At 70.7% G+C, this 57023-nt stretch carries 43 protein-coding genes and 6 pseudogenes (2 of these 49 only partly in view); 17 read left to right on the forward strand and 32 right to left on the reverse strand.

What is annotated here, in order from left to right; translation table 11 throughout:
* On the forward strand, window positions 1–434 hold the 3' portion of the coding sequence (locus ACIHCQ_RS18735; RefSeq protein ID WP_399663287.1) for a DMT family transporter. 661 nt of this gene lie to the left of the window's left edge; the window shows 434 of its 1095 coding nt (coding positions 662–1095); its start codon lies off the left edge, out of view; it ends in the stop codon at window positions 432–434.
* Here the strand turns inward: ACIHCQ_RS18735 and ACIHCQ_RS18740 are convergent.
* From ACIHCQ_RS18740 to ACIHCQ_RS18770, 7 genes are all read right to left on the reverse strand, one after another.
* A complete protein-coding gene (locus tag ACIHCQ_RS18740; protein WP_399663289.1) occupies window positions 315–1583 on the reverse strand; it encodes a transglycosylase family protein in 1269 nt (422 codons plus the stop codon). The two genes, ACIHCQ_RS18735 and ACIHCQ_RS18740, sit on opposite strands and share 120 nt — an antisense overlap.
* 78 nt (window positions 1584–1661) lie before the next feature.
* Complete coding sequence (locus ACIHCQ_RS18745; protein WP_399663291.1) at window positions 1662–2615, reverse strand: carbohydrate kinase; 954 nt, start codon at window positions 2613–2615, stop codon at window positions 1662–1664.
* The gene (locus ACIHCQ_RS18750) at window positions 2612–3601 is read right to left on the reverse strand and encodes a zinc-dependent alcohol dehydrogenase family protein (protein WP_399663293.1); all 990 of its coding nucleotides are present in this window, start codon (window positions 3599–3601) and stop codon (window positions 2612–2614) included. The genes ACIHCQ_RS18745 and ACIHCQ_RS18750 overlap by 4 nt, the downstream gene beginning before the upstream one ends.
* Complete coding sequence (locus ACIHCQ_RS18755; protein ID WP_399663296.1) at window positions 3598–4467, reverse strand: carbohydrate ABC transporter permease; 870 nt, start codon at window positions 4465–4467, stop codon at window positions 3598–3600. The genes ACIHCQ_RS18750 and ACIHCQ_RS18755 overlap by 4 nt, the downstream gene beginning before the upstream one ends.
* Window positions 4464–5438, reverse strand: coding sequence for a carbohydrate ABC transporter permease (locus ACIHCQ_RS18760; RefSeq protein WP_399663298.1), 975 nt, complete (start codon window positions 5436–5438; stop codon window positions 4464–4466). The genes ACIHCQ_RS18755 and ACIHCQ_RS18760 overlap by 4 nt, the downstream gene beginning before the upstream one ends.
* Window positions 5435–6796 carry an ABC transporter substrate-binding protein gene (locus tag ACIHCQ_RS18765; protein ID WP_399663300.1) on the reverse strand — a complete coding sequence of 454 codons (1362 nt, stop codon included), beginning with the start codon at window positions 6794–6796 and terminating at the stop codon, window positions 5435–5437. The genes ACIHCQ_RS18760 and ACIHCQ_RS18765 overlap by 4 nt, the downstream gene beginning before the upstream one ends.
* A gap of 122 nt (window positions 6797–6918) precedes the next feature.
* Entirely contained in the window at window positions 6919–7680 is a 762-nt protein-coding gene (locus ACIHCQ_RS18770) for a DeoR/GlpR family DNA-binding transcription regulator (protein ID WP_399663302.1), read from the reverse strand.
* 359 nt (window positions 7681–8039) lie between these two features.
* Here ACIHCQ_RS18770 and gndA point away from each other — a divergent pair, with 359 nt between their 5' ends.
* Entirely contained in the window at window positions 8040–9482 is a 1443-nt protein-coding gene (gndA, locus tag ACIHCQ_RS18775) for an NADP-dependent phosphogluconate dehydrogenase (protein WP_399663304.1), read from the forward strand.
* A 296-nt stretch (window positions 9483–9778) separates the two neighbouring features.
* Here gndA and panD read toward each other — a convergent pair whose 3' ends face one another.
* The 3 genes from panD to ACIHCQ_RS18790 form a co-directional block, all read right to left on the reverse strand.
* The gene (gene panD / locus ACIHCQ_RS18780; protein WP_399663306.1) at window positions 9779–10225 is read right to left on the reverse strand and encodes an aspartate 1-decarboxylase; all 447 of its coding nucleotides are present in this window, start codon (window positions 10223–10225) and stop codon (window positions 9779–9781) included.
* Between the two features lie 355 nt (window positions 10226–10580).
* Entirely contained in the window at window positions 10581–13427 is a 2847-nt protein-coding gene (locus ACIHCQ_RS18785) for a hypothetical protein (protein ID WP_399663308.1), read from the reverse strand.
* Window positions 13424–13882, reverse strand: coding sequence for a hypothetical protein (locus ACIHCQ_RS18790; RefSeq protein WP_399663310.1), 459 nt, complete (start codon window positions 13880–13882; stop codon window positions 13424–13426). Before ACIHCQ_RS18790 ends, ACIHCQ_RS18785 begins: the two co-directional genes overlap by 4 nt.
* A gap of 170 nt (window positions 13883–14052) precedes the next feature.
* Here ACIHCQ_RS18790 and polX point away from each other — a divergent pair, with 170 nt between their 5' ends.
* Window positions 14053–15780, forward strand: a complete 1728-nt coding sequence (polX, locus tag ACIHCQ_RS18795; RefSeq protein WP_399663312.1) for a DNA polymerase/3'-5' exonuclease PolX — start codon at window positions 14053–14055, stop codon at window positions 15778–15780.
* A gap of 300 nt (window positions 15781–16080) precedes the next feature.
* Here the strand turns inward: polX and ACIHCQ_RS18800 are convergent, their stop codons facing one another.
* Window positions 16081–16866 (reverse strand): VOC family protein, encoded by a 786-nt coding sequence (locus tag ACIHCQ_RS18800; RefSeq protein WP_399663314.1) that lies wholly within the window; start codon window positions 16864–16866, stop codon window positions 16081–16083.
* Window positions 16867–17034: 168 nt separating this feature from the next.
* On the opposite strand from ACIHCQ_RS18800, the gene recQ reads away from it, so the two are divergent.
* The 3 genes and pseudogenes from recQ to ACIHCQ_RS18815 all read left to right on the forward strand — a co-directional run bounded on the left by recQ (window position 17035) and on the right by ACIHCQ_RS18815 (window position 20061).
* Window positions 17035–18927, forward strand: coding sequence for a DNA helicase RecQ (gene recQ / locus ACIHCQ_RS18805; protein ID WP_399663316.1), 1893 nt, complete (start codon window positions 17035–17037; stop codon window positions 18925–18927).
* 124 nt (window positions 18928–19051) lie between these two features.
* Window positions 19052–19714 (forward strand): annotated as a pseudogene (locus ACIHCQ_RS18810) (acetoacetate--CoA ligase); the annotation flags it as partial.
* On the forward strand, window positions 19711–20061 hold the full coding sequence (locus ACIHCQ_RS18815) for a DoxX family protein (RefSeq protein ID WP_399663318.1): 351 nt from the start codon (window positions 19711–19713) through the stop codon (window positions 20059–20061). The pseudogene ACIHCQ_RS18810 and the gene ACIHCQ_RS18815, both read left to right, overlap by 4 nt.
* A 416-nt stretch (window positions 20062–20477) precedes the next feature.
* On the opposite strand, the gene ACIHCQ_RS18820 is transcribed toward ACIHCQ_RS18815, so the two are convergent.
* From ACIHCQ_RS18820 to ACIHCQ_RS18840, 5 genes and pseudogenes are all read right to left on the reverse strand, one after another.
* Entirely contained in the window at window positions 20478–21602 is a 1125-nt protein-coding gene (locus ACIHCQ_RS18820; protein WP_399663320.1) for an XdhC family protein, read from the reverse strand.
* A 110-nt stretch (window positions 21603–21712) separates the two neighbouring features.
* A complete protein-coding gene (locus ACIHCQ_RS18825) occupies window positions 21713–23908 on the reverse strand; it encodes a xanthine dehydrogenase family protein molybdopterin-binding subunit (RefSeq protein WP_399663322.1) in 2196 nt (731 codons plus the stop codon).
* A complete protein-coding gene (locus tag ACIHCQ_RS18830) occupies window positions 23905–24885 on the reverse strand; it encodes an FAD binding domain-containing protein (RefSeq protein WP_399663324.1) in 981 nt (326 codons plus the stop codon). The genes ACIHCQ_RS18825 and ACIHCQ_RS18830 overlap by 4 nt, the downstream gene beginning before the upstream one ends.
* An 11-nt stretch (window positions 24886–24896) precedes the next feature.
* Window positions 24897–25067, reverse strand: a pseudogene (locus ACIHCQ_RS18835) (2Fe-2S iron-sulfur cluster-binding protein); the annotation flags it as partial.
* A gap of 67 nt (window positions 25068–25134) precedes the next feature.
* Window positions 25135–26154, reverse strand: a complete 1020-nt coding sequence (locus tag ACIHCQ_RS18840; protein ID WP_399663326.1) for an alcohol dehydrogenase catalytic domain-containing protein — start codon at window positions 26152–26154, stop codon at window positions 25135–25137.
* Between the two features lie 127 nt (window positions 26155–26281).
* Here ACIHCQ_RS18840 and ACIHCQ_RS18845 point away from each other — a divergent pair, with 127 nt between their 5' ends.
* Together ACIHCQ_RS18845 and ACIHCQ_RS18850 are read left to right on the forward strand one after the other, a co-directional pair.
* Complete coding sequence (locus ACIHCQ_RS18845; RefSeq protein ID WP_399663328.1) at window positions 26282–27028, forward strand: transcriptional regulator; 747 nt, start codon at window positions 26282–26284, stop codon at window positions 27026–27028.
* 193 nt (window positions 27029–27221) lie between these two features.
* Window positions 27222–27431: pseudogene (locus tag ACIHCQ_RS18850) on the forward strand (hypothetical protein); the annotation flags it as partial.
* Between the two features lie 157 nt (window positions 27432–27588).
* Here ACIHCQ_RS18850 and ACIHCQ_RS18855 read toward each other — a convergent pair.
* Together ACIHCQ_RS18855 and gap are read right to left on the reverse strand one after the other, a co-directional pair.
* A complete protein-coding gene (locus tag ACIHCQ_RS18855) occupies window positions 27589–29319 on the reverse strand; it encodes a GAF domain-containing protein (RefSeq protein WP_399663330.1) in 1731 nt (576 codons plus the stop codon).
* A 120-nt stretch (window positions 29320–29439) separates the two neighbouring features.
* Window positions 29440–30498 carry a type I glyceraldehyde-3-phosphate dehydrogenase gene (gene gap / locus ACIHCQ_RS18860; RefSeq protein WP_399663332.1) on the reverse strand — a complete coding sequence of 353 codons (1059 nt, stop codon included), beginning with the start codon at window positions 30496–30498 and terminating at the stop codon, window positions 29440–29442.
* Between the two features lie 199 nt (window positions 30499–30697).
* On the opposite strand from gap, the pseudogene ACIHCQ_RS18865 reads away from it, so the two are divergent.
* The 4 genes and pseudogenes from ACIHCQ_RS18865 to adhE all read left to right on the forward strand — a co-directional run.
* Window positions 30698–30958: pseudogene (locus ACIHCQ_RS18865) on the forward strand (alcohol dehydrogenase catalytic domain-containing protein); the annotation flags it as partial.
* A gap of 92 nt (window positions 30959–31050) precedes the next feature.
* A pseudogene (locus ACIHCQ_RS18870) lies at window positions 31051–31332 on the forward strand (hypothetical protein); the annotation flags it as partial.
* 36 nt (window positions 31333–31368) lie between these two features.
* Entirely contained in the window at window positions 31369–34077 is a 2709-nt protein-coding gene (gene ppdK, locus ACIHCQ_RS18875) for a pyruvate, phosphate dikinase (protein ID WP_399663334.1), read from the forward strand.
* Window positions 34078–34299: 222 nt separating this feature from the next.
* Window positions 34300–37005, forward strand: a complete 2706-nt coding sequence (gene adhE / locus ACIHCQ_RS18880) for a bifunctional acetaldehyde-CoA/alcohol dehydrogenase (protein WP_399663336.1) — start codon at window positions 34300–34302, stop codon at window positions 37003–37005.
* A gap of 136 nt (window positions 37006–37141) precedes the next feature.
* Here the strand turns inward: adhE and ACIHCQ_RS18885 are convergent, their stop codons facing one another.
* The 4 genes from ACIHCQ_RS18885 to pflB all read right to left on the reverse strand — a co-directional run bounded on the left by ACIHCQ_RS18885 (window position 37142) and on the right by pflB (window position 43474).
* Window positions 37142–37762: a hypothetical protein gene (locus tag ACIHCQ_RS18885; protein ID WP_399663338.1), complete on the reverse strand. Its 621-nt coding sequence runs from the start codon at window positions 37760–37762 to the stop codon at window positions 37142–37144.
* Window positions 37763–37918: 156 nt separating this feature from the next.
* Complete coding sequence (locus ACIHCQ_RS18890; RefSeq protein WP_399663340.1) at window positions 37919–40339, reverse strand: phosphoketolase; 2421 nt, start codon at window positions 40337–40339, stop codon at window positions 37919–37921.
* Window positions 40340–40472: 133 nt separating this feature from the next.
* Window positions 40473–41216: a pyruvate formate-lyase-activating protein gene (pflA, locus tag ACIHCQ_RS18895; RefSeq protein ID WP_399663342.1), complete on the reverse strand. Its 744-nt coding sequence runs from the start codon at window positions 41214–41216 to the stop codon at window positions 40473–40475.
* Window positions 41213–43474: a formate C-acetyltransferase gene (pflB, locus tag ACIHCQ_RS18900; RefSeq protein ID WP_399663344.1), complete on the reverse strand. Its 2262-nt coding sequence runs from the start codon at window positions 43472–43474 to the stop codon at window positions 41213–41215. The genes pflA and pflB overlap by 4 nt, the downstream gene beginning before the upstream one ends.
* Window positions 43475–43775: 301 nt before the next feature.
* On the opposite strand from pflB, the gene ACIHCQ_RS18905 reads away from it, so the two are divergent.
* Both ACIHCQ_RS18905 and ACIHCQ_RS18910 read left to right on the forward strand, forming a co-directional pair.
* Entirely contained in the window at window positions 43776–44996 is a 1221-nt protein-coding gene (locus ACIHCQ_RS18905; protein WP_399663347.1) for a globin domain-containing protein, read from the forward strand.
* Window positions 44997–45045: 49 nt separating this feature from the next.
* Window positions 45046–45441, forward strand: coding sequence for a hypothetical protein (locus ACIHCQ_RS18910; protein WP_399663349.1), 396 nt, complete (start codon window positions 45046–45048; stop codon window positions 45439–45441).
* Between the two features lie 104 nt (window positions 45442–45545).
* Here ACIHCQ_RS18910 and ACIHCQ_RS18915 read toward each other — a convergent pair whose 3' ends face one another.
* Together ACIHCQ_RS18915 and ACIHCQ_RS18920 are read right to left on the reverse strand one after the other, a co-directional pair.
* Window positions 45546–46043, reverse strand: a complete 498-nt coding sequence (locus tag ACIHCQ_RS18915; protein ID WP_399663351.1) for a GNAT family N-acetyltransferase — start codon at window positions 46041–46043, stop codon at window positions 45546–45548.
* A 202-nt stretch (window positions 46044–46245) separates the two neighbouring features.
* Window positions 46246–47114 (reverse strand): annotated as a pseudogene (locus tag ACIHCQ_RS18920) (universal stress protein).
* On the opposite strand from ACIHCQ_RS18920, the gene ACIHCQ_RS18925 reads away from it, so the two are divergent.
* Together ACIHCQ_RS18925 and ACIHCQ_RS18930 are read left to right on the forward strand one after the other, a co-directional pair.
* Window positions 47050–49206, forward strand: coding sequence for an acetate--CoA ligase family protein (locus tag ACIHCQ_RS18925; protein ID WP_399663353.1), 2157 nt, complete (start codon window positions 47050–47052; stop codon window positions 49204–49206). The pseudogene ACIHCQ_RS18920 and the gene ACIHCQ_RS18925 overlap by 65 nt on opposite strands.
* A gap of 31 nt (window positions 49207–49237) precedes the next feature.
* Window positions 49238–49966 (forward strand): CBS domain-containing protein, encoded by a 729-nt coding sequence (locus tag ACIHCQ_RS18930; protein ID WP_399663355.1) that lies wholly within the window; start codon window positions 49238–49240, stop codon window positions 49964–49966.
* Window positions 49967–49982: 16 nt separating this feature from the next.
* Here the strand turns inward: ACIHCQ_RS18930 and ACIHCQ_RS18935 are convergent, their stop codons facing one another.
* Complete coding sequence (locus ACIHCQ_RS18935; protein ID WP_399663357.1) at window positions 49983–50327, reverse strand: hypothetical protein; 345 nt, start codon at window positions 50325–50327, stop codon at window positions 49983–49985.
* A gap of 238 nt (window positions 50328–50565) precedes the next feature.
* Between ACIHCQ_RS18935 and ACIHCQ_RS18940 the strand changes: the two genes are divergently transcribed.
* Window positions 50566–51255, forward strand: a complete 690-nt coding sequence (locus ACIHCQ_RS18940; RefSeq protein ID WP_399663359.1) for a response regulator — start codon at window positions 50566–50568, stop codon at window positions 51253–51255.
* 96 nt (window positions 51256–51351) lie between these two features.
* Here ACIHCQ_RS18940 and ACIHCQ_RS18945 read toward each other — a convergent pair whose 3' ends face one another.
* The 7 genes from ACIHCQ_RS18945 to ACIHCQ_RS18975 all read right to left on the reverse strand — a co-directional run.
* Complete coding sequence (locus ACIHCQ_RS18945) at window positions 51352–52251, reverse strand: universal stress protein (RefSeq protein WP_399663361.1); 900 nt, start codon at window positions 52249–52251, stop codon at window positions 51352–51354.
* A 315-nt stretch (window positions 52252–52566) separates the two neighbouring features.
* Complete coding sequence (locus ACIHCQ_RS18950; protein WP_399663363.1) at window positions 52567–53031, reverse strand: Crp/Fnr family transcriptional regulator; 465 nt, start codon at window positions 53029–53031, stop codon at window positions 52567–52569.
* Window positions 53032–53330: 299 nt separating this feature from the next.
* Complete coding sequence (locus ACIHCQ_RS18955) at window positions 53331–53504, reverse strand: hypothetical protein (protein WP_399663365.1); 174 nt, start codon at window positions 53502–53504, stop codon at window positions 53331–53333.
* Window positions 53501–54265 carry a respiratory nitrate reductase subunit gamma gene (gene narI, locus ACIHCQ_RS18960; RefSeq protein WP_399663367.1) on the reverse strand — a complete coding sequence of 255 codons (765 nt, stop codon included), beginning with the start codon at window positions 54263–54265 and terminating at the stop codon, window positions 53501–53503. Before narI ends, ACIHCQ_RS18955 begins: the two co-directional genes overlap by 4 nt.
* The gene (gene narJ / locus ACIHCQ_RS18965) at window positions 54262–55044 is read right to left on the reverse strand and encodes a nitrate reductase molybdenum cofactor assembly chaperone (RefSeq protein WP_399663369.1); all 783 of its coding nucleotides are present in this window, start codon (window positions 55042–55044) and stop codon (window positions 54262–54264) included. Before narJ ends, narI begins: the two co-directional genes overlap by 4 nt.
* Window positions 55041–56597 (reverse strand): nitrate reductase subunit beta, encoded by a 1557-nt coding sequence (gene narH, locus ACIHCQ_RS18970; RefSeq protein ID WP_399663371.1) that lies wholly within the window; start codon window positions 56595–56597, stop codon window positions 55041–55043. The genes narJ and narH overlap by 4 nt, the downstream gene beginning before the upstream one ends.
* 1 nt (window position 56598) lies before the next feature.
* Window positions 56599–57023 carry the 3' portion of a nitrate reductase subunit alpha gene (locus ACIHCQ_RS18975; protein ID WP_399663373.1) on the reverse strand. It continues 3277 nt past the right edge of the window, so only the last 425 of its 3702 coding nucleotides appear in the window; its start codon lies off the right edge, out of view — the gene reads right to left on this strand; the stop codon is at window positions 56599–56601.

Here is a 57023-nt window from a genome sequence, read left to right on the forward strand (position 1 = left end):
TGGCCACGGTCACGGTCGTCAATCCGGTGGTGGCCGCGGCGGTCGGCATAACCATGTTCGGCGAGGGCTTCCGGTACGGCGTGACGGGGACCTTCCTGGCGCTGGGCTTCGGTGTCGCGGCGGCAGGTGGGCTGATCATGCTGACGACGGAGCGGCTGGCGGCCGCTCGGGGGGAAGGGCAGGCGCGCCCCGCAGAGCCGCAGGGGCGCGCGTCCGACCTTGCCGACGGCACAGGCCCTGCCGACCGCGCCGCAAGCCTTGCCGATCCCGCAGGTCTTGCGGACCGTACGAGGCTTGCGGAGCGGCCGGACCAGTCAGATCGAGACGCCGCCCGCCCTGAGGTACTTGAGGGGATCAATATCGGAGCCATACCCCGGCCCCGTACGCACCTCAAAATGGAGATGCGGTCCCGAGCTGTTGCCGGTGGATCCTGACCGGCCTATCCGCTGGCCGCTGCTGACCTGCTGGCCGGAGCGGACGGTGAGCGCCGACAGATGCGCGTACTGGCTGTACCTGCCGTCGGTGTGCCGGATGACGACCTGGTAGCCGTACGATCCGCCCCAGCCTGCCGAGACGACGCGTCCGGAGGCGACGGCCTTCACGGAGGTGCCGGTGGGGACGGGGAAGTCCACGCCGGTGTGGTAGCCGCTGGCCCAGGAGGAGCCTGACTTGCGGTAGGGGGTGCCGGTGCTCGCGTCGACGGGGGCGGAGAGTGAGGTCTTCTGCGCGGGCACGGTCGCGGGCTTGGGGGCCCTTACCTGCTCCTTGGGCGCTTCCTGCTTCGGCTGGGTTTTGGGCTGGGCCTTGGGCTTGGGCTTCGGCTGGGTTTTGGACTGAGCCTTCGGCTGGGCTTGAGACTGGGCCTTCGGCGGAGCTTTCGGCTGCTGGGTCTGGGCCGGCTTGGCGCTCGTGCCGCCCTTGGGGGCATCGATCCGGATGACCAGCTTCTGGCCCGGGTGGATGAGGTCGGGGTCGGAGCCGACGACGGTGCGGTTCTGCGCGTACAGCCGCTGCCAGCCGCCCCTGACCTCCTCGGTGTTCGCGATCTTGGACAGGGAGTCGCCACGGGCGACCGTGTAGCCCTCGCGCTGCGTGGGCACCGTCGTCGGCGTTGCCTTCTTGGGTGCAGGCGCAGGCGCGGCCGTAGTCGCGGGCGCGCTCCGCCGCTCGGCCTGCCTGACCGGCGTGACGTCGGGCGCGTCACCGCCGCGGGTGAGACCGGCCTGGTCCGAGCAGTGCGGCCACGCCTGCGGCCCCTGCGCCTTGAGGACCTTCTCGGCGATGGCTATCTGCTGGTCCTTGCTGGCGAGGTCGGCGCGCGGCGCGAACTGCCTGCCGCCGTACGCCTCCCAGGTGGACTGGCTGAACTGGAGCCCGCCGTAGTAGCCGTTGCCGGTGTTGATCTTCCAGTTGTTGGTGGACTCGCAGCCCGCGACCTTCTCCCAGACGTCCACGGACGCCGCGTTCGCCATGCCCGCGCCGACGAGGGGCAGCGCAATGCCCGCGCCGCCCACGGTGAGGGTGAGAGAAGCCCGGTTGACGCGGCTGGGCTGGTATCGGCGATGCCTACCTGTAGCGGCCATTCTGGGACTCCCCCATTGACATGTAGGTCCACTTCACAAGCCGCAAAACTAGGTGCAGGAAAGGACCATGACAAGGGGTCAGCTCCCGGCGCAGGGGCGCATGGAGCCCCCGGGGAGTCCGACGGCCGCAGGCGCGGTGGGCTCCGTCCCCGTCTGCGCGACCACGGACGCGGCCACCAGTGAAGCGAACTCCAGCATGGCTACCGCTCGCGCCGGGGAAAGCGCGCGCTCCCACCCGCCCGTGGTGGAGAGCCAGGTCAGGACCGCCGCCATAAAGGCATCCCCGGCCCCGATCGTGTTGACCACCTCCACGGACACGGCCGGAACCGACACCGGTGCGGCGCCATGGACGTACGCCGTGCTGCCGCGCGCTCCACGTGTCATGATCACCAGCCGCCCCTCCCCGGCCAGCCGCCGGCAGCTCTCGTCCGGGTCCCGGTCCGGCCAGAGCCACGCCACGTCCTCGTCGCTGGCCTTGACGACATGCGCCAGCGCGCACAGCTCGCGCAGGCGGCCCAGACTCCGCTCCGGGCCGATCGTGCGGTCCTCGCGCACATTGGGGTCGACCACCAGGAGGGAGTGCCGGGTCGCCGCGTGCGCGGTCGCGAGTACCGCCCTGGCCGCCGGGTCCACGACGGCGGCCAGGCCCCCTACGTACACCGCGCCGAAGCGCGCCACGTCCGCCGTCCGGTCCGGGAGCCGGAAGGTCGCCGTGTCCTGGAGGTGGAAGTGGTAGCCGTTCCCCGCCTCGCCGGGATCGGCGACCGCCAGCGCCGTGGGGCGGTCGGAGCGCCCGCAGAGGCCGAGTTCGACGCCGGCGACCGTGAGCCACCGCTCCAGCGTCCGCGCGAACCCGTCGCCGCCCAGCGTCCCGGCGAACGCGGCCTGCCCGCCGAGCCTGGCCAGGCCGATCGCCACATTGGCGGGCGCGCCGCCGGGCTGGGCGCGCAGGAGCCCCGGCTCGCCCGCCACCGGGACGAGGTCGATGAGCGCCTCACCCAGTACCAGTACGCCCTGGGGGCCGCCCGTCACGGCTGCACCACGATCTTGCGGCCCTGGCCCGCCTTGAACTGGTCGATGGCCTGCGGGTACTGCTCCAGCGGCAGCCGGTCGCTGATGAAGACGGCCGGGTCGAGCACGCCACTGGCGAAGAGCGCGGCGGCCCGCTCGTAGCTGTGCAGCACCGCCATGGATCCGGTGATGGTGATCTCCTGGTTGTAGATCCGGTACGGCTCGATCACGGCTGTGGTCGCGTAGTCGGCCACGCCGAACTGGAGGAACGTGCCGCCCTTGGCGACGCGCCCGAGGCCGTCCTGAATGGCCCCGGCGTTGCCGGTCGCGTCGATGACGATGTCCCAGCCGCCCGGCCGGTCCAGTTCATCGGCGGTGGCGGCCGATCGGGAACAGCCGAGCAGCGAGGCCGTCGCGAGCCGGTCCGGGTTGATGTCGAGGACGTCGACGCCGGCCGCGCCGGTGCGCTTGGCGAGTTCCAGCATCATCAGGCCCATCGTGCCGGAGCCGTAGATCAGCACCTCCGCGCCGAGAGTCGAGTTCAGCACGTCGTAACCGCGCACGGCGCAGGACAGCGGCTCGATCAGCGCCGCGTCCCGTACGTCGATGTGGTCGGGCAGGCGTACGCAGTTGGCGACGGGCGCCACGGCGAACTCGGCCGCGCCGCCGGGCACGGTGACGCCGATGGCGGCCCACCGGTCGCAGAGGTTGCCGCGGCCGGAGCGGCAGTAGCGGCATTCGTGGCAGTGCAGCGACGGATCGACGGCGACGCGGTCGCCGACGGCCAGCTCGGTGACCTCCGAGCCGACGCCGACGATCTCCCCGGCGAACTCATGGCCGGGCACGATCGGCAGCGTGGGCGCGAACTCACCCTGCAGGATGTGAAGGTCGGTGCCGCAGAGCCCGCACGAGGCCACGGATACGACGACCTCGCGAGGTCCCGGGGTGGGGTCGGGCACCGTCGTGACCGAGACCTCGCCGGGGGCTTCGACAATCGCTGCCCTCATTTGACTGCTCCAAGAGAGAGGCCCTGGACGAGCTTGTCCTGGGCGGCGTAGCCGGCGGCGAGCACCGGCAGGGACACAACGACCGACGCGGCGCACAGCTGGGCGAGGAACAGGCCCTGACTGGTGACGACGCCGGACAGATAAACGGGTGCTGTCTGGGCGACGACCCCGGTGAGCACCCGGGCGAAGAGGAGCTCGTTCCAGCTGAAGATGAAGCAGATCAGGGCGGTGGCCGCGATGCCCGGGCCGGCGATCGGGGCGACCACCCGGGCCAGGATGGTGGGCAGCCGGGCGCCGTCCACCTGGGCGGCTTCGATGATCGAGACCGGCACGTCCGAGAGGAAGGACTGCATCATCCACACCGCGATCGGAAGATTCATCGAGGTGTAGAGGAGGACCAGGAGCCAGATGTTGTCCAGCATTCCGGTGTTCTTCGCGAACAGGTAGATGGGCAGCAGACCGGCGACGACGGGCAGCATCTTCGTCGACAGGAAGAAGAACATCACGTCCGTCCACTTGCGCACGGGCCGGATGGAGAGCGCGTACGCCGCCGGGAGCGCCAGTACGAGCACCAGCAGCGTGGAGAAGACGGAGGCGGAGAGGGAGTTGATCAGGGGCGGCCAGGGGCTCGGCCCGCCGTCCGCGCCGAAGAACTCGCGGTAGCCGTCGAGGGTCAGCGACGCGGCGATGGACGGCGGGTTGGTCGCCGCGTCCGACTCCGCGTGCAGGGAGGTGAGGACCATCCACATGGCAGGCAGACAGAAGCCGATCCCGGCCACCCAGGCCACCAGGCCCAGTGCGGCGGAGCGCCGCTTGGCCCGGCGCGCGGCGGGCGGCAGCTGCACTATCTGTGTCTGAGCGGTCATGCGCGGTTCGCCTCCTCACGGAAGAGGGACGAGACCACCCGGAGCGCGAACGTCGCGATGATGATCGTACCGATCACGACGACGACTCCCGCGGCGGAGGCCAGTCCGTACTCGTGGGCTTTGTAGAAGGTTTCGTAGATGGTGTACGGGAGGTTGGCGGTGCCAAGTCCTCCGGCGGTGATCGTGAACACCGCGTCGAAGTTCTGCACGATGTAGATGGAACCGAGCAGTACGCCGAGTTCGAGGTACCTGCGCAGATGCGGCAGGGTCAGATAGCGGAAGGTCTGCCAGGCGCTCGCGCCGTCCAGCCGCGCGGCCTCCATCATCTCGGCGGGTCTGCTCTGCAGTCCGGCGAGCAGGATCAGCATCATGAACGGTGTCCACTGCCACACCAGAGCGGCTTCGACGGCGATCAGCGGCATGCTGGAGATCCAGTCCGGCTGCGTCGGCGACGTATCCCCGAACAGGTCGCCGACCCAGGCCAGCGCCCCGTTGAGCAGTCCGTACTCCGGGTTGTAGAGCGCGTGCTTCCACAGCAGCGCGGCGGAGACCGGCACGATCAGGAACGGGGTGATGAGCAGGGTGCGCACCACGCCCCGGCCGAAGAACGTGCGGTCCAGCAGCAGCGCGAGCACCAGTCCGAGCACCACCGTGGCGATGACGACGCTCGCGGTGAGCAGCATCGTGGTGAAGACCGATTCGCGCAGATCCGCGTCGGTGAACACGGAGGCGTAGTTGGCGAACCCGGAGAAGGCGCGCTTGTCGGGGTTGAGCGAGTTCCAGTCGAAGAGCGATATCACCAGCGTCGCCACGAACGGCAGCTGAGTGACGGCGATCAGGAAGATCAGGGCGGGCAGCAGCGGCGCCCGGGTGGCCCAGGCGCGCGCCCGCGAGCCCTTGGCCCTGCCGGACTGTGCCATGGCGGGCGGGGACAGCCGCGCGCCGGTGCTGCTGAGCGATGAGGTGGTCATCGGTACTCCTTGGCGACCTTCTCGGCCAGCTTCTGGGAGGCCGCCAGGGCCTCGTCCACGGACTGGCGGCCTGCGATGGCCGCGCTGATCTCCCGCGCGACCTTGGTGCCGAGATCGGTGAATTCGGGGATGCCCACGAACTGGATGCCGGGCACGGGGCGCGGCTGGGTGCCGGGGTTCCGCGGGTCGGCGCTGGAGATGGCCAGCTCGGTGACGTCCGCGAAGGCCGCGGCCTCCTTGCGGTACTGGGGGTTGGCGTAGGTGGAGGCCCGTTTGCCCGCGGGCACGTTCGCCCAGCCGCTCGTCTCGCCGACCAGCGACTCGTACTCCTTGCCCGACGCCCAGGAGATGAACTTCCACGCGTCGTCGGACTTCTTGGAGGCTTTCTGGATGCCCCAGGCCCAGGTGTAGAGCCAGCCGGAGCTCGCTGTCCGCTCCACCGGAGCCGGTACGTATCCGATCTTGCCCTTCACCGGGGAGTCCGCCGACTCCAGCGATCCGGCGCCGGCGGTGGCGTCGTACCACATGGCGGACTTGCCCTGGGTCATGTTGTTGAGGCACTCCGCGTACCCGGACTGGGGCGCGCCCGCCTCGCCGTGGGCGCGGACGAGGTCGACGTAGAACTTGGTGGCCTTCTTGAACTCGGGGGAGGTGAGCTGCGGCTTCCAGTCCTCGGTGAACCAGGTGCCGCCCATGGTGTTGACGACGGTCGTCAGCGGCGCGATGACCTCGCCCCAGCCGGGGAGCCCGCGCAGGCAGATGCCTTTCATTCCGCGCTGGGCGCCGTCCGCCTTCGCGGCGAGGTCGGCCACCTGCTGCCAGGTGGGTTTGGCGGGCATCGTCAGCCCTTTCTCGGCGAAGACGTCCTTGCGGTACATGAGGAAGGACGACTCGCCGTAGAAGGGCTCGCCGTACAGCTTCCCTTCCGCGGTGAGCGAGTCGCGCAGGGGCTTGAGGACGTCGTTCTGATCGAAGGCGGTGTCCTGCCGGGCGTACTCGTCCAGGGGGTGCAGCCAGTCGTTCTTGGCGAAGAACGGCACCTCGAAATTGGAGATGGTGGCGATGTCGTACTGGCCGGCCTGGTTGGAGAAGTCCTGGCTGATCTTGTCGCGGACGTCGTTCTCCGGGAGCACGGTGAAGTTGACCTTGATGCCGGTCTTCTTGGTGAAGTGCTCCTTGGTCAGCTTCTGCAACTCGACCATCTGCGGGTTGTTCACCATCAGTACGTTGAGGGCGTCACCCCCGCCGAAGGAGGTGCCGCCGGCTCCGGCGCACCCGGCGAGGAGTGCCAGCGCTGCCGTGCCCGCGCCCACACGCACGCGGAATTCACGTCCACGTCGTCGTCGCTGGAGGGGCATGAGTTCTCCTGATCAGTTGTAGCGGCTCGTGATGATCGGGTGTCGGTGCGCGACGGCCCTGCCCCCTGACCGGCGGCGGGGTTCGGAGGGGTCCGTTGTGTCGGCTTCGGACTGTTTCGGCTTCAGACGCGGATGACCTGCGGGCCGAGCAGTGAGTAGCGCTGGGATTCGGCCGAGGGGAGTCCCATGTCGGTGACTATCGCCTCGAAGTCGCCGACGTCGGCGAAGCGGCAGAAACTCACCGCTCCGAACTTCGTGTGGATGCCTACGAACACCCTGCGGCGGGCGCTGCGCATGGCCTGGGCCTTGACCTCGCCGACCGCGGGGTCGGGGGTGGTGAGCCCGTACTCGCGGGAGATGCCGTTCGCGCCGACGTACGCCAGATCGATGACGAAACCGGCGAGCATCCTGGTGGCCCAGTGGTCGACCGTGGCCATGGTGGAGCCGCGGACGCGCCCGCCGAGCAGCAGCACGGCGATCTTCTCCGCGTCCGCGAGGACGGTCGCCACCGCCAGGGACGCGGTGACCACGGTCAGCGGCCGGTCCCGCGGCAGCGCTTCCGCGACGAGTTGCGGGGTGAAGCCCTCGTCGACGAAGACGGTCTCCGCGTCGCCGAGGAGTTCGGCCGCCGCAGCCGCGATCCGCGACTTCTGCGGCACATGGCGGGTGGTGCGCACCGCGAGCGTGGTCTCGAACCCGGCGCTCTCGACCGGGTACGCCCCGCCGTGCGTGCGCCGTACGAGGCCGTGCTCCTCAAGGACCCGCAGATCGCGCCTGACGGTCTCCTTGGCCACCCGGAACCGGGCGGCCAGCCGGTTGACGTCGACCGATCCGTCCTGCCGGGCCGCGTCGAGAATTCCCCGTCGGCGTTCCTCGGTGTCCACGACACACTTCCCTGTGTTTCAGCGGTGGGTCCGCTGTCCGCTGTCTGCGTCCGTTCGGGCCCATGCGTCGTTTGTACGCGCAAGGGAGCCCCCTCGACCAGGCTCTACGCTCGCTCCGCTGTGCCCGTTCGTGCCCGTTTCCGCAGCGACGTAGACGCTGGTCGCACGACAGTACGCGCTTGACGTGGCGTACGACACTGCCCGTTTGGCGGCAGGCCGGTGTCCGAACCCCGCCCGCGGGCGGAATGTGGAAGCCTCAGGAGGACTTGAAGATCGATGAGTGGCCGGGACCGCCCGTACGTATTCCGTAGGGCGATACGGCAGGTTCTGACTTCCGACGGACATCCAGGAGCGCACGCATGAGTGGTACAGCCCAGATCGGCGTCACGGGGCTCGCGGTGATGGGCCGCAATCTCGCCCGTAACTTCGCACGCAACGGCCTCACGGTCGCCGTGCACAACCGCACATCGGCCAAGACGCGCGCCCTGGTCGAGGAGTTCGGCGAGGAGGGCGCCTTTGTCGCCGCCGAGTCGGCCGAGGAGTTCGTCGCGGCCCTGGAGCGGCCCCGCCGCTTGGTCATCATGGTCAAGGCGGGCGATCCGACGGACGCGGTGATCCAGGAGTTCGCGCCGCTGCTCGAAGAGGGCGACGTGATCATCGACGGCGGCAACGCCCACTTCGCCGACACCCGCCGCCGCGAGAAGGAGCTGCGGGAGCGCGGGATCCACTTCGTCGGCGTGGGCATCTCGGGCGGCGAGGAGGGCGCGCTGCACGGGCCGAGCATCATGCCGGGCGGTTCGGCGGAGTCGTACGCCTCGCTCGGCCCGCTGCTGGAGAAGATCGCCGCGAAGGCCCCGGACTCCACGCCCACCGTCGCGCACATCGGCCCCGACGGCGCGGGCCACTTCGTGAAGATGGTGCACAACGGCATCGAGTACGCCGATATGCAGCTGATCGCCGAGGCCTACCACCTGCTGCGCGCGGTCGCGGGCTACTCCCCCGCCAAGATCGCCGAGACCTTCCGCACCTGGAACACGGGACGGCTGGACTCGTATCTGATCGAGATCACGGCCGAGGTGCTGGCCCATACGGACGCGACGACGGGCAAGCCCTTCGTCGACATCGTCACCGACCAGGCGGAGCAGAAGGGCACGGGCCGCTGGACCGTGCAGATCGCGCTCGATCTGGGCGTGCCGGTCTCCGGGATCGCGGAGGCGGTCTTCGCACGCTCGGTGTCGGGGCACGCTCAGCTGCGCGACGCCTCGCGCGCGCTGCCCGGTCCGACGGCGAAGCCGCTGGGCGAGGCGGACGCGGCGCGCTTCGCCGACCGGGTGGAGCAGGCGCTGTACGCGTCCAAGATCGTGTCGTACACGCAGGGGTTCCACCAGATCCAGGCGGGCAGCGAGGCGTACGACTGGAACATCGACCTCGGTTCGGTGGCCGCGCTCTGGCGGGCCGGGTGCATCATCCGGGCGGCGTTCCTGGACCGGATCCGGGGCGCGTACGACGCGCAGCGCGACCTGCCGAGTCTGCTGTCGGACAAGCAGTTCGCGGAGGAGATCGGCGCGGCGCAGGACGACTGGCGCGAGGTGGTCGCGGCAGCCGCCCGGCAGGGCGTCCCCACGCCGGGGTTCTCCGCCGCGCTGGCGTACTACGACGCGCTGCGCGCGGAGCGGCTGCCCGCGGCGCTGACGCAGGGCCAGCGCGACTTCTTCGGGGCGCACACCTATCGGCGGACCGACCGGGAGGGTTCGTTCCACACCCTCTGGGGCGGTGACCGCTCGGAGGTGCGCACCGACTGATCAACCGCGTGATCGGCCGGCGGGTCCGGGCTCGGGTTCCGGCTCCGGTACGGGGTCGGGGCCCGGCGGCTTCGGAATGGGATCCGGCGTGGGCCCCGGCGGAGGCGTCGGCACGGGGCCTGGCCCAGGGGGCACGGGGCCCGGTCCCGGTGGTGGCGGAGTGGGGGGAGTCGGCGGTACGGGGTCGGGGATGGGTGGGCGGGTCATGCCGTCCTCCAACGGTTCGGAGTCGTGCGTTTCCCAATGTCTCCCGATGCGGGTGCCCCCGCGCGCCGAGTCCACTCGGACTCGCCCGCTCAGTCGACGGCGGCGGGCGCGGCGGCGGGTGCGCCGGCGGCGTGCGGGCTGCGTTCGGTTCGGCTGCCCGGCACCGGCGCGGAGGCGTCCGAGCCGAGCGCGACGATCCGGTTGCCTGCGTCGACATGCACGACGCTCGGTACCAGCGAGCGCGCCTCGGCGTCGTCCACCTGTGCGTAGCTGATGAGGATCACCAGATCCCCGGGGTGCACCAGGTGCGCGGCGGCGCCGTTGATGCCGATGACTCCGGAGCCGCGTTCGCCCTCGATGACGTACGTCTCCAGCCGGGCGCCGTTGGTGATGTCGACGATATGGACGAGCTCGCCGGGCAGCAGATCGGCGGCTTCCATCAGCTCGGCGTCGATGGTGACGGACCCCACGTAGTGGAGATCGGCCTGGGTCACGGTGGCCCGGTGGATCTTGGACTTGAACATGGTACGAAGCACGGAGAAACTCCCGATCTCGTCTGCTCCCTGCCTGCTTTCTGCAGGTCAAGGGCGGTCTCCGCACCCTACAACGATTCGCGTATTCGGGAGGCCGCAACCCTCGGGCCGGGGTGCCGCCCGACGCGTACCGGACCGTCGTCGCACCGTCCCGGAGACAGGTCTGCTTCAGCAGCGCCCCGTAGCCACCCGGCGTAAGCGCGCTGCCACGAGACCGGCGGCCACGACAGCCGCCCAGGGTGGACGGTGCCCAGCTCGCCCTGGGCTCCCAGCCAGGCCGCTGCCCCGGCATCAGGCCCGTCCGGCCTAGCTCGGCCGCGTCCCCCACGATTCCCACGTGTCCGCCCGGCCGTGCTGCTCAGTCGACGATGATGCCGGGGTAGCAGTGATCATGATTCCACCCGGGCTGGATCGCGTACCCGCAACAACAGATCTCCGGCCGGGCGGGCTTGCCCTCCGAACGGCGGCGTAGTGCGACCGTGAGCGGCTGCCGGGCCAGCCATGCCTCGGCGTCCTCGCCGTCCCACCGGCCGAGCGACTCGGGGGAGACGGCGAGCCCGTCCACCAGCCCCTTGAAGAGGTCGTCGGCCTGCCTGAGCAGGAAGCGCAGCACGTTCCCGCAGTAACGCGGATCCATGTCGTCGAGGCGGTGACGACGGTCCTGGCCGTCCTGCCAGACCTCGTCCTGGTTGAGGAGGGTCACATAGTGCTCTTCAAACGTCCAGGTCCGGTCTCCCTCTCCGGACTTGCCGCTGAGCCGGTCCCGTACGGTCTGGTGTGCCTCGTAAGCCTCACGCAGCGGCTCCCCGAACTCGTCGGGGCTCTCGGCCGCGAGCCGCCGGTAGATCTCCGCGGTCTCCCCGGTGACAGTCAGGGCTTCGTTGCCCTGCCCGCTTTGCGCGAGATAGGTGCCGAGGGTGGAGAGGACATGGGCCAGAGAGGGCTCGTGGGCGGTGGGGTTGACAGCCGCCAGCCGCCGCTTGATCCCGGCCGCCTCGCGGAGGGCGGTCACCGAGTCCTCGCGGCGGCGTTCACCCCACAGCAGGAACCCCAGATTGAGTAGGGCCGTCGCCAGGTCGGACTCGTCCACCGCCACGGACCGGGTGAGTTCGGACACGGGAACCGCGGGTCCGGCGGCCACCAGTCGCCGGATGACCGCGACCGCCCGCTCGGCGGCGCTCAGGGCGTCCTGCCAACGGCGCAGCTGCCAGGAGAAGATGGCCGCGTTGGCCAGTGTCAGTGCCAGACCCGGCTCGTAGGTCGCGGGGTCGGTGGCGGCCAGCCGCTGGAAGATGCCCATGGCCCGCTCGGTTGCGGCGAGGGCCTCTTCCGGCTTGCGTCCCTCAGACATGCCCTGGCCGAGGTGGGACAGGGACAGCGCGAGTCCCGGTTCGTACGCCGCGGGGTCGGCGGCCGCCAGCCGCCGGAAGATGGCGACGGCCTCCTCGGCGGCCCGGCGGCTCGCCTCCATACGGCTCGCCTCGAAGGCGCGCTCGCTCACGTGTGCCAGGGCCGTGGCGAGAGCCGGTTCGTACGCCGCGGGGTCGGCGGCCGCCAACCGCCGGAAGATGACGACGGCCTCCTCGGCGGCAGCCACGGCGGCCTCCCGGTGTCCCGCCCGCGACATCCGGAACCCGAGGTTCTGGTACAGCCGAGCGTGTTCGGCGGGGTCGTCGGTGGCGGCGAGTCGGCGTTCGGTGAGGCGCTGAGTGAAGGCGGCGATCCCGGCGTCGAGATCCGCCTGACCATGGCGGGGAATGTGCGCGTCGACGGCTCCCAGGACAGCGGGGTCGAGGTCGACGGCGGCGAGCGCGGTCAGGGCGGCACCGCCGGCGGCGACGGCCAGGGCGGAGTCCGCGCGCAGCAGGTTTTCCAGGTGCCGGACGGCGTGCGGCCAGCGGTGCGGCGCCGCCGCCGAGGCCAGGAAGGTCAGGGCACGGGCGAGGTGCGCGGGCAGTGAGCCATCCGCGTCGCGGGCGATGAGCGCGCCGATGGTGTCCACGGCCCAAGGGGCGACGGGATAGCCGGTCGCCTCGTGTCCGGGGAGGGCCAGGGCGAGGAAGTCCTCGGCGAGCCGGTCGGGGTAGAGCGGTTCCAGGACGGTGCCGGGCTCCTGGGGCGGGTAGCAGGTGGTGTGGTCGGCCAGCAGCCGCCCTGGGCGCTCCAGGCGGAGACCGCTCAGCAGCGTGGTGCCGTCCGGGTGTGGAGCGGCCCCGGTGAGCGCGGCGGTGAAGACCACCTGGCTCATGGCGCCAGGCGGGGTCTCGTAGTCCAGGCCCTCCAGCCGGAGCTCGTAGAGCCGGGTCCAGTGCCTGCGCTCACGGTTGAGCAGGTAGGCGGACAGGCCCGCCATGTCCTTCGGGGGGCTGCTCCCCCGAGTGTGGGCGTCGACGGCCACCAGGGCAGCCATGTGCAGCGCGAGGACCAGCCCGAAGTCCGGCCGGTCCAGGTGGTCGGGCACACCGATGACGGACGGGTCGGCGAGACCGTAGCGGATGGCGAAGCAGTCCCGGGCGACGGTGAACATGGCCTGACGCGCACCGACCCCACCGGCGCGGTCGTCGAGCGGCCGCAGCGCATGGTCGCCGGTCTCCACCTCGGCGTCCTCCAGCGCGGCACGCACGGCGGGCCAGGGGACGACCGACCGGGCAAGCAACAACAACCGGGTCGGCAGCCCCCGATCGAGCAGCTTGTTGCTGAAAAGCCAGGTCAGGTGGGAAAGGGGCCACCGGTCGGCGTAGTCGACGACCAGCAGCAGCCCCGCGGCACCGTCGAGTCGCAAGTCCTGGCTTCCCAGGTGCGCCTGAATCGCGCCGGAACCATGGGTGGCCGTGACGACCTTCCAGCCCGCTGCCGCGCTGTCGGTGGCGAATTGGGCCGACAGCCGGGTCTTGCCCTGTCCGCCGGGGCCGTGCAACCACATGGCCGCAGCGCGCGGACCACCGCCGTCCCGCCACGCGGCCAGCTCCGCCTGCTCCTTGTCGCGGCCGGTGAAGTCCACGACCTGGAACCGGGCGTTGAGCAGACGGCTGGGCTGGGAGGTGAGCCATTCGGTGTCCTGGCGCGCAGGGGCGGAACGGTGCGAGGAGAGCAGATAGACCGGGCCCCGGTCGGGGAAGACGTGCAGATCGGCACCGACGACGCCGTAGCCGAACCCGCTGTCGACGCGGACCACCTGCCGTGGGCCCGGGCCCGCATGGCTCACTGGGCGTCTCCGCCGCTGCCCTTTCCGGGAGGTGCCTGGTGAACGATGACGTTGCCGCCCTGGGCCGCGAAGACCTGTCCGCCGTCCTTGGCCACGTTGTTCTGCACCCATCCGCGCTGCGTCTCCGGCAACCGCTCCTGGATCGCGCTGATCAGCTCCCGCAGTTCATCCGCGGCATCCGGGTACTGACCCAGCAGCGACTCCAGCTCCAGCAACCACACCGGGAGCAGTGCCTGGCGCACCCGCTCGGGGTCGTCCGCACGCGCGACCAGAGCGGCGTTGTTGTCCAGCTGGGCCTCGACGGCCGCCTGCTGGTCCTCTCCCCGGCGGCAGAACAGCCTCGCGACCCCGCCGCGCGCGGCCATCCAGGAATCGGTGGCCATGGCCGCGACCACCGTGGTTCCCCCGGCCAGAATCAATTCCTCCAGCATCGTGCCCCCGCCCTGTGCTCCCATGAACCCCGCCTTGCACGGACATTGTCCATGCGCGAGATCGAGTCTCGCACCGGGGCCAGAGACTCTGCCGGCGGGGAAGCCTCGACAGCACTGCCCTTCCCCAGCATGCCAGGCCCTCGCCCCGGGCGCCCGGCGTGCCTGACCGGGGCGTGCGGGGGCACCCTGGAGACATGGCCCGAGCCAACGACCAGGTAGAGGCGCTGCTCCAGGAGTACGCCGAGCTCATCGCGATCCGGGGCGGGGAGGCATTCAAGGCGCGCGCCTACGAAAAGGCCGCCCGCGCCGTCGGCGGCTACCCGGAGGATGTCTCGAAACTCGATGCCAAGGGGCTGCGCGAGATCCCGAACGTCGGCAAGTCTGTCGCCGACAAGATCCTGGAGTACCTGCGGACCGGCCGCGTGTCCGTCGTCGAGGAGGTCAGAGCCTCCGTGCCCGCCGGGGTGCGCGAGCTGATCACGATTCCGGGGCTCGGGCCCCGCAAGGCCATGGTTCTCTACGAGGAACTGGACATCACCTCCGTCGACCAGCTGCTCGAAGCCATCCACCAGGAACGGCTGCGTGATCTGAAGGGCTTCGGAGAGCGGACCGAGAAGAACATCCTGCATGGCATCTCCGTGCTGCAGAAGGCTGGTGAGGGCCGGATCCTCGTCAGCGCTGCCCTGGACATCGCCGAACAGCTCGTCGCCGAGCTGTCGGACATCCGCGGCTGCGTACGGTGCGCGTACGCGGGGTCCCTGCGCCGTATGAAGGAGACCATCGGCGATGTCGACATCCTGGTGGCGGCACGCCGGTCGGCCCCGTTCATGGACGCCCTCACGGCCCTTCCGCACACTGCCGAGGTCGTCGCACAGGGCGAGAAGAAGACTTCCGTACGGACCACCACGGGTCTCCAGGTGGACCTACGGGTACTTCCCCCGGCCTCCTGGGGTGCGGGCCTGCTGTACTTCACCGGCTCCAAGGCCCACAACATCCGCATCCGCGAACTCGCGGTGCGTCAGGGCCTCAAGCTGTCCGAGTACGGGCTCTTCGACGCCGAGAGCGGCGAGAGCGTCACCTCCGAGACGGAGGAGGCGATCTACGCCAGGCTCGGACTGCCCTGGATAGCGCCGGCGCTACGTGAGGACCGCGGCGAGATCGCGGCCGGGCTGCGCGGCGAACTCCCCGACCTCCTGACGGAGCAGGACATCCGCGGCGATCTGCACACCCACACCGACTTCACGGACGGGCTGGCCCCACTGGAGGACATGATCTCCGCCGCTGCCGCCCGCGGTTATGCCTACTACGCTGTCACCGACCACGCCCCGAACCTGTACATGCAGCGCATGACCCGCGAGAAGATCCTCGCCCAGCGCGAGCGGGTACGCGCACTCGACGGCGCGCACCACAAGATGCGGCTGCTGCACGGCACGGAACTCAACATCGGCCCGGACGGCACCCTGGACTGGCCCGACGAGTTCCTCGCGGGTTTCGCCATCTGTGTGGCCTCGGTCCACTCCCACTTCAACCAGAGCAGGCGGGACCTCACCCGCCGTCTCATCCGCGCCTGCGAGAACCCGCACGTCGCCGTCATCGGCCATCCCACGACCCGCCGGATCGGCAAACGACCGGGCATCGACGCCGACTTCGACGCGGTCTTCAAGGCCTGCGCGCGGACGGGCACCGCTCTGGAGATCAATGCGCATCCCGAGCGGCTCGACCTGTGCGACGAGGACATTCTGCGCGCGAAACGGTACGGCGTGAAGTTCGCCGTGAACTCCGACGCGCACGCCGTCACACATCTGCCGTACATGCGCTACGGGGTGGCGACGGCGCAGCGCGGCTGGCTGACGACGGACGACGTCATCAACACGTGGCCGCTGACGAAGCTGCGCCGGTTCCTGGGCAAAAAGGGCGCCTGACGAGGCGGATGGGTGTGGCCCGGAAGCCAGTCAGTACGAGCGGAGGGCCTGCGACGCGCCATCCGTGCCGCAGGAGCCGCGATCTACGGCGCGCCGCACGTCGCACTGCCGCCGATGTCGGCATGTACGGACAGACACTGCTCCTGGCCCTGGCGGCGTACGGCAGCGCCACCTGCCCCCAGGGTCTCCTGAGCTTCTACGCCGACACCATCCGCGAGCCCGTCCCCGTGCCATGGCGGCGAGCGGACGGCCACACTCAAGGACGAGGTGGTGCCGCAGCGCGCCGAGGGCCGACCGGTGCTACTCGCCGGACCGGGGCCTGGCTCCTACCTGGAAGGAATTGCCGAAGGGATCGGTGATCTCGGCCATCCGGACGTAGACGTTGTCCGCAGGGGTGCCGGCGGTACCGCCCGCCGCGAGGGCTCGCTCCACCGCCGCGTCGGCGTCCGCCACCTCGAACAGGGTCTGCCAGGCGGCGGAGGGTGCGTCCGGGACGCTCATGATGCCGCCGATCTCATGGCCGTCGGGCCGCCGGAGAAAGCTGAAGTCGACGCCGGGGAGGTCCTCGTTGCTGTCCAGGGTGAAGTCGAAGACCGCCGGGTAGAAGGCACGCGCCGGTCCTGCATCCGGGGTGGTCAGGTCGTTGCGGACCAGGCTGCCCGGCTCGTTCACGATCTCGCAGCCGAGGCGGGCACGCCCTTCCCAGAGTCCGAATTCGGCGCCGCCGGGGTCGGTCACAAGGGCCGCGCGCCCCCGGTCCCCGACATCCTGCGGGCCCTGGAACACCGTGCCGCCCGCGTCGGTGACGCGCTTGGCGGTGCCGTCACAGTCGTCGGTGGCGAGGTAGACGCGCCACAGGCCGGCGGAGGATGACGCGGGCGCGGCGGGTTCGGTGACCGGCATGAGTCCCGCCACCGGACGGCCACGCAGGAGACACAGCGTGTACTGCCCCGCTCCGGGCGCGCCGGCGCGGTACTCCCAGCCGAACAGCGCCGCGTAGAAGTCCTTCGCCCGCCGGAGGTCGGTGACATCGAGTTCGATCCAGGTCGGGGTGCCGGTCGGCTGGTTGCTGGTGACGTAGCTCATCGGAATGCTCCTGCTCTGTACGGGACGGGGCCACTGTCCGGGCCGGTTCTGCGACGCTAGATCCCATACAGGCCAGAAGATGTCCTACATCGGGTCTGTTACCTCGTGGATCGGCCGGATGGGCCGGATGGGCCGGATGGCGGTGGCACCGGCTCGTAGAATCGCCGGATGAGCGCCCCCGAAACAGAGATCCCCACCGAGCCCCACACCGAGGGCACTCCCCCGGAGAGCGAAGCGCTGGAGAGCGAAGCGCTGGAGGTGCTGCGCCGCGTCTTCGGATACGACTCCTTCCGCGGGAGCCAGCAGGAGATCATCGAGCATGTGGTCGCCGGCGGCGACGCCCTGGTGCTCATGCCGACCGGCGGGGGCAAGTCGCTCTGCTACCAGATCCCCGCCCTCGTACGGAAGGGCGTGGGCGTCGTCGTGTCGCCGCTCATCGCGCTCATGCAGGACCAGGTCGACGCGTTGAGGACCCTCGGGGTCAGGGCCGGGTTCCTCAACTCCTCCCAGGATTTCGATCAACGGCGGCTCGTGGAGGCCGAGTTCCTCGCCGGTGAGCTGGATCTGCTCTATCTGGCGCCGGAGCGGCTGCGGGTCGAGGCGACCGTACGGCTGCTGGAGCGCGGCACGATCTCGCTGTTCGCCATCGACGAGGCGCACTGCGTGGCGCAGTGGGGGCACGACTTCCGTCCCGACTACCTGGCCCTGTCCTCCCTGCACGAGCGCTGGCCCGATGTGCCGCGTATCGCGCTGACCGCCACCGCCACCGAGGCCACGCACTCGGAGATCGCTTCGCGCCTGACGCTCCAGGACGCGCGCCATTTCGTGGCGAGCTTCGACCGGCCCAATATCCAGTACCGCATCGCGCCGAAGAACGACCCCAAGCGGCAACTGCTGCAGCTACTGCGCGCCGAGCATCCCGGCGACGCGGGCATCGTCTACTGCCTCTCCCGGGCGTCGGTGGACAAGACCGCCGAATTCCTCGTCAAGAACGGGGTCAATGCGCTGCCCTACCACGCGGGGCTCGACACGCTCACACGCGCCGGGAACCAGTCCCGCTTCCTCCGCGAGGACGGGCTGGTCATGGTCGCGACCATCGCGTTCGGCATGGGCATCGACAAGCCCGACGTACGCTTCGTCGCCCATCTCGACCTGCCGAAGTCCGTCGAGGGTTACTACCAGGAGACCGGGCGCGCCGGGCGCGACGGGCTGCCGTCCACGGCCTGGCTGGCGTACGGACTCCAGGATGTCGTGCAGCAGCGGAAGATGATCGACACCTCTGAGGGCGACGAGGCGCACCGCCGGCGGCTGGGTGCCCATGTCGACGCGATGCTCTCCCTGTGCGAGACGGTCGAGTGCCGTCGCGTCCAACTGCTCGCGTACTTCAGCCAGAAGAGCAGCGCGTGCGGCAACTGCGACACGTGTCTGACGCCCGCGGAGTCCTGGGACGGCACGGTGCCCGCGCAGAAACTGCTGTCGACCGTGGTCAGGCTCAAGCGCGAGCGCAATCAGAAGTTCGGCGCGGGCCAGATCACCGACATCCTGCTGGGGAAGAAGACGGCCAAGGTCATCCAGTTCGACCATGACGCGCTCAGTGTGTTCGGTATCGGTACGGAGCTGCGCGAGGCGGAGTGGCGGAGCGTGGCGCGGCAGCTGCTGGCGCAGGGGCTGATCGCCGTGGAGGGCGACTACGGGACGCTGGTCCTCACGGAGGGCAGCGGCGAGGTCCTGGGCGGGCGGCGCCCGGTGGTACTGCGGCGCGAGCCCGAGGGCGCGGCGCGTCCGGCGCGCGCGGAGAAGACGTCCAGGCAACGGTCCGCGCCCGTCGATCTGCCGGAGGAGGCAGTGCCGGTCTACGAGGCGCTGCGTGCCTGGCGCGCGGCCTCGGCGAAGGAGCAGGGCGTACCGGCGTATGTCATCTTCCACGACGCGACGCTGCGCGCGATCGCTGTGCTGTCACCGTCGACGTCGGCAGAACTCGGCACGGTGACGGGTGTCGGCGAGAACAAGCTGGCGAAGTACGGGGATCAGATCCTTGAGACGCTGGGCAAGGCCGAATGACCCGGTCCTCAGTGGGCCGCGGCCGGTGCGCGGGCCATCACCTCGGCGAGCGTGAAGCCGCTCCATCGGCCATGTCGCAGCCGCGCAGGCCTGGTTGGGCGAGCGGTGCGTAGCCGAGGGGGTGGCGCCCGCGCACCACGTCGCCCTGGCCGCGTACGACACCGAGGGCTTTCCGGTCGTCGACCAGGTCGGCGAGCTCGTCGTCACCCGCCCGATGCCGTCCATGCCGCTGTACTTCTGGAACGACCCCGACAGCAGCCGCTACCGGGACGCCTACTTCTCGTCGTATTCCGGGGTGTGGCGCCACGGCGACCGGGTCACTCTCACCTCCCACGGCTCGTTGATCGTCCACGGCCGCTCCGACTCCACCCTCAACCGCAATGGCGTACGCCTCGGCAGCGCCGACATCCACGACGTTGTCGAGCGCCTGCCGGAGATCGCCGAGGCGCTGGTCATCGGCGCGGAGGAACCCGACGGCGGCTACTGGATGCCTCTCTTCGTGGTCCCGGCGCCCGGGGTGACGTTGGACGACGGCCTGCGCGAGAAGATCAGGGAGGCGATCCGCACCGGCGCCTCACCGCGCCATGTCCCCGACGAGATCCTCGCAGTGCCGGCCATCCCCCACACCCGCACCGGCAAGAAACTCGAAGTCCCGGTGAAACGCCTCCTCCAGGGCGCGCCCGCCGAGCAGGTCGTCAATCCCGCCGCGGTGGACGCCCCGGAACTCATCGACTGCTACGCCCGTCCGGGAGCCGACCGCCGCAGTCGGAGGAGCGCCGAGGCATGAGAACGGCACAGATCATCACCGCCGTTGTGCCGGCCCTGGTCTTCCTGCCGCTGGGAATGGCGAAGATCGCCGCAGTACCGGTCATGCGGCAGGCGGCAGCCCATCTGGGTAGGTCACCGGGCCTCTACCGCGTCGTCGGCGCGCTGGAGGTTGCCGGGGCCGCCGGGCTGCTGGCGGGCCTGGCTTGGGTTCCCCTCGGCGCAGCCGCTGCGACAGGACTCGCCCTGCTGATGGCCGCGGCGGCCGTGGTTCATCTGCGTCACGGCGACCCGCCCGCACGGGCCTTGCCCGCCGCCGTTCTGGCCCTGGCAGCAGTGGCGTACGCCGGTCTGTCGGTTGCCGCTTGACCTCAGCGTCTCGGCGCCCAAAAGTCCTCGACCCCGTTGAGGCGGTGGCGGAAATCGCCGGAGCCGGTACAGGCGGCGCGGCGGGAGCGCGTGATGGAACCCAGCGGGCGGTGGGCCTCCAGGGCGTGCCACGGGCTGAAGGAGAGTAGGTGAGCGGGCGGCGAGGCCGGTGAGCTGGAGCTGCTGATCACTCTGGCGGGGCTGCTTTTCGAGCAGGTCCTGGAGCTTGGCGTATTCGGCGATGTTGCCGAAGGGCGCCCGGCCCACATCCACCAGCCCCGACATCGCCGCCCCCGACAAGAGGGCGGGGCGGTCCAGGAGCCAATGGTGACTTCCCACGTTTGGACGACGACGGTCACCCCTGGGCCGGTGGAGAAGAACACCAGCAGGAGAAGGACTGCCGGCATCGCCCTCCGTCAGCTGACGGCGACCGGCCTCCGGTGGATCGGGCCCGTGCCCCGGGTCAGGGGCAGGCCCGTGCCCTGGTTGGCGTGGGCGATGATCTCCGCCGCGATGGACAACGCCGTCTCCTCGGGCCCACGCGCTCCGAGGTCGAGGCCGATCGGGGAGCGCAGCCCGGCCAGCTGTTCCTCGGAAACACCGGCCTCGCGCAGGAGCCGCAGGCGTTCCTGGTGCGTGCGCCGGGAGCCCATCGCACCGACGTAGCCGACCGGCAGTCCAAGCGCCAGGCGCAGCAGGGGGATGTCGAACTTGTCGTCGTGGGTGAGGACGCAGACGGCGGTACGGGCATCCACCTCGGTGCGTTCCAGATAGCGGTGAGGCCACTCGACCACCACCTGGTCCGCGTACGGGAAGCGGGCCGCCGTGGCGAAGACGGGCCGGGCATCGCACACGGTGACCCGGTAGCCGAGGAAGCGGCCTGCCTGGCTGAGGGCAGCGGCGAAGTCGACGGCGCCGAAGACCAGCATGCGCGGGCGGGACGCGTGGACATGGACGAGGACGGTCAGCGGTTCGGGGCAGCCGTCCCCGTTCCCGCCCACCGTGACGCGGGCGGTGCGCCCCGTCCTCAGGAGAGCCCGGGCTTCTTCCGCCACCAGTCTGTCCAGCGGCCCGCTGTTCAGGGTCCCGTGAGTGGCAACGCCGTGGCCAAGGACGCCCAGGGCGGAGCCCACGAGGCCAGGAGGGCCAGCTACGACCTGTGCAACGGCGGCGGGCCGGCCTTGGACGACGTGAGCGAGGACCGCGCCAAGGTGCGGCTGTGCTGCGGGATCGATGCGCTGGACGAGGACGTCGAGTTCGCCGCCGCAGGTCAGGCCCACGGCGAAGGCGTCGTCGTCCGAGTAGCCGAACCGGGCGCGCTGGGGCGCACCCTGGTCACGGAGTACCTGCTGGCACAGTTCGTACACCGCTCCCTCGACGCAGCCGCCGGAAATGCTGCCGACGGCGTTGCCGTCCTGGTCCACCGCGACCGACGTACCAATCGGCAGGGGCGCGCTGCCGTACACGTCGATGACGGTGGCCAGGGCGAAGGGGCGTGCCTCGCGGCACCAGCGGTGCAGCGTGTCCGCGATGTTCAGCATGAGGCTTTCTCCGTGGTTCGCCGTGGGGTCTGGGGCAGGCCGCCGCACTGACGGGGGCCGGGTATGCGGCGGCAGCCCCCGGGAGGTCCGGTCCTGGGGAAACGTCAGGATCAGAGCAACGCCTCGGCGGTAATGGGCAGTTCGCGGATACGGCGGCCGGTGGCGTTGAAGACCGCGTTCGCGATGGCGGGCGCCACACCGACGTGGACGACTTCGCCCAGCCCTTTGACGCCGAGCGGGTCGGCCTCGCGGTCCTCGCCGTCCAGGTAGATCGCCCTGACGTCGGGGACGTCGGCGTTGACCGGGACGAGGTAGTCGGCCAGGTTGGCGTTCACGATCCGCCCGTCACGGTGGTCGGTGACCGTGTGCTCCAGCAGGGCCGTTCCGATGCCGCCCACGATGCCGCCGATCGCCTGGCTCTCGGCGAGCTTGGGGCTGATGATGCGGCCCGCGTCGTACACGCCGAGCATGCGCCGCACCCGCACCATCCCGAGTGTCGCGTCGACGGCGACTTCGGCGAAGGTGGCGTTGTAGGCGTAGACGGAGTGCCGCTCGGAGCTGGACGGCCCGGCGTAGGACCCGAGTGCTTCGAGGTGGGAGCGATCGTTGCGGGCCAGCAGGCTGCGGTAGGTCTCACCGCGCGCCGGGTTGCGCTTGACGTGCAGCCGGCCGTTGCGCACGACGATGTCCTCGGCGGCCACCCCGTACAGCGGTGACTCGCGGTCCTCGACGGCCAGTTTGATGGCCTGCAGCCTGACCTGGTTGCAGCCGTCGAGGGTGGCGGATCCGACGCTGGCCATGGTCATCGAGCCGCCGTGTGGCGGGGTCGGCGGGAAGAGGGAATCGCCGAGGCGGAAGGTGACCGTGCGCATGGTCAGGCCGAGTGCGTCGGCGGCGACCTGGGTCTGGGAGGTGTAGGTGCCCGGTCCCATGTCGCTGGCGGCGGCCTCGACCACTGCGGTGCCGTCGGCGTCCAGGCGCACCCGGGCCTGGGCCGGCATGCGCCCGGGATCGTAGACGCCGGCGGCCATGCCCATACCGATCAGCCAGTCCCCCTCACGCGTCGAGCGCGGCCGGGGATTGCGGCGGTGCCAGCCGAACTCCCGGGCGCCGGTGGTGTAGCACTCACGCAGCCGACGGGTGGAGAACGGCTGCCCGTTGGACTCGTCCTCCGCCGGTTCGTTGCGGCGGCGCAGTTCGATCGGATCGACGCCGAGCTTGTGCGCGAGTTCGTCCATGGCCGACTCGATGACGAACGAGGCCGTGGCGAAGCCGGGGCCACGCATCCACAGCGGTGTGTTCACATCCAGCGGCACCGTCCGGTACGCCTGGCTCACATTGCGCATGCTGTAGAGCATCTGCCCCGCCAGCATGACGCCCTCGGTGAACGTCTCGTACGAGGAGGTCTCGGCGTCGATCTCGTGGGCCATGGCCGTCAGGCGGCCGCGCCTGTCGCTGCCCAGCCGCAGACGGTACTCATAGGAGGGCCGGAAGCCGGTGCCGAAGTACTGCTGCCTGCGGCTCAGGACGAGCTTGACCGGACGGCCCGTCTCGCGGGCGGCCACCCCGGCGACGACCGTGTGCGGCCAGCAGCGCAGCCCGCTGCCGAAGCCCCCGCCGACGAAGGGAGAGATGACGCGCACGGAGTCCATGGGCAGGTCGAACACCGTGGAGAGTTCGGTCTGCGTGCCCACCACCCACTGCGTCTTGTCCCACACGGTGAGCTTGTCGCCGTCCCAGCGGGCGATGGTGGCGTGCGGTTCCATCGGGTTTTGGTGATTGCGCGCCAGGTGGTAGGTGAGGTCCATCCGCACGGCCGCGGAACGCAGGCCGGCCTCAGCGTCGCCGCGCGCGTAGGTCGTCGGCTTGTCCGCCTTGGCCGCGTGCAGGTCGGTCGAGGGCTGCTCGGCGTCGTAGCGGACCTCGACCAGGCTCGCGCCGAGTTGCGCGGCCTCCAGCGTCGTGGCGACCACGACGGCGACCGGCTGGCCGTGGAAGAGCACCCGGTCGTCCTGGAAGACCCGCAGCCGCCGGCCGGGCGGGTTGTTGGACCCGGAGTTGTCGCGGTACGGCAGCTTCGGGGCGTTGCGGTGACTGATCACCCGCAGTACGCCCGGGTGAGCCAGGGCGGCTCGGGTGTCGATGGACGTGATACGGCCGCGGCCTACGGCAGCGTCGACCATGACAGCGTGCACGGCCCCGTCGACGTCGTGCTCGGCGGCGTACAGCGCCTGCCCGGTGACCTTGAGCCGTCCGTCCACGCGGGACAGCGGCGCGCCCACGGCTGCCTGCGGCTGAGGGCTCACTTGGTACCTCCTACGATGCGCAGCTGGCGTGCGACGGTCCGCTGAAGCAGCTCGACCTTGAAGCGGTTGTGCGTCAGCGGACGGGCGCCGTCCGCAGCCTTCGCGGCAGCGGCTGCCCACAGGGCCGGAGAAGGGCGCTCACCGACGACGTGCTGCTCAACGGCGGGCAGCTTCCACGGCACCGTGCCCACTCCCCCGGCGGCCACCCTCGCCTCCCGGATCACACCGCCTCGGATGTGCAGCGCGACGGCCGCCGAGGTCAGGGCGAACTCGTAGGACTGCCGGTCGCGCACCTTCAGATAACCTGAGGCCAGCGGACGCGGAAGCGCGGGGATCTCCACGGCAGTAATCAACTCACCGGTCCGCAGCGCCTGTTCACGATTCGGGGTGTCGCCCGGTCGCAGCAGGAAGTCGGCAAAGGGGACCTGGCGCTCCCCGTCCGGACCCAGCAGATGCACCCGCGCCTCCAAGGCAGCGAACGCCACAGCCACGTCGGAGGGGTGCGTGGCCGCACAGTGGTCGGAGCCGCCGAGGATCGCGTGCGTACGGTTGAAGCCCTCTCGCGCGGCACAACCCGAGCCGGGCTCGCGCTTGTTGCAGTCGGCGGTCACGTCACGGAAGTACGTGCAGCGGGTGCGCTGCATGATATTGCCGCCGATGGTGGCCATGTTGCGCAGCTGCGCCGACGCGCTCAGCTCCAGAGCCTGGGAGATGACGGGATACAGGGTGCGGACCTTGGGGTGGGCGGCGGCCTCGGCCATGGTCACCAGGGCGCCGATGCGCAGCCCGCCGCGCTCGGTGACGCTGACCTTGTGCAGCGGCAGGCCGCTGATGTCAACCAGGGTCTCAGGCTGTTCGACGGTCTCGCGCATCAGATCGACCAGGGTGGTGCCCCCGGCGATGTACCGGCCGCCGCGGCTGCCTTCGGCGACGGCCTCTCGGGTGTCGGAGACACGGGTGTAGGTGAAGGGATGCATGGCGGCGCTCCTTACTTCCGGCCCGCGGTCTGTTCGACCGCGCGCACGATCTTGACGTAGCAGCCGCAGCGGCAGATGTTGCCGCTCATCCACTCCCGGATCTCCTCCGGCGAGCCGGTGTGGCCCTCCTGGATGCAGCCGACACCGGAGAGGATCTGGCCGGGGGTGCACCTGGGCGACTGCGCGCCGCGGACCAGAAGTGGCTTTCCGCGCGGGGAGGGGCTGGGCCCCTCCCCGCGTGCGCCGAGGTCAGGGCTTGATGAGGACCTTGAGGCTGGTGCGGTCGGCCATGTCCTGGTAGCCGGCCGGGACGCCGTCGAGGCCGGTGGTGGCGTCGAAGACCTTCCCGGGCTCGATGGTGCCGTTGAGGATGTCGGGCATCAGTTCCTCGATGTAGCCGCGGACCGGTGCGGGTCCGCCGGCCAGGCGGATGTTGTGGGCGAAGAGGCTGTTGAAGCCGATCGGCGCCTCCTCGTACTGCGGGACGCCGACGCGGCTGATGACGCCGACGGACTGCTCGTAGGCGGGCATGTTGCCGACGGCTTCCAGGACTACGTGCGTGCCGTGCCCGCCGGTCAGCTCACGGACCGCGGCGATGCCTTCTTCGCCGCGGGCGGAGACGATGTCGGTGGCGCCGAACTCCCGGCCGAGATCGGTGCGCACCTTGTGGCGGCCCATGAGGATGATCTGCTCGGCGCCCAGGCGCTTGGCGGACAGCACCGCCACCAGGCCGACGGCACCGTCGCCGATCACGGTGACGCTGGTGCGCTCGTTGACGCCGCCCGCCACGGCGGCGTGGTAGCCGGTGCCGAAGACGTCCGAGAGCGTCAGCAGGGACGGCATGAGCGCCGAGTCGGCGGCGACGGGGAGCTTGACGAGGGTGCCGTCGGCGAGGGGGACGCGGACCGCTTCGGCCTGGCCGCCCTCGTCGGGCTCCATGTCCCAGAAGGTGCCGTGTTCGCAGGAGGTGTACAGGCCCTCGCGGCAGAACACGCAGGTGCCGTCGGAGAAGGCGAACGGGGAGACGACCAGGTCGCCCTTCTTGACGGTGGTCACCGCCGAGCCGGTGGCCTCGACGATGCCGATGAACTCGTGTCCCATCCGTGCGGGACCGTCAGCCGGGGACATCGAGCCGTACGGCCACAGGTCGCTGCCGCAGACGCAGGACGCGGTGACGCGGACCAGCGCGTCGGTGGGTTGCTTGATGACGGAGTCCGGAACGTTCTCGACCCGGACGTCGCCCGCTCCGTACATGAGGGTTGCGCGCATGAGATGTTCTCCGATCGAGTGGTGCTTACTGCTGGTGTTTCGGGTTGCCGCCTGTCGGCAGCCAGGAAGCCCCGCTGTGGCTGCGATCCGGTTCACACGTCCGCGGCGCGGCGACAGCCTCGATGCCTTGGATGCCTTGGATGGCGGCAGTCGCGCGGCGGCGGCGCTGGGTGAGGGCGCCGATGACGGCGCCGACCACGGCGGGACCGGTGGCCCCGAGGGGACCTACCTGTTCGACCTGGCCCGGGCAGCCCGGCCCGCCCGCCGCACGCCACCCCGCCGCAAGGACGTCGTAGTCCCGCCCCGCATCCAGTGGATGCTCGACTCCATGACGATGTCCTCAGCATTCGTGCGCAACGGCCGCATGGACGTCATCGCCCACAACGCGCTCGCCAGAGCCGTGCACGCGCTGATGTTCGACAGCGACACCACCGACAAGCACGGCCGCGCCAACATCGCCCGCTACGTCTTCCTCGACCCGGGCGCCCGGCACTTCTCCGTCGACTGGGACCATGCCGCTGTCGCCACCGCCGCACTGCTGCGCGCCGAAGCCGGACGTGAACCCCACGACCGAGCCCTGCGCGAGCTCGTCGGCGAACTGTCCACCCTCAGCTCCGAGTTCCGCACCGAATGGGCGGCGCACGAGGTCCGCATCCGCCACGACGGCATCAAGCGGCTGAGGCACCCCGAGGCCGGCGACCTGGAGCTGACCTACCACTCCCTGGACCTGCCCCTGTCCAACCGGGCAGTGCACGACCTGACCATCTACACCGCCGAGCCGGGCACCACCTCCGAAGACCGGCTCAGGCTCCTCGCGAGCTGGGCCGCCACCCAGTCCCAGGGGTCCACAGAGCCCACCCGACAGACGCACTGAGAACTCATGCCACGATCGCGTCGAAGGGCCCCCGGCCCACAGGCACCTCCTGCCGCGACCCCTGAGCGAGCGGACTCCGGGAACCGAACCGGCTCACGGTGACAGGTCGACGACCGTTCCTGTGCCTACACCGGACTGGTTCAAGCACTACGCGACAAGGGCCGATGAATACCGGTTCCCCCAGGCTCGTACCAACGCCAAGGCCGCCGAAGAAGCCATCATGCGCACCGCCGCCGAGCGGATCGATGAATACCCGCTGACCGTCGGCGGCTTCAGCATGGGCGGCCTGATCACCCGCTACGCCCTGGCCCGGCTCGAAACCATGCGCATGAACCACCAAACAGCTCTGTACTTTTCCTGCGACACCTCCCACCGCGGTGGCGTGATCCCCATCGGGATCCAGGGACCGGCCGTGAAGAACAACAGCAATTACGGCCTGTACGCGATCGCGGGCCACGACGACACGACCAAGGACCCCGCACCGCACGACCACAAGCCCATCCGCTGAGATGGACGGCACCGGCAGGGGGCTTGGCCGCCACCTCGCGGGTTTGTTCCGATCAGCGCTGCCCGACCGGGACGCGCCAGAGCAGGGTCGTACCGCCGCCCGGCGGGCAGGTCAGTTCGAGTACGCCGCCCAGTTGCTCGGCGCGCTCGGCGAGGTTGCGCAGTCCGCTGCGGCGCCCCTTGGTGGGGATGCCCACGCCGTCGTCCGCGACGGTGAGTGTGACGTCGACGCCGTCGGTCGTCAGCGCCACGTCGGCGCGGCTCGCGTGGGCGTGCCGGGCGACATTGGTCAGCGCCTCGGACAGGACCGCCACCAGGTGGTCGGCGATGTCCCTGGGCACGTTGGTGTCCAGCAGGCCTTCCATCCGCAGGCTCGGTGCGAAGCCCAGCACGGGGGCGGCCTCGCCGGCGGCCCGTACGGTGCGTGAGCGCAGGGTCTCGCCGCCGTCCGCTTCGCGGGCCCGCAGCCCGAAGATCGTCGACCGGATGATCTTGATCGTCTCGTCGAGGTCGTCGACCGCCCGCTCCACCCGTTCCGACGCGCCGGGGTGCTCGATGAAGCGTCCCGCGCTCTGGAGTGTCATCCCGGTCGCGAACAGCCGCTGGATCGCCAGGTCGTGCAGGTCACGGGCGATCCGGTCGCGGTCTTCGAGCAGCGCGATCTGCTCGGCGTCGGCCCGCCGTTCGGCCAGCTCCATGGCCACCGCCGCCTGCCCCGCGAAGCCCAGCAGCGGCCCGGTCTCCGCCTCCGTGAACACCGTGCGCCCCGCGGCGCGGACCAGCAGGAGCACACCGCGCACCACGTCGCCGCTGCCGATGGGGACGGCCACCGCGGGCCCCATCCCCTGGAACCGCTGCGGGCCGGCGATGATCCGCTCGTCGTGGGCGACATCCGCGCTCGTCGCGAGCCGGGCCGCGGTGTACGCGGCACCCATGAGGGTGCCCTCCGGCGGCAGCACCAGGCCGCGGTGGGCATCCGACTCCTGCCCGATGGCCAGTTCCACGGCAAGTGTGCCGGTGTCCGCCATCGGTACGGCGACCATCGCGAGCTCGGCGTCGACGATCTCGCGCGCCCGCTCGGCGATCAGGCCCAGCACCTCGCCGCGCGCACCGCCGGACATCAGACTGTGGTTGATCTCCGCGCTGGCACGCAGCCAGCGCTCGCGCTGCTTGGCCTTCTCATACAGCCGGGCGTTGTCGATGGCCACTCCGGCGGCGACAGCGAGAGTGGCGAGCACCGACTCGTCCTCCTCGTCGAACTGCGTACCGCCGCGTTTCTCGGTCAGGTAGAGGTTGCCGAAGACATGGTCACGGACCCTGATGGGCACGCCGACGAAGGTGTTCATCGGCGGGTGGTGGGCCGGGAATCCGTACGAGGCGGGGTGTTCGGAGATTTTCGCGAGCCGCAGCGGTTCCGGCTTCCTGATCAGCTCGCCCAGGATGCCGTGTCCCTCCGGGTAGGGCCCGATCTCGGCGATCTGCTCCTGGCTCACGCCGACGGTCAGGAACTCCGACAGCCGTCTGCCGTCGGGCCCGATCACGCCGAGCGCCGCGTACTCGGCGTCCACCAGCGCCGCCGCGGCCTCCACGATGGAGCGCAGCACCTGCTCCAGGTCCAGCTCGCGCCCCACCGACAGCACGGCCTCCAGCAGGCTGTGCACCCGGTCCCGGGTGCCGCGCGCCGCGTCCAGCCTGGCCTGGAGCTCCTCCAGCAGCTCGTCCAGTCGTAGCTGCGGCAACCTGACGCTGCGCTCGTGGGAGCTTGCCACCGGTGATTCCTCCATGTGCGCCTCGGCGAGCCGGGCGACCGGAGAACCGGCCGTCCCACCCACCGTATTCGACCCGGCCGGTACAACGGGTACGGAGGAGGCCTGTGCGCACAATCGAGCGCCGCCGGAGGCTCGTCACCGCTCCGGGAGCCGGGCGGCGACGTACTCGGTGAGGTCGAGGAGCCTGTTGGTGTAGCCCCACTCGTTGTCGTACCAGCCGAAGACCTTCACCAGTTCGTCGTGCGCCTGGGTGAGCGGGGCGTCCAGGACGCAGGAGGCGGGGTCGCCGACGATGTCGCGCGAGACGATCGGGGCGTCGGAGACGCGCAGGATTCCCTTCAGCGGGCCGGCGGCGGCCTCGCGGAAGGCGGCGTTGACCTCCTCTGCGGTCGCCGGCCGGTCGAGCACCAGGGTCAGGTCCGTGAGGGAGCCGTCCTCGACGGGGACGCGGACCGCGATGCCGTCGAGGGTGCCTGCCAGCTCCGGCAGTACGAGGCCGACGGCGCGGGCGGCTCCGGTGCTGGTCGGGATGATGTTCACCGCGGCGCTGCGGCCACGGCGCAGGTCCTTGTGCGGGCCGCCCAGCACGACTTGGTCGTTCGTGTAGCCGTGGATGGTGGTCATCAGGCCCTTGTCGACGCCGAAGACCTCGTGGAGAACCTTCACCATCGGGGCCACGCAGTTGGTCGTGCAGGAGGCGTTCGAGATCACCTGGTCGGTGTCCGGGTCGTACGTGCTCTCGTTGACGCCCATGACGACGGTGGCGTCGACTCCCTTGCCCGGCACGGACAGCAGCACCTTGCGCGCCCCGGCCTTCAGGTGCAGACCGGCGTCCTCGCGGCTGCGGAAGCGGCCGGTCGACTCGATGACCACGTCCACTCCGAGGTCGCCCCAAGACAGCGCGGCGGGATCGCGCTCGGCGGTCACCGCGATGCGGTGCCCTCCCCCAGAGCCTTCGGCCTGGGAGGTGCCCCCAACAGTGATCGACGTGTCGTCGTGTTCGACGGTGCGGCGCAGCCTGCCGTAGGTCGAGTCGAACTCCAGCAGATGAGCCAGGGCTGCCGGGGAGGTGAGGTCGTTGACCGCCACCACCTCGACCGGCGTGCCGCTCGCCGACTCGGCGCGCTCCAGCACGCAGCGCAGGTAGTTCCGTCCGATGCGGCCGAAGCCGTTGATTCCTACCCGCACGGTCATGTCCGTCGTCCTCCCGCTCGATGTCCGGTGTGTGCTGCCCAGCCTGCGGGCGGTGGAGCGGGCCCGGCATGGGCCGTACGGGGCCGGGGTCCGGGGACGTTCGGCCCACCGCCCGGGACGTCCGGGACCTGACCGCAGGCAGGCAGCCCGGCCGACTCTGTAGCCAGAACGAAGAGCACGCTCAAGGGAGATGTCCGTCATGAAAGCTGCAGTCGTCCGCGCCTTCGGTGAGCCCCTGGTCATCGAGGAGCGTCCCGCCCCGGAGCCGGGTCCCGGCCAGGTGCGTATCCGCGTCGAGGCGTCCGGGCTGTGCCACACCGACATCCACGCCGCGCACGGCGACTGGCCGGTCAAGCCCACCCCGCCCTTCATCCCCGGCCACGAGGGCGTCGGCATCGTCGAGGCTCTCGGCGGCGGCGTCACCCACCTTGCCGTCGGCCAACGCGTCGCCGTGCCGTGGCTGGGCTGCTGTGGGCGCCGCCATGCTCCTGGAGGACCTTGGCCGGGTCTTCTTTGCGGGCGTCGATGAGGATGTCGGCGCCCAGTTCGCGGGCCGTCTACGGCGGGCTGCTGCGCCGGGGCGGCAAGCTGATCATGGTGGCGCTCCCCGCGGGCGGCACCATCCAGGTCCCGATCTTCGACACCGTGCTGAAGGGCACCTCCGTGATCGGCTCGATCGTGGGTACCCGCCAGGACCTGGACGAAGTGTTCCAGCTGCACGCCGCGGGCCGCACCCGGGTGATCTACCAGACCCGGACCCTGGACACCGTCAACGAGTCCATCGCGGACGTACTGCACGGCGACGTCGAAGCCCGCATCGTGTTCGAGATGTGACCCCCGAGAGACCTCCGGAGAAAGAGGCAGACCGCCATGGCCCGTTATGTGTACGACTTCAGCGAAGGCGGCCGGGAGATGGCCGGTCTGCTCGGCGGCAAAGGCGCCAATCTCGCCGAGATGACCCGGATGGGCCTGCCGGTGCCACCCGGTTTCACCGTCACCACCGAGGCCTGCCGGGCCTTCCTCTCGTCCGGCACGGAGCCCGAGGGCCTGGGCCCGGAGGTCGACCGGCAACTGGCCGCGCTGGAGCGGGCGGCGGGGCGGCGGCTGGGGCAGCCTGACAACCCGCTGCTGCTCTCGGTCCGCTCCGGTGCCCGGTTTTCCATGCCGGGCATGATGGACACGATCCTCGACATCGGCCTCAACGACGAGTCCGTGCGGGGCCTGGCGAAAACCTCCGGCCAGGAGCGCTTCGCCTGGGACTCGTACCGCCGTCTTGTGCAGATGTTCGGCAGCACCGTGATGGGTGTCGACGGCGCGCTCTTCGAGGAGGCTCTCAGCCGTCTCAAGGAGTCGCGGGGCGCTCCGGATGATCTGCGGCTGGACGCGACGGATCTCGCCGGTCTGGTCGAGACGTACCAGGAGTTGATCCGCCGCGAGACCGGCGAGGACTTCCCGCAGGACCCGGTCGAGCAGCTGCACCGGTCGATCCGCGCCGTGTTCGAGTCCTGGAACGGTGAGCGCGCCCGCGTCTACCGCCGCCGTGAGCACATCCCCGATGACCTGGGCACCGCCGTCAACGTACAGACCATGGTCTTCGGCAACCTCGGCCCCGACTCCGGCAGCGGCGTCGCCTTCACCCGCGACCCGGCCACCGGCCGGCCCGGCGTCTACGGCGACTATCTGCCCAACGCACAGGGCGAGGACGTCGTCTCGGGCATCCGCAACGCCGTACCGCTGGGCAAGCTGGAACGCCTCGACCCCGACGCGTACTGGCAGTTGCACGACTACCTGCGGATCCTGGAGGACCACTACCGCGATCTGTGCGACATCGAGTTCACCATCGAGCACCGCAAGCTGTGGATGCTGCAGACCCGGGTCGGCAAGCGCACCGCCGAGGCCGCTTTCGCCATCGCCGACGCGCTCGTCGACGAGAACCTGATCAACCCGGCCGAGGCGCTGGCCCGGGTGAGCGGCGAGGGACTCGCCCGGCTGATGTTCCCCCGCTTCGACACGACCGCCGTCGGCGCGCCGCTCGCGCACGGCATACCCGCCTCGCCGGGCGCCGCCGTCGGGGCCGCGGTCTTCGACTCCGCGGAGGCGGTACGCCGCGCGGCGGCCGGGGAAGCGGTCGTCCTCGTACGGCAGGAGACCACGCCCGACGATCTGCCCGGCATGGTCGCCGCGCAGGCCGTGCTGACCAGCCGCGGCGGCAAGACCAGCCACGCGGCCGTGGTGGCCCGCGGCATGGGCAAGGTCTGCGTCTGCGGCGCAGAGGAAATCGTCGTGGACGTGCGGGCCCGGCGGTTCACGGCCAACGGCATCACGGTGGCCGAGGGCACCGTCATCTCGGTCGACGGCTCCGAGGGCACCGTCCATCTCGGTGCGGCACCGCTGGTCGATTCGGCGGTGATGACGTACTTCGAGTCCGGTCTGAAAGCCGGCGTGGAGACCGATGCCCCGGCGCAGCACGTGGTCGGCGCGGTGGACCGGCTGATGGAGCAGGCCGACGGTGTGCGGCGGCTTGGCGTACGGGCCAACGCCGACACCCCCGAGGATGCCGCGCGCGCCCGCCGCTTCGGCGCGGAGGGCATCGGGCTGTGCCGGACCGAGCACATGTTCCTCGGCGAGCGCCGACGTCTGGTCGAGGCCATGATCCTGGCCCGTACGGACGCCGAGCGCGACCGTGCGCTGGCGGGCCTGCTGCCGTCGCAGCGCGAGGACTTCGTCGGCATTCTCGCCGCGATGGACGGCCTGCCCGTCACCATCCGCCTCCTCGACCCGCCGCTGCACGAGTTCCTGCCGGACCGCACCGAGCTGTCGGTACGTGTCGCCGCGACCGAGGCGCACGGCGACGCGCCGGCCGCGCACGACGTGGAGCTGCTGGCCGCCGTGAACCGTATGCACGAGGAGAACCCCATGCTGGGCCTGCGCGGGGTGCGCCTGGGTCTGGTCGTGCCCGGACTGGTCGCCATGCAGGTACGGGCCGTCGCCGAGGCCGTCGCCGAACGCAAGCGGGCCGGCGGTGACCCCCGGGCGGAGATCATGGTTCCGCTGGTCGACACGGTCGAGGAACTCCGCATCGTCCGCGCGGTGGTGGAGCGCGTACTCGCTGAGGTCTCCGAGGAGACGGGCATCCCCGTCGACTGCCCGGTGGGCACCATGATCGAGCTGCCCAGAGCCGCGCTGACGGCGGGCCTGATCGCGCAAGAAGCGGTGTTCTTCTCCTTCGGGACCAATGACCTCACCCAGACCACCTGGGGCTTCTCCCGCGACGACGTCGAGGCGGCGTTCTTCTCCGCCTACCTCGAACAGGGCATCTTCAAGGTCTCCCCGTTCGAGACGATCGACCGCGAGGGCGTCGGACGGCTGGTGGAGATCGCCGTCGCCGAGGGCCGGGCCGCCCGGCCCGACCTGGAGATCGGTGTGTGCGGTGAGCACGGCGGAGACCCGGAGTCGGTGCACTTCTTCCACGGAGCGGGCCTGGACTACGTCTCGTGCTCCCCGTTCCGGGTCCCGGTCGCCCGCCTGGAGGCGGGCCGCGCCGCGCTCCCGGACACGGAGGTCAGCGACAGCAGGTGAACCGTGACATCGAAGGTCATCGCGCGTCATCGAGGTCCCGGGACCAAACGTCCCGGGACCTTCGGGCTGGTCGGCCCCGGGCGGGGACCTTCGGCACCTGGGTGCCGGGCTCCGTGCGAGAGACGGTGGTGGTGGGAGCGGTGCCGATCCCCCGCGGTGCCGCTCCCGCCGGCGGGCAGCAGGTCTTCCGGCCCGCACCTTCCGACAACGGAGGCAGCAGCCATGGCCCATCACGACGACCGCAACCGGAACTCCGGCCCTGATACCGGTCCGTCCGAGACCACCATCGCCGTGGACCAGCTGGTCACCAACGGTCTCAAGGCGCTCAGCGACTACGAGCCCCTGACCCAGGAACAGATCGACCACATCGTGAAGAAGGCTTCCGTGGCGGCCCTGGACCGGCACACCGGTCTGGCCCTGCTCGCGGTCGAGGAGACCGGCCGCGGAGTCTTCGAGGACAAGGCCGCCAAGAACATGTTCGCGTGCGAGCACGTCACGCACAGCATGGGCAAGATGAAGACCGTCGGCGTCATCGCCCGCGACGACATCGACGACATGATCGAGATCGCCGAACCGGTCGGCGTGGTGTGCGCGATCACTCCGGTCACCAACCCGACCTCCACCACGATCTTCAAGGCGCTGATGGCGCTGAAGACCCGCAACCCGGTCGTCTTCGCCTTCCACCCCGCCGCGCAGCGCTGCAGCGCCGAGGCGGCCCGCGTCGTACGTGACGCCGCCGTCGCCGCGGGCGCACCCGAGCACTGCGTGCAGTGGATCGAGGAGCCGTCCATCGAGGCGACCAGCATGCTGATGCACCACCCTGGCGTCTCCCTCATCCTCGCCACCGGGGGCAACGCGATGGTCAAGGCCGCGTACTCGGCCGGAAAGCCCGCGCTCGGCGTCGGCGCCGGCAACGTCCCCGCCTATGTGCACAAGAGCGCCAAGCTGTGCCGGGCCGTCAACGACCTCGTCCTGTCCAAGTCGTTCGACAACGGCATGATCTGCGCCTCCGAGCAGGCCGTCATCCTGGACACCGAGATCTACGACGCGGCGCTCGCCGAATTCCGTACGCTGCACGCCCATCTGGCCACCGCCGAGGAGAAGCGGAAGCTGGAGGCGTACCTCTTCCCGGCGCTCGCGTCGGGCGGCGGCTGCGAACCCAAGGTCAACGCGGCGGCCGTCGGGCAGAGCCCGGCGTGGATCGCGGAGCAGGCCGGGTTCAGTGTGCCCGAGGGCACCTCCCTCATCCTGGCGGAGGCCGAACGGGTCGGCCCGGACGAGCCGCTGACCCGGGAAAAGCTGTGCCCGGTGCTGACCGTGCTGCGCGCCGGCTCGCAGCGCCAGGGCTTCGACCTGGCCGCCGACATGGTCGCCTTCCACGGCGAGGGGCACACCGCCGTGATCCACACCGAGGACCGCGCGGTGGCGGAGGCGTACGGCACGCGCATGAAGACGGTGCGCGTCATCGTCAACTCCCCCTCGTCGCAGGGGGCCATCGGCGGCATCTACAACAGCCTGCTGCCGTCGCTGACGCTGGGCTGCGGGTCCTGGGGCAGTACCTCGGTGTCCAACAATGTGTCCGCCGCGCACCTGCTGAACATCAAGCGGGTCACCACGCGCCACAACAATCTGCAGTGGTTCAAGGTCCCGCCGAAGATCTACTTCGAGCCGGGGGCCATCCGCTATCTGGCCTCGATGCCGGATGTGCACCGCGTCACCGTGGTCACCGACGCGACGATGACCCGGCTCGGCTTCACCGACCGGGTGAGCCGTGTGCTGCAACGCCGCCACGAGCCGGTGACCGTGCAGGTCATCGACAACGTCGAGCCCGAACCGAGCATCGACTCCGTCCAGCGCGGCGCGCGCCTGATGCGCGACTTCCGCCCGGACACCATCATCGCCCTGGGCGGCGGCTCTCCGATGGACGCGGCGAAGGTGATGTGGCTGCTGTACGAGCAGCCCGACGTCGACTTCGCCGACATGCGGCAGAAGTTCTCCGACATCCGCAAGCGGGCGTTCCGCTTCCCGGTCCTGGGCGAGCGAAGCGAGATGGGGGTCCCCCCGGCCGGAGGCTGGGGGAGCGCCCGCCTGGTGTGCATTCCCACAACGTCGGGCACCGGCGCGGAGGTCACCCCGTTCGCGGTCATCTCCGACCCCGACACCGGCAAGAAGTACCCGCTCGCCGACTACGCGCTCACCCCGAGCGTGGCCATCGTCGACCCGCTGCTGACCGCAGACCTGCCACCGGCCCTGGCCGCCGACAGCGGCTTCGACGCCCTCACCCACGCCATCGAGGCGTATGTGTCGGTATACGCCAACGACTTCACCGACGGCCCCGCCCTGCACGCCATCCGCCTCATCTTCGGTAACCTCGACGCGGCCGTGAACAACCGGGCGGGCAGCGCCGAGGCGCGGGAGAAGATGCACAACGCCGGCACGATCGCGGGCATGGCCTTCGGCAACGCCTTCCTGGGTATTGTCCACGCCATGTCGCACACCCTGGGCGCCACCTTCCATATTGCCCACGGGCGTACGAACGCCGTTCTACTGCCGCATGTCATCCGCTACAACGGGACGGTGCCCGCGAAGCTCACCGGCTGGCCGAAGTACGAGAGCTACCGTGCCCCGGAACGCTTCCAGGACATCGCCCGCACCCTCGGTCTGCCCGCCGCGACCCCGCAGGAGGGTGTCGAGTCGCTTGCCGCCGCTGTGGAACGGCTGCGGGACACCGTCTCCATCGAGCCTTCTTTCCGGGCGCTGGCGGTCGATGAGCGCGCTTTCCTCGACGCCCTGCCGCAGCAAGCCCTGAACGCCTACGAGGACCAGTGCGCGCCCGCCAACCCGCGGATGCCGATGCTGGACGACATGCAAGAGCTCATGCGTACGGCCTACTACGGCCGGGGAGACCTGCCCGCCACTGCCGGGTAGGGGTCCACGCACGCACCACTGAACCGGCCGGGAAGCCCTCGCTTCCCGGCCGGTTCGGCATGTGCGCCACACATACGGATCGGGGCCCCGCCACGAAGGTGGCGGGGCCCCGATCCGTATGACTGCGTGTTGACCGTCAGCGCAGCCAGCCGTTGCGGCTGACGAACGGCAGCCGGGCCCACCTGCGGCCCAGGCCCCAGGTGCTGCCCGCCGCGGTCACCGCGAGGACGATCAGGACAACGGCGTAGATGAGGTGGTAGTCGACGAACGGGTTGGTCGACATGCTCGGCGCTCCGTCGGACAGGTGCTTGGCCGGTGGCCACTCCGCGGCCCACATCAGCGCCATCATCAGGGTGCCCGCGACTGCGGCGAGCCGCAGTGCGATGCCGCTGACCAGGGCGAGGCCGATGGCGAGCAGGCCGAGCAAGAACAGCCAGTCCGCCCAGCCCGCGCCCGCCCAGTCATGGAAGGTGGACTCCAGGGGACCGACGGCGACATGGCTGAGGAAACCCTTGGTCGGTGAGCCGCCGTCGATCCAGCCCTTGCCGGACCCGGTTGCGTAGCCGAGGCCGAAGGTCTTGTCGAGGAAGGCCCACAGGAAGACGAACCCGGTCAACACACGGGCGCCGGCCAGGACGTACGCGGCGGTCGAGGTGGCCGCCACGGTCGCGGACTCGGTTGCCGTTGCGGCTGCGGACCTGCGCGGCGACGGGAAGTGGAACTTCGGGTGCCGGTGGGGGTGCTGCTGCACTGCCATGATGCGATCCCTCCCAGGGGAACTGCGCGAGATCCGCGCTGTCCGGACGACTCTTCGTTTCCTTGGTGCGCCTTCAATGTCCCGCCATGGCCGCCGCTGCCGCAGGGGTCTCAGGGCCCCGCCCGAGGGCCGAACGTCCCCTCCACACAGGGCCGTTCAGCCGCTCCAGGTCCAGTCGGCGACCTCGGGCAGGTCGGTGCCGTGCTCGCGGATCCAGTCGTGGTGGCGCAGTCGGGCGTCCTCCATCAGCTGCCGTACGGGCGCGGCCCGTACGGCCAGACCGGGCACCCGGTCGATGACGTCCATCACCAGGCGGTAGCGGTCGAGGTCGTTGCGGACCACCATGTCGAACGGCGTCGTGGTGGTGCCGATCTCCTTGTAGCCGCGCACATGCAGGTGCTGATGTCCTGCGCGGCGGTACGCGAGGCGGTGGATCAGCCACGGATAGCCGTGGTAGGCGAAGATGACCGGCTTGTCACGGGTGAACAGCGCGTCGTAGTCAGCGTCGCGCATGCCGTGCGGGTGCTCCTCTGCGGGCAGCAGCCGGGCCAGGTCCACGACGTTGACGACTCGTACGGCCAGTTCCGGCAGATGGCCGCGCAGCAGCTGTGCGGCGGCCAGTACCTCCTGGGTGGGTACGTCTCCGGCGCCGGCCAGCACCACGTCCGGTTCGCGCTCGCGGTTCTCCGTACCGGCCCAGTCCCAGATCCCGGCGCCGCGGGCGCAGTGGGCCCGCGCCTGCTCCAGGGTCAGCCAGTCAAAGCAGGGCTGCTTGCCCGCGACGACCACGTTGACGTAGTCGCGGCTGCGCAGCACATGGTCGGCGACAGAGAGCAGGGTGTTGGCGTCCGGCGGCAGATAGACCCGTACGACCTCGGGGCTCTTGTTGAGTACGTGGTCGATGAAGCCGGGGTCCTGGTGGGAAAAGCCGTTGTGGTCCTGCCGCCAGACGTGCGAGGTCAGCAGGTAGTTGAGGGAGGCGATGGGGGCGCGCCAGGGCAGCCGCCGGGTGACGCGCAGCCATTTGATGTGCTGGTTGACCATGGAGTCGACGATGTGGACGAAGGCCTCGTAGCAGGAGAACAGTCCGTGCCTGCCGGTGAGCAGATAGCCCTCCAGCCACCCCTGACAGGTGTGCTCGGAGAGGATCTCCATGACCCGGCCGTGCGGGTCCAGATGCTCGTCCACCTCCAGGGTCTCGGCCTGCCAGGCCTTGCCGCTGGCTGCGTAGACGGCCTGCAGCCGGTTGGAGGCGGTCTCGTCGGGGCCGACGAGCCGGAAGTCGCGCCGCGCGCCGGTTGCCTCCATGACGGCTGTGAGCAGGTCGCCGAGGACCCGGGTGGGCTCGTGCAGGGTCGCGCCGGGCTTGTCGACGGCGACGGCGTACCGCTCCAGCGGCGGTACGGGCAGCTCGCGCAGCAGCAGTCCGCCGTTGGCGTGCGGGGTCGCACCCAGGCGGCGGTCCCCTTCGGGGACGCAGGCGAGGACGGGCGCGGTGGGGCGGCCGTCATGGTCGAAGAGTTCCTCGGGCCGGTACGAGCGCAGCCAGGCCTCCAGCTGCCGCAGATGTGCCGGGTTGTCGCGTACGGCCGAGAGGGGGACCTGGTGGGCGCGCCAGGTGCCTTCCACCTGCACTCCGTCGACTTCGGCAGGTCCGGTCCAGCCCTTGGGGGTGCGCAGTACGATCACCGGCCAGTGCGCGCGTTCGGTGACGCCCTCGTCGCGGGCGGCACGCTGAATGCGGGCGATCCGGTCCAGGGCGGTATCCATGGCGTGGGCCATGGCGCGGTGGACGGTCAGGGGGTCGTCGCCGGTGACATGGATGGGGGTGTGGCCGTAGCCGCGCAGCAGATCGTCGAGTTCGGACTCGGGCAGCCGGGCCAGCACCGTCGGGTTGGCGATCTTGTAGCCGTTGAGGTGCAGGATCGGCAGTACGGCACCGTCGTTCACCGGGTCGAGGAATTTGTTGGAGTGCCAGGAGGCGGCGAGCGGTCCTGTCTCGGCCTCCCCGTCGCCGATCACGCAGGCGACCAGCAGATCCGGATTGTCGAATGCGGCGCCGTACGCGTGGGAGAGCGCGTAGCCGAGTTCGCCGCCCTCGTGGATGGAGCCGGGGGTCTCCGGGGCGACATGGCTGGGCACGCCCCCGGGGAAGGAGAACTGCCGGAACAGCCGTTCCATGCCTGCCGCGTCGCGGCTCACGTCCGGGTAGGTCTGGCTGTAGCTGCCCTCCAGCCAGGCGTTGGCGAGGACGGCCGGGCCGCCGTGTCCGGGGCCCCAGATGCACAGGGCGTCCTGGCCACGGGAGCTGATCACCCGGTTGAGGTGGGTGTGGACGAGGTTGAGGCCGGGTGAGGTGCCCCAGTGTCCGAGGAGCCGCGGCTTGACGTGTTCGGGCCGCAGCTCCTCGGTGAGGAGTGGGTTGGCCATCAAGTAGATCTGCCCGACGGCGAGATAGTTGGCGGCACGCCAGTGGGCGTCCAGGGTGCGGAGTTCCTCGTCGGTGATGGCGGTGCTGTCGGCGCTGGCGGTGTCGGCGGTGTCGGCGGTGTCGGCGGTGTCGGCGGTGGGTGGCATGGTGGATTCCTCCCGGGTTCGCGGTGGACGTGGCGGTTCGCGCTTCCTCCTCCTACCGTCCGCGCGGCCGCCGCGCCGTGAACAGGGCCGGGCGGCGGCCGGGCATGGGGCCGATCAGCCCCTCGCTCACGGCTCAGAGCGCCCGCAGTCCGTGCTCCCGGAACTGTTCGCGGACCCGGTCGATCAGGTCCGGTCCGGGTACGGGGTTGTCGCGCAGCGGGAAGGGGATGCCGAGGGCGTCGTACTTGGCGGCGCCGAGCTTGTGGAACGGCAGGACATCCACCCGGTCGACGTTGCCCAGCCCCGCGAGGAAGGCGCCGAGCCCGTCGATAGCGGCCGGGTCGTCGGTCCAGCCGGGGACCAGGACGTAGCGGATCCACACCGGTACGGAGAGCCGGTCCAGGCGGTTGGCGAAGGAGAGCGTGGGGGCGAGCGCGCCGCCGGTCAGCCGGCGGTAGGCGGCGATGTCGAAGGACTTGATGTCGAGGAGTACCAGGTCGGTGTCCGCGAGGAGTTCATCGGTGGCGCGGGAGCCGAGAGCGCCGGAGGTGTCCAGCGCGGTGTGCAGTCCGGCCTCCTTGCAGCGGCGCAGGATCGCGCCGGTGAAGGCGGGCTGGAGCAGCGGTTCACCGCCGGTGATCGTCACGCCTCCCCCGGCGGTGGTGATGAAGGGGCGGTACGTGTCGATCTCCGCCATCACCTCGTCGACGGTGGCCTCCCGTCCGTCCCGCAGATGCCAGGTGTCGGGGTTGGCGCAGTACAGGCAGCGCAGCGGGCAGCCGTTGACGAAGAGGACGAAACGGGTCCCGGGTCCGTCCACGCCGGTGGACAGGTCCCAGGAGTGGATACGGCCGGTGGTCGTGGTCGTGGTCGTCATCGTGCGCCGTGGAAGGTGCGGCTGATCACGTCGAGCTGCTGCTCACGCGTGAGGCGGACGAAATTGACGGCGTATCCGGAGACCCGGATGGTCAGGTCCGGATAGTTCTCCGGGTGCTCCATCGCGTCTTCCAGGGTCGCCCGGTCCAGGACGTTGACGTTCATGTGGAAGCCGCCGGACGCGGTGTACGCGTCGAGGATGCCGACCAGGTGACCGGCTCGCTCGGCGGGGTCGTGACCCAGCCCTTCCGGGGTGATGGTGGTGGTCAGCGAGATGCCGTCGCGTGCCTGCTCGTAGGGGAGCTTGGCGACCGAGAGCGCGGAGGCGGCGACGCCGTGGCGGTCGCGGCCGTTCATCGGATTGGCGCCGGGGGCGAAGGGCGCTCCGGCGCGGCGGCCGTCGGGGGTGTTGCCGGTGTGCTTGCCGTAGACGACGTTGGAGGTGATGGTCAGCACGGACTGGGTGTGTTCGGCGTCGCGGTAGGCGGGGGTACTGCGCACCTTGGCCATGAAGGACGTCACGAGACCGGTGGCGATGGAGTCCGCACGGTCGTCGTGGTTGCCGTAGGCCGGGTAGTCGCCCTCGATCTTGTAGGCCACGGCCAGCCCAGTGGCGTCCCTGATCACCTTGACCCGGGCGTGCCGGACGGCGGACAGGCTGTCGGCGGCGACGGAGAGTCCGGCGATGCCACAGGCCATGAACCGGTGTACGGGGTGGTCGTGCAGGGCCATCTCGACGCGCTCGTAGGCATACTTGTCGTGCATGAAGTGGATGACGTTGAGGGTGTTGACGTAGGTGGCCGCCAACCAGTCCAGGGTGCGGTCGTAGGCCGCCGACAGCTCCTCGTACTCCAGGTACTCGCAGGTCAGCGGCTCCATGGCCGGGGCTATCTGTTCGCCGCTCAGCTCGTCCCGGCCGCCGTTGATGGCGTAGAGGAGGGCCTTGGCGAGGTTCACGCGGGCACCGAAGAACTGCATCTGCTTCCCGACCGCCATCGCCGAGACACAGCAGGCGATCGCGGTGTCGTCACCGGTGCACGGGCGCATCAGCTCGTCGGATTCGTACTGGACGGCGCTGGTGTCGACGGAAACCTGGGCGCAGAACCGCTTGAAGCCGGCCGGCAGGCGTGGCGACCACAGCACGGTCAGGTTCGGCTCGGGGGCCGGGCCGAGGTTGTAGAGCGTCTGCAGAAAGCGGAAGGAGGTACGGGTGACCAGGGTCCTGCCGTCCTCGCCGATGCCTCCGATGGTTTCGGTGACCCAGGTCGGGTCGCCGGAGAACAGTGCGTCGTACTCGGGGGTGCGCAGGAACCGTACGATCCGCAGCTTGATCACGAAGTCGTCGATCAGCTCCTGGGCCCGGGTCTCGTCGATCAGGCCCTCGGTCAGATCGCGCTGGAGATAGACGTCGAGGAAGGTCGAGGTGCGGCCGAGCGACATGGCGGCGCCGTTCTGTTCCTTCACCGCGGCGAGGTAGCCGAGGTAGAGCCACTGCACGGCCTCGTGGGCGGTGACGGCGGGCCGCGAGACGTCGCAGCCGTAGGTGGCCGCCATCTCGGTCAGCTCGCCCAGTGCCCGGATCTGCTCTGCCAGCTCCTCCCGGTCGCGGATGACGTCCGACGTGGAGGGGCGGGCGTCCAGCAGGGCGCGTTCGGCGCGCTTGGCCTCGGTGAGGCGGGCGGTGCCGTACAGCGTCACGCGCCGGTAGTCGCCGATGATCCGGCCGCGTCCGTAGGCGTCGGGCAGTCCGGTGATGATCCCGGCCTTGCGGGCGGCCCGCATCTCGGGGGTGTACGCGTCGAAGACCCCGGCGTTGTGTGTCTTGCGGTAGCTGCCGAAGACCTTCGTCACGAAGGGGTCGGGCTCGTAGCCGTATGCCCGCAGGCTGTTCTCGACCATCCGCAGTCCGCCGTTGGGCATGATCGCGCGCTTCAGCGGGGCGTCGGTCTGGAGTCCTGTGATCAGTTCCCGCTCGCGGTCGATGTACCCGGGCGCGTGTGAGGTGATCGTCGAAGGGGTCGCGGGGTCGACGTCGAGGATCCCGCGCCGCCGCTCTTCCGGGAACAGGGCGCTGACCTTGTGCCACACGGCGTGGGTGCGGTCCGTCGGGCCGGTCAGGAAGGCGGAGTCCCCTTCGTACGGGGTGTAGTTCGCCTGGATGAAGTCGCGCACGTCGACGCGGTCGCGCCAGCACGCGCCGTCCGCGAAGCCGTGCCACGCCTCTGATGCCTTCGCTTCCGTCGGGGCCACCGTCGTCATCACTGCCTCCGCAATCGTTCACGACGCCGTACGCGAGTGCCGCGGACGTCTCCGCTGACGATGCTTGTCGCCCGCCGGGGCACGGGACAGGGCCTGCGGGAGGCCGGTGGTGTGCCGTCCGGCCCCTCTTGCCGGGCGGCACGGGGGGCCGATGCGCCCCACTTCACAGGGCCATTCGGCCCCTGTTCGCCCTGTGGGCCCGAACGGCGGGAAAAGGGGGATGCGCGCCTGGTAGACAGAGCTCGCCGCCCTCGACGCGGCCATCGCTCCTACCTTCATCACCCCTTTGCCGGGAGGCTCCATGCTGTCCGCCGAATCCGCCGCCGTGGTGCGGGCCACGCTGCCCGCCGTGGCCGGATCCCTCGACGAGATCACCACCCGCTTCTACGGCGCCATGTTTCGCGACCGGCCGGAACTGCTCGACGGGATGTTCAACCGCGGCAACCAGGCCAGCGGAGCTCAGCGGCGTGCGCTGGCAGGCTCCATCGCGGGCTTCGCCACGGCGCTGCTGGACGAGCCCGACACCCGGCCCGACGCCCTGCTGGCCCGGATCGCACACAAGCACGCCGCCGTCGGCGTCACCGACGATCAGTACACCATCGTCCACAAGTATCTGTTCGGTGCGATAGCCGAGGTCCTCGGCGACGCGGTCACACCGGATGTGGCCGCCGCCTGGGACGAGGTGTACTGGCTGATGGCGGGCGCTCTGATCGCCCTGGAGTCGCGCCTCTCCCAGGAGGCCGGTGTGGAGCCCGGCCGGAGCTGGCGGCAGTGGACGGTGGTCGAGCGGCGCGACGAGACCCCGGACACGGCGTCCTTCCTGCTCCGTCCGGCAGACGACGCCGCTCCGGTGCCGCCGGCGCGGGCGGGCCAGTATGTGAGCGTACGGGTGAAGATGCCCGACGGAGTGCGCCAGCTGCGCCAGTACAGCCTGTCCTCGGCTCCGGGCGCGGACCTGCGGCGAATCACTGTCAAGCGGGTCGGCGGGCTGGCCGGGGCGCCGGACGGCGAAGTGTCCTCTCTGCTGCACGAGCGGGTCCGCGCCGGGGACGAGCTGACGCTCTCCGCGCCCTTCGGCGACATCGTCCTCGACGACCCCGCCGATGCCGTCGCCCCGCTCGTCCTCGTCTCCGCGGGCATCGGCTGCACCCCCATGGCGGGCATGCTGAGCCACCTCGCCGCCGTGGGCTCCGCCCGCCCCGTCCTGGTACTGCACGCGGACCGCTCCCCCGCCGAGCACGCCCTGGCCGCCGAGACCCGTGAACTGGTGGCCGGACTTCCCGGGGCCCGCGCCGTCTTCTGGTACGAGAAGCCGGGCGAGGTGGACGAGTCCGCCGACCGCACGGGTCTGATGGACCTCGACGGCATCGAGCTGTCCGAGGACGCCACGGTCTATCTGTGCGGGCCGCTGCCGTTTATGCGGGCCGTGCGCGAACAGCTGCTGAAGGCCGGGATCCCGGCGCGGAACATCCAGTACGAGGTCTTCGGCCCCGATCTGTGGCTGCCGGGCACGGCGGACTGAGCCCCGTCCCTACCCGTCTCCACTCGTACATCCCGAGAAAGAATCCGCGATGACCGGCGACGACAACACCGAGAGCCAGGCCACCTCCGCGGTACGGCTGCGCACCGAGGGCGAGGTGGACGAGGAGACTCTGGCCTACGCCCGCAAGAAGATCGACGCCATCACGGCCAGGCCTGGCCCGCTCGCCCTCACCGGAGAGGTAAGGATCGCGAAGGCCGCCGCCCACCACTCGGCCCGCCCCTGGACGGCCACGGCCGACCTGCGGGTCGGCGGGCACACCGTGGTCGTAGTCGCCGAGGAGGCCACCGGCCGCGAGGTCGTGGACCAGCTCCAGGACCGGCTGCGCCGGCAGACCGACAAGGCCGCTCACGCTCGGGCCGAGGGCCGCAGGGCGGCGGCCCCGCCGTGGCGGGGCGGCGACACAGCGGACGGGCACGTGGCCTGAGCCTGCGCTGCGCATGGCCCGGTCGGCGGGGTTGACCCGCCGGCCGGGCCGCTGCCGTCTCCGTGCACGACGGACTGCGGATTGCGGACTGCCGGAATGACCTGTCAGGCAGCGCGCTCCATGCACACCAACCCGTCCCGCGCCTCCCACGGCTCGACCACGGCGAACCCCATCCGCTGGTACACCGCGACGGCGTCCGTCCGCCAATGCCACACCGACAGCCGGACGGTGCGGGCACCGTTCTCCCCGGCATGCTTCAGGGCGGCGCGGAGCAGCGCGGTTGCGACTCCCCGTCCACGCATCGCCGGATCCACCCACAGCCGTTTGATCTCCGCCCGGCCTTCGGCCGGGATCACGACCACACAGCCGATCAGCTCGTCGCCGCTCGACGCCACCAGAACGGCCGCGTCGGCGAACGCGGTCCGTGGGTCCAGGATCTCGGCCCGATACCGCTCCGGCAGCCCGGCCGCGTCAGCGACGGCCGCACCCTTCTCTGCCTCGGTGCGCAGGTGATAGGCGGTCAGCAGCTCGGCGAGCCCCTCCCTGCCGGACGAGTCCAAAGCCGGCCAGCGGGCGATGAGTGTCTCGCGTCGGTCAGTCACGGCGGTCAGCATGCCACGCCCTTCTCAGCGGGGTCGCGCGGCCGGGACGCGGTGATTGACCAAGCGGTCCTGAAAGCCGTCGGCCTCACGGCCCGAAGGCCGAGGACAGGACTCCTCGGGCGACCGTTCGCCCAAAGACAGCGGCGGGCGACCGGGGAAACCCTGCTCGCCCGCCACCATCCGTGCGGCCGAGGTGCGGCCCTCAGTCGTGCGGGACCACCGCGACTGGCGCCTGCGCGTGATGCAGCACCGCGTGGGTCACCGGGCCGATGCGCGTACCGACCGGCGAGCGGCGGGTCCGGCGGCCGACCACCACCAGCGACGCGTCGTAGGAGGCGTCCACCAGGTGGGGGCCGGCCCGCCGATCACCGTCTGCCCGTTCACTTCCACGCCGGGGAACTTCTCCTGCCACGGTGCGAGCACATCGGCCAGCCGCTGCCGCTCCTCTTCGACCAGTTCGGCGGTGAACCCCGTGCCGATCGCGCCGCCATGGACGTAGTACGGCGGGAGGCTCCAGCCGTGGACGACGCGGAGGGCCGTAGCGCGCAAGGCGGCGGCGTCGAAGGCGAACTCGATCAGCGCGTCGGACGGTTCCGCCAGGTCGAGCCCGAGCACAACATCGCGGTACGGCGTCGTGGCGGACTTCGCCCCGATGGGGTCCGGCCGGTGCTCGTCCTGGGCGCGCTCCTCCGCCCGTACGAGCACGATGGGCCGCTCGGTGCGGGCCGCGACCGCGAGCGCCGCGGAGCCGGCCAGGAACCCGCCGACTCCGCTCAGGCCGCGTGACCCGAGCACCAGCGGCTCGGCCTCGCGTGCCTCGGCGAGAAGGGCCGGTACGGGCTCTTCCGCAAGCCGGTCGACGACGGTCCGCAGCCCCGGGTAACGGCGTGTCAGCTTCGCCTCGGTCTCGCCCAGCGTGCTCTCGGCCCACTGCCGCTGCGACTCCGGCCCGGAGGGGGGCAGGTAAGTCCCTGCCAGGGGGGCGTAGACAGGCAGCTGTACGGCCGTGGACGAGCGCGGTCGCACCGCCGACACGGCGAGTCTGCGGCCTCTGCTGCGCCCCGCCTCCATCGCCGTGGTCGGGGCGGGCACCAAGCCCGGCTCGGTGGGGCGGGCAGTCCTCAGAAACATCCGGCGCGCCGGGTTCAGCGGCCCGTTGTTCGCGGTGAACCCGCACGCCGAAGCCGTGGACCACACCCCGTGTTTCCCGTCCGTGTCCTCCCTGCCTCAGCCGCCCGAGCTGGCTGTACTGGCGGTTCCCGCACGGGGCGTGCCGGAAGTGGCCGAGCAGTGCGGCAAGAGCGGGGTACGGGCGCTGGTCGTGCTGACGTCCGGGCTCGACGCCAGGCAGGCGGCGGAGCTGCTGGCCACCGTGCGCCGTTACGGGATGCGGCTGGTCGGCCCGAACTGTCTGGGCATCGCCAACACCGAGGAGGCCGTACGGCTCGACGCGACGTTCGCCGCGCACCGGCCTCTGCCCGGCACCGCCGGGGTGGCCGTGCAGTCCGGCGGCGTCGGCATAGCGCTGCTCGGCGGGCTGACGCGGCTGGGCATCGGGATGTCCAGTTTCGTCTCGCTGGGCGACAAGTACGACGTCAGCGGCAATGACCTGCTCCAGTGGTGGGAGGCGGACGGCACCACCGACCTGGCGCTGCTGCACCTGGAGTCCTTCGGCAATCCGCGCGCCTTCTCCCGCACGGCCCGCCGGGTCGCACGGCGGATGCCGGTCCTGACCGTGGACGCGGGCCGGTCCGACGCCGGGCGGCGGGCCGCCGCCTCCCACACCGCCGCGGCGGCCACGCCGACCATGACCCGGCAGGCCCTGTTCACCCAGGCCGGCGTCATCGCCACCCGCACCATCGGCGAACTCCTCGACACCGCAGCGCTGTTGCACTCCCAGCCGCTGCCGCCCGGCTCGCGGGTGGCCGTGGTGTCGAACGCGGGCGGGGCGGGTGTGCTGGCCGCCGACGCCTGCGCCGAGGCGGGCCTGACCGTACCGGAGCTGCCCTCCGAACTGATCACGGAACTCCTCGAACTGCTTCCCGCCGGAGCGAGCGCCGCCAACCCCGTCGACGCCACCGCCGCCGCCGCGGGAGGCGAGGCGCTGCGCGCCTATGTGGACCGGCTGGCCGTCCACGGTGCCGTGGACGCGGTGCTGGTGGCGCTGGTGCCCACCGCGCTGAGCGCGGCGACCGGCGACGACCCCCTGCGGGCGCTGACCGGCCCGGGGGTCGGGCAGCGCCGGCGCCCGGTCGTGGCGGTCCTGCTGGACCAGGCAGAGTCGGTGCGGCTGCTGCGCTCCGGTACGGGGGCCCTGCCCGCCTACGCAGACCCGCAGGCCGCCGCCCGTGCCCTGGCACATGCGGCGGAGCGCAGCCGCTGGCTCGCCAGGCCGCCCGGCACCATCCCCGAGCTGCCCGATGTCTCCACCGCCGAGGCCCGCGCCCTGGTGGACGGCTTCCTCGCCGAACACCCCGAGGGCGGCTGGCTCGACCCGCGCACCTGCGCCGAGCTGTTCGACCACTACGGCATCCCGCAGCTGCCCTGGGCCTGGGCCGAGGACGAGCAGGCCGCGGTGGACGCCGCCGCCCGCCTCGCCGGACCGGACGGGCGCGTCGTGCTCAAGGCGTACTGGCCCGGCCTGCTGCACAAGACCGACCAGGGCGCGGTGCTACTCGACCTCGACGGCCAGGAGCAGGTACGGGCCGCCCACCGCGATCTCGTCGACCGCTTCGGCGAGGTGATGACGGGTGTGCTCGTGCAGCCGATGGCCGGACGCGGCACCGAACTGGTCGCCGGAGTCGTCCAGGACGAGGTGTTCGGCCCGCTGGTGCTGTTCGGCCTCGGCGGCACCGCCACCGAACTGCTCGCCGACCACGCGGCCCGGCTCGCCCCGCTCACCGACCGCGATGTCCACGACCTGATCACCGCCCCGCGCTGTGCCCCGCTGCTGTTCGGCTACCGCGGCGGCGGTCCCGTCGACCTGGAAGGCCTGGAGCAGCTGCTGCTGCGGCTGTCGCGGCTGGCCTGCGACGTGCCGCAGCTCGCCGAGGCCGACCTCAACCCGGTCGTGGCCCGCCCGGACGCCATCACCGCCCTCGATGTCCGCATCCGTGTACTACCCCGTAACGCCCGCGACCCGTACCTGCGCCGACTGCGCTGAGCAGACGAGCCGAGCTGAAGAGGAGAGAACGATGAAGCACCGTCGCATCGGCACAGTCATGACGACCGGTGTCGTCCGGGCAGCCCCCGGAACGCCGTTCAAGGAGGTCGCGGCACTGCTCGCGGGGCACCGCATCAGCGGACTGCCCGTGGTGGACGGCAACGAGAAAGTCTTGGGGGTGATCTCCGAGACCGACCTGATGCTCCGGCAGGCACGTCAGGAGGAGTTCGGATCCAAACCGCGCAGGTGGCGGCTGCGGCTGACCCGGGCCGCTCGCAGGATGGACGCCAAGGCCCGTGCCCGTACCGCGGAACAGCTCATGAGCAGCCCGCCGATCACCATCCACGCCACCAACTCCATCGCCCGCGCCGCCCGCACCATGGCGGAACACCGCGTCGAGCGGCTGCCGGTGGTGGACGAGATGGACCGGCTTGTGGGCATCGTCACCCGGCGCGATCTGCTCCAGGTCTTCCTGCGCCCGGACAGCGAGATCCGCACCGCGATCATCGACGAGGTGCTGGTCCGGTCCCTGTGGCTGCCCCCGCAGTCGATCGAGGTGACGGTCGCCGATGGCGTGGTCACGCTGGAAGGCAGCCTGGAACGGAGCAGCGAAGTCGGCATCGCGGTACGGATGAGCGGCCAGGTGGACGGCGTGGTGGCCGTCGTGGACCGCCTCGGTCACCACTACGACGACTCGCATCTGCGGGCGGCCGAACCGGGCGTCCGCGGCATCGGCGAGGAATGGCTCCGCAGGCTCTGAGGCCCACCGGGACCGGTCAGACGGCGGTCCGAGATCCTGCTTCGCTGCCCGCCCGCACCAGAGTGCGGCCCGTACGGGAGGACCCGTCGGCGGCTGTCCAGCGCACGGCGGCGAGAACGCGTCGGCCCTCGGTGTAGGAGGTTTCCGGAGCGGCCTCGGCCAGTACGGCGACGGTGCGGTACCGGCCCCGGGCCTGCCGCAGCGCGGCATTCTCAGCGGCCCACGCGGCCGCGACGCCGACCGCCGGTGCGGCGGTGGCCAGCAGCACACCGGTCGCGAGTACCGCCCAGCCCTCGGCAATGTCGGAGCGGCGCCGCAGCGGATTGTCCCGCAGGCGCCAGTGTCTGACCTTGGTACCCATCGCGACCCCGCCTTCGGATAAGGAGACGATGCCAGGCAGGGCATGTGCGCGCTGAGGGCCGAGCAGGTCCTCGTCGGGGGACGACCGGCCCTGGTCGCGGGCCACCTGGGGCCATTCGGCCCTGGCGCGATGTCCCCGAAGCGTTCACGATCGATGGCAGGGCAGCACAGACGACAGATGTTCACGCGTAGCACGCGTAGCACGCGTAGCACTCATAGGACGAAGGACCGAAGACGACATGACGACCGAGACGCGGGAATTCTCCTCACAGAACCCCATCCGGGTGTTTCTTCTGGACGACCACGAGGTGGTCCGGCGCGGAGTGCACGATCTGCTCGACGCCGAACCCGACATCGAGGTCATCGGCGAGGCGGGCACGACGGCCCAGGCTCTCGTCCGCGGTCCGGCATTGCGGCCCGATGTCGCCGTCCTGGACGTGCGCCTGCCGGACGGGGACGGAATCACGGTCTGCCGCGAGCTGCGCTCCCGTATGCCGGCGCTGGCCTGTCTGATGCTGACCTCGTTCGATGACGACGACGCTCTGCTCGACGCGATCATGGCGGGCGCCGCCGGCTACGTCCTGAAGCAGATCAAGGGCTCCGACCTGGTCGCCGCCGTCCGTACGGTGGCCTCCGGACAGTCGATGCTCGACCCCGCCACCACCGCCCGGCTGATGAACAGTCTGCGCGGCGGCGGCCCCGAGGCCGCGCCCGCGAACCCGCAGGACGAAGCGCTGGCCGGGCTGTCCCCGCGCGAGCGGGAGATCCTCGTACTGATCGGCGAGGGCATGACGAACCGCCAGATCGGCAAGCAGCTGTTCCTGTCCGAGAAGACGGTCAAGAACCACATCTCCCGGCTGCTCGCGAAGCTCGGCGTCGAACGCCGCATCCAGGCCGCCGTGCTGGCCACGGAGCACCGCCCCCACTGACATGCGGCGCTCCGCCAACAGCTCGACTGCACTCAAAACCACGGTCGCGCCGCCGGTCACGCCCGCCCCGAGTCGGTGATCCTCACCTTCTGCCGCTCAGTCGTGGGGGACGACGGCGACGGGGGCGGTGGCGTGGTGCAGCACCGCGTGGGCGACCGGCCCGATATGGGCGCCCAGAGCCGCGCGGCGGACGCGGCGGCCGATCACCACCAGGGACGCCTCACGTGAGGCGTCCACCAGCTGCACTGCGGGCTTCCCTGGCCAGGACGCCTCCACGACCTCGACGTCCGGGAACTTCTGCCGCCAAGGGCTCATCACCTCGGTGAGCGCCTCCGCCTGGCCTACGGCGAGCTCGGCGTTCAGTTCGGGGTCGGCCGGGAGCCCGTACGCGATGTAGGGCGGCAGGCTCCAGCCGTGCACGACATACAGGGCCGCGCCCCGGCGGAGCGCCGCGTCGAAGGCGAACTCGATCACCGCGGCGTCGGGGCTGCGCAGGTCGAGACCCAGCACGACAGGCCCGTACGGCATCGCGGCGGAGCCCTTTCCCGCCTGGCGGGCCGCCGGCGCCTCCGGACCCGAACCGGCCGCGCGGACGAGGACAACCGGCCGCGCGGCACGGGCTATCGTCGTCATTCCGACGGATCCGACCAGGAACCCGCCGACACTGCTCAGTCCCCGGGAACCCAGGACCAGCAGCTCGGCGTCCCGGGCCACGGTCGGCAGCACGGCCCCGGGCCTGCCGGCAATCTGCTCCACCGAGATCTTTACATCGGGGTGACGCAGCCGGAGCGTCTGGACCGCCTCGCGGGGAACCCGCTCGGCCCAGTGCCGCTCGGTGTCCCTTTCCAGGAGAGACGCCGGAAGATTCGGGTCCTCCTCCCATACGTTGACCAGCTTCAACGGCAAACCGCGCAACCGCGCTTCAGCTGCCGCCCATTCAGCGGCGGCCAGACTTTCGAGCGAGCCGTCGAGACCCACAGTGACGGTTCGGGACATGGTGCGTACCTCCTGGGAAGGGGCATACGACAAGTGCTTCCACCTCCAGGGTGGTGAACTGGGCGGACGGGATCGAGGGGCCGTAGGGCCCTGATCCGGGCCGACCGGCCCATACCTGTACGGGGCGGTCAATGCCGAGCCACCGCTGCCGGTCCGCGGAACGGAACTGCGAGACAGGCACACCCTTGCTCTTCCGTTCGCATCACGCCCCCGATGCCAGGTCTACGACGCCCCGATCAGGGGCCCCTCAGGGTCATCGTGTCGGCGGCCTCGGGGTGGCGGCGCACCGCTCGGTACGGCAACGGGGATGGCCGGTTATCGTGCACCGCCGCTTCCGTAGGGTCCGTACAGATCGAGCAGCCGGGTCCTGGCCGCTTGCAGCCGGTGGGCAAGTACCTGCCCCACCCATTGGGCGACCGTCACACCCAGTGCGGGATCGGCCTGGCACATCGCCCGCACCTCGGTGGCATCGAACTCGTAGGCGCTCACCGGGCTCACTGCCTCCGCCCCCAGCTGCCAGGTGTGTGGCGGGAACAGCCAGGACCAGCCAAGGAGTTCGTTGTGCCCCAGCATCTCGATGACGGCCGCCCGGCGGCCCGGCACGTGCAGGTCGAGGGCGACCGTGCCGGTCCGGATGATCCAGAACCGGTCCGCACGCCGACCCTCCTCAAAGACGCGGGTCCCCTGCGGGAACGCCACCTCCCGGGCAATGGACATCAGTCGTTCTCGGTGATCGGCGGGCAGCGCCCGGAGCATGATCGCTGTGGTCGAAGTGTTCATAACTCTGTCCTCTTGACCTTGTCAATGGGCTCGGCGCACGCGGTCCGATCACCAGCGCGCGACGACGGATACGCCGCGCGTTCTTCGGGTTGGAGCCGGCGGGGGACAGCCGGTCCTCGACCGTGACAATGAGTCGGGGGCATTCCAGCCCGCCCGGTCGAGCACGGCGCCTCTGTGGCGTGATGTTTTCCATGTCTCCCCCGAAACGGGAGTACGGATCCACTACGACCAACGTGACCACACACCGCTTCCCCGGGCCATGGGCCACCCGGCCCTGAAGCAGGGTCCCAAAGCCCGTGCTACAGCAGGCTGCTCCAGTACGGCCAGAACCTGGTGAGCACCAGCAGCGCGATCACCGCGTACCAGCCGATGAACCCGGTGAGAGCCATCGCCACTCCGGTCCGGCGGCTCGCGCCCACCCCGGCGGCAGGCCGGAGCGTGTGGTCCGGCGCGAGGGCGGGTCCTCGGGTCATGCGGCACGCCGTGAGGTACGCCCCCCAGGCGTCGTCGTCACAGGCATGGACCGTCGGCGGTACACCAGATACGGGCGGGTGAGGTAGCCGATCGGCGCGCTCCAGACATGCACCAGGCGGGTGAACGGCCAGGCCGCGAAGAGCAGGCACGCGGTCAGGGCGTGCAGCTGGAACAGCAGCGGGGCGCCCGCGATCGCTTCGGGCTGGGGCTGGAGTGTGAACAGGCCGCGGAACCAGACGGAGACGGTGGACCGGTAGGCGTAGCCGCCGCCCGCCACGTTGTGGACCGTGGTCGCGGCGATCCCGAGTACGACGGCGGCGGACAGCAGCGGGAACAGCAGCTTGTCGCTGCGGTCGGTGGTCAGGCGGATCCGGCGGGTCAGCAGGCGCCGGGCGCACAGCATGCCGAGCCCGGCGACCATGGCCAGGCCCGCCACGGAGCCCGTCCAGATGGCCATGGTGTGGTACGCGTGCTCGCTGATGCCGATGGCCTCGGTCCAGGAGGCGGGGATCGCCAGCCCCACCACATGTCCCGCGATCACGGCGAAGGCGCCGAGGTGGAACAGCGGGCTGCCCCAGCGCAGCCAGCGGTGTTCCAGCAGCTGGCTGGTGCGCGATGTCCAGCCGAACTGGTCGTGCCGGTAGCGCCAGATGTGCCCGACGGTGAACACGGCGAGGCAGATGTACGGGACGGCGACCCAGAGGAGCAGGTCACTGCCGCTCGCGGCGGCGAAAGAAGCGGGGTCTGCGGCGGCGCTCATCGGGGGCCTTCCGGGGTGGCCGCGGGAACGGACAGCGGCGGTACGAGGGTGGGGGCCGCCTGCTCGGGCGGTACGAAGGTGCCGGGCGGGGCGAACAGCCCGCCCGCGTACGGGTCGAGGCCGACGTCCTCGGCGGGCGGGCCCTCCGCCACGAGCTGGGACACCGCCTCCCGGTCCGCGTCGGTGAGCGGCGGCAGGAGGGTGAGCAGCGCCGCCAGCAGATGCCGGTAGGGCGAGTCGGTGTCGGTCAGCGCGTGCTGGATCAGTTCCAGTCCGCGCCGGTGCTGCCGCAGCGGCATCTCTCCCGTGCCCGGCCCGTTGAGTGCGGCGAACTCCAGCACGACGGGGAGATGGTCGGGGAGTTCACCGCCACCGCTCTCCCAGCCCAGGGCGCGGAAGCGCTGCGCCAGCGTGAGCAGGGCCATGCCCCGGCGGCGGGTGTCGCCGTGCAGGTAGTAGGTGAGGTAGAGGCTGCTCTTGCGGCGCAGGTCGAAGACCTCGACGTAGTGGCGTTCCAGCGCCTCCGGCTCCTGCGCCGAGAACCATGCCGTGAACACGGCCACCTGCTCGGCGGCGGGCGACGGCGGCAGTGCTCCGACGGTCGCCGCCAACGCCGGGCGGGCCGACGTCAGTTCATCGTCCGGGTACTGAAGGAGCAGGGACAGCAGCCGCAGCAGCAGCGCCCGGTCCCGGGTCTCTTCCGGGGTGAAGGACGCGGCGCGGCGGGCGGCGGGGCGGATGCGGGTGCGGGTGCGGGTGCGGGTGCGCAGCGGGATCATGCGTGGCCTCCGGCCGGGGCGTCGTCGGGAGTGGTGGTGCGGCGGCGCAGCATGGGGATGCCGAGCATCACCCGTCGGCCGTCGCCTCCGGGCGCGGGGTCGCCCGAGGTTTCCACGGGGCAGCGGTCCTCGACGGCGGAGAGCGCTGCCGCGTCCTCCTTGTGGGCGGCGGGAACGACGTACCGGTCCTTGTACTTGGCGATGGCGAGCAGCCGGTGCATGTCCTGCGCGTCCCGCGCCGTGAGGCCGACGGCCTTCAGTACGGCCTCGTCACCTTCCTCACCGAGGGTGCGTTGGCGCATATAGGAGCGGAGGGCGGTGAGTTTCATCAGCACGCCCGCCACCACGTCGGTGTCTCCGGCGGCGAAGAGGCTGGCCAGATAGTCCAGCGGAATGCGCAGGCGGGTGACGGCGGCGAAGACGTGGTCGGGGTTCTCCGCGTTACCGCCCGCCTCGCCGACCGCGTCCAGGACCGGGGACAGCGGCGGGACGTACCAGACCATCGGCAGGGTGCGGTACTCCGGGTGCAGCGGCAGCGCCACCTTGTACCGGGAGACGAGGTCGTACACCGGGGAGCGGCGGGCCGCGTCCAGCCAGTCCTCGGGGATGCCGGCGGCACGGGCGGCGGCGATCACCTCGGGGTCGGTCGGGTCGAGGAAGACGCCGCGCTGCGCGTCGAGCAGGTCCTTCTCGTCCGGGGTGGCCGCGGCTTCGCCGACGCGGTCGGCGTCGTACAGCAGCAGTCCGAGGTAGCGCAGGCGCCCCACACAGGTCTCGGAGCAGACGGTGGGCTGCCCCGCCTCGATGCGCGGGAAGCAGAAGGTGCACTTCTCGGCCTTGCCGGTGACGTGGTTGACGTACACCTTCTTGTACGGGCATGCGGTGACGCACATCCGCCAGCCACGGCAGCGGTCCTGGTCGACGAGGACGATGCCGTCCTCGACCCGCTTGTACATGGCGCCGGACGGGCAGGCGGACACGCAGGCCGGGTTGAGGCAGTGCTCACACAGGCGCGGCAGATGGAACAGGAAGGTCTGCTCGAACTCGAACTTCACCTTCTGCGCCCATTCCCCGGTCAGGTTGGGGTCGCCGCCCGCGTTCTCGGGCGCGCCGCCGAGGCCGTCCTCCCAGTTGGCGCCCCAGGTGATGGCGGTGGGTTTGCCGGTGAGCACCGAGCGGGGGCGGGCGACGGGGATGTCCTGCCCGGCCGGGGCGCTGACCAGGGTGTCGTAGTCGTAGGTGACGGGCTCGTAGTAGTCCTCGATGGTCGGCAGGTCCGGGTTGGAGAACAGTGACATCAGCCGTTTGATCCGGCCGCCGGAGCGCAGCACCAGCCGGCCGCGCTTGTCGAGCATCCAGCCGCCCTTCCAGTGCTCCTGGTCCTCGTAGCGGCGGGGATAGCCGATCCCCGGCTTGGTCTCGACGTTGTTGAACCAGGCGTACTCGACACCGGGACGGTTGCTCCAGGTCTGCTTGCAGGTGACCGAACAGGTGTGACACCCGATGCACTTGTCGAGGTTCATCACCATCGCGATCTGCGCCATGACGCGCATATCAGTACTCCACATCCTGGCTGCGGCGGCGGATGACGGTGACTTCGTCGCGCTGATTGCCGGTGGGCCCGTAGTAGTTGAAGGCATACGTGAACTGGGCGTAGCCGCCCGCGAGATGGGTGGGCTTGAGCAGCAGCCGGGTCAGGGAGTTGTGGATGCCGCCGCGCTTGCCGCTGACCTCGGTCTTCGGCACATTCACGTTGCGGTCCTGGGCGTGGTACATGTACACGGTGCCTTCGGGCATCCGATGGGTGACCACCGCGCGGGCGGCGACGACACCGTTGCGGTTGTACGCCTCGATCCACTCGTTGTCCTTCACGCCGATCTTCTCGGCGTCGGCGGTGGACATCCAGATCACCGGGCCGCCGCGGGACAGGTCGAGCATGTACTTGTTGTCCTGGTAGTTCGAGTGGATGGACCACTTCG

This window comes from Streptomyces sp. NPDC052236, assembly GCF_044548015.1.
Lineage (GTDB): Bacteria > Actinomycetota > Actinomycetes > Streptomycetales > Streptomycetaceae > Streptomyces.

What these genes read in the sequence shown, in the direction of transcription:
- ACIHCQ_RS18905 (WP_399663347.1), top strand. Translation starts at nt 43,776, where the DNA reads ATGCTGTCCGCCGAATCCGCCGCCGTGGTGCGGGCCACGCTGCCCGCC.
- ACIHCQ_RS18750 (WP_399663293.1), bottom strand. Translation starts at nt 3,601, where the DNA reads ATGAGGGCAGCGATTGTCGAAGCCCCCGGCGAGGTCTCGGTCACGACG.
- ACIHCQ_RS18790 (WP_399663310.1), bottom strand. Translation starts at nt 13,882, where the DNA reads ATGGGAGCACAGGGCGGGGGCACGATGCTGGAGGAATTGATTCTGGCC.
- gap (WP_399663332.1), bottom strand. Translation starts at nt 30,498, where the DNA reads ATGACCGTGCGGGTAGGAATCAACGGCTTCGGCCGCATCGGACGGAAC.
- ACIHCQ_RS18830 (WP_399663324.1), bottom strand. Translation starts at nt 24,885, where the DNA reads ATGCATCCCTTCACCTACACCCGTGTCTCCGACACCCGAGAGGCCGTC.
- ACIHCQ_RS18940 (WP_399663359.1), top strand. Translation starts at nt 50,566, where the DNA reads ATGACGACCGAGACGCGGGAATTCTCCTCACAGAACCCCATCCGGGTG.
- ACIHCQ_RS18930 (WP_399663355.1), top strand. Translation starts at nt 49,238, where the DNA reads ATGAAGCACCGTCGCATCGGCACAGTCATGACGACCGGTGTCGTCCGG.
- ACIHCQ_RS18890 (WP_399663340.1), bottom strand. Translation starts at nt 40,339, where the DNA reads ATGCCACCCACCGCCGACACCGCCGACACCGCCGACACCGCCGACACC.
- pflA (WP_399663342.1), bottom strand. Translation starts at nt 41,216, where the DNA reads ATGACGACCACGACCACGACCACCGGCCGTATCCACTCCTGGGACCTG.
- ACIHCQ_RS18945 (WP_399663361.1), bottom strand. Translation starts at nt 52,251, where the DNA reads ATGTCCCGAACCGTCACTGTGGGTCTCGACGGCTCGCTCGAAAGTCTG.
- ACIHCQ_RS18820 (WP_399663320.1), bottom strand. Translation starts at nt 21,602, where the DNA reads ATGCTGAACATCGCGGACACGCTGCACCGCTGGTGCCGCGAGGCACGC.
- pflB (WP_399663344.1), bottom strand. Translation starts at nt 43,474, where the DNA reads ATGACGACGGTGGCCCCGACGGAAGCGAAGGCATCAGAGGCGTGGCAC.
- narI (WP_399663367.1), bottom strand. Translation starts at nt 54,265, where the DNA reads ATGAGCGCCGCCGCAGACCCCGCTTCTTTCGCCGCCGCGAGCGGCAGT.
- ACIHCQ_RS18855 (WP_399663330.1), bottom strand. Translation starts at nt 29,319, where the DNA reads ATGGAGGAATCACCGGTGGCAAGCTCCCACGAGCGCAGCGTCAGGTTG.
- narH (WP_399663371.1), bottom strand. Translation starts at nt 56,597, where the DNA reads ATGCGCGTCATGGCGCAGATCGCGATGGTGATGAACCTCGACAAGTGC.
- ACIHCQ_RS18955 (WP_399663365.1), bottom strand. Translation starts at nt 53,504, where the DNA reads ATGACCCGAGGACCCGCCCTCGCGCCGGACCACACGCTCCGGCCTGCC.
- ACIHCQ_RS18765 (WP_399663300.1), bottom strand. Translation starts at nt 6,796, where the DNA reads ATGCCCCTCCAGCGACGACGACGTGGACGTGAATTCCGCGTGCGTGTG.
- ACIHCQ_RS18935 (WP_399663357.1), bottom strand. Translation starts at nt 50,327, where the DNA reads ATGGGTACCAAGGTCAGACACTGGCGCCTGCGGGACAATCCGCTGCGG.
- polX (WP_399663312.1), top strand. Translation starts at nt 14,053, where the DNA reads ATGGCCCGAGCCAACGACCAGGTAGAGGCGCTGCTCCAGGAGTACGCC.
- adhE (WP_399663336.1), top strand. Translation starts at nt 34,300, where the DNA reads ATGGCCCATCACGACGACCGCAACCGGAACTCCGGCCCTGATACCGGT.
- ACIHCQ_RS18815 (WP_399663318.1), top strand. Translation starts at nt 19,711, where the DNA reads ATGAGAACGGCACAGATCATCACCGCCGTTGTGCCGGCCCTGGTCTTC.
- narJ (WP_399663369.1), bottom strand. Translation starts at nt 55,044, where the DNA reads ATGATCCCGCTGCGCACCCGCACCCGCACCCGCACCCGCATCCGCCCC.
- ACIHCQ_RS18760 (WP_399663298.1), bottom strand. Translation starts at nt 5,438, where the DNA reads ATGACCACCTCATCGCTCAGCAGCACCGGCGCGCGGCTGTCCCCGCCC.
- ACIHCQ_RS18840 (WP_399663326.1), bottom strand. Translation starts at nt 26,154, where the DNA reads ATGCGCGCAACCCTCATGTACGGAGCGGGCGACGTCCGGGTCGAGAAC.
- ACIHCQ_RS18950 (WP_399663363.1), bottom strand. Translation starts at nt 53,031, where the DNA reads ATGAACACTTCGACCACAGCGATCATGCTCCGGGCGCTGCCCGCCGAT.
- ACIHCQ_RS18885 (WP_399663338.1), bottom strand. Translation starts at nt 37,762, where the DNA reads ATGGCAGTGCAGCAGCACCCCCACCGGCACCCGAAGTTCCACTTCCCG.
- ACIHCQ_RS18910 (WP_399663349.1), top strand. Translation starts at nt 45,046, where the DNA reads ATGACCGGCGACGACAACACCGAGAGCCAGGCCACCTCCGCGGTACGG.
- ppdK (WP_399663334.1), top strand. Translation starts at nt 31,369, where the DNA reads ATGGCCCGTTATGTGTACGACTTCAGCGAAGGCGGCCGGGAGATGGCC.
- ACIHCQ_RS18755 (WP_399663296.1), bottom strand. Translation starts at nt 4,467, where the DNA reads ATGACCGCTCAGACACAGATAGTGCAGCTGCCGCCCGCCGCGCGCCGG.
- ACIHCQ_RS18740 (WP_399663289.1), bottom strand. Translation starts at nt 1,583, where the DNA reads ATGGCCGCTACAGGTAGGCATCGCCGATACCAGCCCAGCCGCGTCAAC.
- ACIHCQ_RS18800 (WP_399663314.1), bottom strand. Translation starts at nt 16,866, where the DNA reads ATGAGCTACGTCACCAGCAACCAGCCGACCGGCACCCCGACCTGGATC.
- recQ (WP_399663316.1), top strand. Translation starts at nt 17,035, where the DNA reads ATGAGCGCCCCCGAAACAGAGATCCCCACCGAGCCCCACACCGAGGGC.
- gndA (WP_399663304.1), top strand. Translation starts at nt 8,040, where the DNA reads ATGAGTGGTACAGCCCAGATCGGCGTCACGGGGCTCGCGGTGATGGGC.